The organism is Mesorhizobium humile (assembly GCF_033977215.1).
In the GTDB taxonomy this organism is placed as follows: domain Bacteria; phylum Pseudomonadota; class Alphaproteobacteria; order Rhizobiales; family Rhizobiaceae; genus Mesorhizobium; species Mesorhizobium humile.
Genome location: NZ_JAVIIV010000004.1, coordinates 1 through 55,958 on the forward strand (window position 1 = coordinate 1; position 55,958 = coordinate 55,958).

Here is a 55,958-nt window from a genome sequence, read left to right on the forward strand (position 1 = left end):
AGTTAATCACAGCCCAGTTTGGCACATTCGATGCCGCAAGGGGCCGTCCACCCATCATTCTAGGGCGGAGCAAGGAGCGAAGCGACGCGCGCAGACCCTAGAATCCATGCCGTGACATAAAGGCGATGCCACGGTGCAGACCTATCTTTTTCAGGCATCCTACGGAGTCCCATTCTCGATCGCCGCATCTCGCGCGAACGTCCCGGCATGGATTCTAGGGTCTACGCGACGCTTCGCGTCGCTCCGCCCTAGAATGATGAACGAGAGGGCTGCGACCTCCTTCAGACAAATCTACCCATCCGCCTAGCTTGCCCTCTCACTATCCATCGTCTATCGCCGATGGACGATGATCGAATCCCCCGTAACCCGCTGCAGCGACAGCCACGCTATGGCGCTCCGCATGGCGGCGCTGTCGCATCCGGCGCGCATCGAAATCCTGAAGCGCCTCTCGGCCAGCCGCTGCTGCTCGTGCCGTGAGGTGGTCGACCATCTCGACCTCGCCCAGTCGACTGTCTCGCAGCATCTGAAGATACTGGTAGAGGCGGGGCTGGTCCGCTTCGAGGCCGACCGGCAGCGTTCGCGCTACGCGGTCGACCGTGCCGCGCTTGCGGGTGTCTCGGCCTCGCTCATCCAACTCGTCAACTTCTGCTGCCCGGCTCCGAATCCAGGAGAAAGAGCATGATGCCGTTCGAAAAGTCGCTCTGCGCTTTCGGCATCATGCTCCGGCGCTGACACTCTCACCCAAAAGGCAAGACTAGTGGCCGAAAAGACCGTATCCGCCGAAGCCGGCACCCTCACGACCCTGCGCAACCTGTGGCCCTATATGTGGCCGGCCGACCGCGCCGATCTCAGAGCCCGCGTCACCTGGGCGACGCTGCTTCTGGTCGTCGCCAAGCTCACCTTGGTCGCCGGTCCGTATTTCTTCAAATGGGCGACCGACGCGCTGGCCCATGCCTCGAAGACGCCGCCGCCGCTGCCGTCCTTCCTGCTGGCGCCGGTGGCGCTGGTCATCGCCTATAACGTGCTGCGCCTGATCCAGCTCGGCTTCAACCAGTTGCGCGACGCGCTGTTCGCCCGGGTCGGCCAGTATGCGGTGCGCCAACTCGCCTTCCGCACCTTCGTCCACATGCATCAGCTGTCGCTGCGCTTCCATCTCGAGCGTCGCACCGGCGGCCTGTCGCGCATCATCGAGCGCGGCACCAAGGGCATTGAGACGATCGTGCGCTTCATCATGCTGAACACGGCGCCGACCATCCTCGAATTCGCGCTGACGGCCGGCATATTCGCCTTCACCTATGGCTGGAAATACGTCGCCGTGGTCGCCGTCACCGTCAGCCTCTATGTCTGGTTCACCGTCAAGGCGAGCGACTGGCGTATCTCGATCCGCCGCGACATGAACGACAGCGACACCGACGCCAACACCAAGGCGATCGACTCTCTGCTCAACTTCGAGACCGTCAAATATTTCACCAATGAGCGCATGGAAGCCGAGCGCTTCGACCGCTCGATGGCGCGCTACGAGACCGCCGCGACGAAAACCTGGACCTCGCTCGGCTGGCTGAATTTTGGCCAAGGCGTCATCTTCGGTCTGGGCACCGTCATCGTCATGTGCATGTCGGCGCTGGAGGTGCAGGCCGGCAGGCAGACGGTCGGCGATTTCGTCTTCATCAATGCCATGCTGATCCAGCTTTCGGTGCCGCTCAACTTCATCGGCTTCATCTACCGCGAAATCCGGCAAGGGTTGACCGACATCGAGCACATGTTCGACCTGCTCGACGTGCCGCAGGAAATCGTCGACAAGCCGGATGCGAAGCCGCTGAAGGTCGGCCCCGGCAAGGTCGAGTTCCGTGACGTGCACTTCTCCTACGATCCGAACCGCAAGATTCTGAAAGGTGTTTCCTTCGAGGTGCCGGCCGGCAAGACGGTGGCGATCGTCGGCCCGTCCGGCGCCGGCAAGTCGACCATTTCCAGGCTTTTGTTCCGTTTCTACGACGTGCAGGGCGGCCAGGTGCTGATCGACGGCCAGGACATTCGCGACGTCACGCAGGAGAGCCTGCGCGCCATGCTCGGCATGGTGCCGCAGGACACCGTGCTCTTCAACGACACCATCGCCTACAACATCCGCTACGGTCGCGTGGGCGCCAGCGAGGAGGAGGTGCGCAAGGCGGCCGAGCTCGCCCAGATCGGCCCGTTCATCGACAAGCTGCCCGAAGGCTACCGCTCGATGGTCGGCGAACGCGGGCTGAAACTGTCGGGCGGCGAGAAGCAGCGCGTGGCCATCGCCCGCACCATCCTCAAGGCGCCGCCGATCCTGATGCTGGACGAGGCGACCTCGGCGCTGGACAGCCACACCGAGCAGGAGATCCAGGCCGCGCTCGACCTCGTCAGCAAGGGCCGCACCACCATAGTGATCGCCCACCGCCTGTCGACGGTGATCTCGGCCGACGAGATCATCGTGCTGAAGGACGGCCAGATCGCCGAGCGCGGCACCCACGCGGCGCTGCTCGCCAAGCACGGCCTCTACGCCTCGATGTGGGACCGCCAGCGCGAAGCGACCGAAGCCGAAGAGCGCCTGCGTATCGCGCGCGAGAGCGATGAGTTGGGGGTGGTTGTGAGGAGAAGGACGGCAGAGGTGAGCTAGCGCCGACTTCCCCTTCTCCCCTTGTGGGAGAAGGTGGCCTCGCGAAGCGAGGTCGGATGAGGGGTGTTCCAGCTTTGCGATACGTTCGAAATCGCCACCGCCTCGTTCCTTCCAACACCCCTCATCCGTCTCGGCGCTCCGCGCCGATCCACCTTCTCCCACAAGGGGAGAAGGAGAAGTCGGCGCAAAATCCCCCTTGACCTCAACTTACCTTGAGCTTGCAAACCGTCTCCGAGCCACCTGCCAGGCAACTTTCCCAAACGGAGACAGATCGAAATGACCACCAAAAACCACCGAACCGGCAGCGTGTTCCGGGTCGACAAATTCGTCGTGCCGGCGGAAGCGCGCGACGAAATCCTCAGCAAGGCCAGGATGACGCATGAACTGCTGCGCCAGCAGGAAGGGTTCGTGCAGGATTTCCTGCTCGAACAATTCTCCGGCCCGGGCGAGTTCAACATCGTCACCGTGGTCGAATGGGAAAGCCAGGCGGCGGTCGACAAGGTGGTGCCGATCGTCAAGGCGGCGCATGAGCGCATCGCGTTCAGCGCGCAGGAAGCCATCGCGCGCCTTGGCGTCAAGGCCGACATCGCCAACTACCAGCGCGTGCCGGAGGTTTAAGAAGGCCATCCGGCCCCCGGCGCGGACACAGCGATGCTCAGCACCTGGCCGGTGCGGGCGTCGCTCACCATGTTTTCGAAACCCCGCCATTCGGCGGCAAGGAGGAACAGCGTCCTGCCGTCGGTTCCACCCAGCATGCAGGCAAAGCAGCCGCGATCGACCTCGACACCGTCGATTTTGTCGCCGCCTTCGCGCACCCTGACACAATGCCGGTTCGGCACGTCGGCATACCAGACACAGCCTTCGGCATCGATACAGATGCCGTCGGGATAGTCGTTGCCGAGATCGGCCCAGACACGCCGCTTGGAAAGGCCCCCGTCTTCGCCGATGTCGAAGGCAGTCAGCCGCCTGGCGTGGGATTCGGCGACGATCAGTGTCCGGTTGTCCGGCGTCACCGCCATGCCGTTGGCGAAGGCGATGTCCTCGGCGACCTGCCGAACCGTGCCGTCCGGCATGATCAGCACGATCGTGCCCGGTCCGAAATGCTCGCCCGGCGCCGGCGCCGGCCCACCGCCATTGACGTAGATGTTGCCGCGCCCATCCACGACGATTTCGTTCCAGGGGCTTTTCGACAGTCCCCGCAGATCGGCATGGGTGACGAGCGCTCCGTCCGCTTCCTGCCGGAGCAGAAGGCCTTCCCGGCCGGAAACGACAAGCAATCGTCCATCCGGCAGCCAGTCGATCGAATAGGGCAGGACTGCCGGTACGGTCAGCATGACCTCGCTCTTGCCGCCTTCGTCCACGGCAAGAATCTCGCCGGTGCCCCAGTTGCAGAGCCAGAGCCGCCCGTCATGCCAGCGCGGTGACTCGCCGAAGGCAAGGCCCTCAGTGACGATATTGGCTTTCCTGGCCGATTTCGATGACGACATTTGGCTGGCTCCGTTGGCGGGTTCTCCAGCCTAGGACGGATCAGCTTATGCCGCGCCGACATAGTCCTTCAGTGATTTAAGCCCGCCTATCGATCGGGCCGCAGCGCCAGCAAACCTGGCTATTCTGGTGCCTTTCAAATCCAACGTCTGATGATATCGTCGCGCCATAGAGAATCTCGCCATCGTTTTCGTCTCAGGAAAGCATTTTCGATGTTTAGCTTTTTCTCACGCAAATCCAACAGGGGCTCCGAGAGGAAATCGCTGGCTTCCGCAGATAGGGCAAGTAGCGTTCTGGTATCCTCGATCATGGTGCCTCGTTCGAAGATCGAACAGGCCGACGAAAGGTCATTTCATCTCGTCTTCGCTGTTATGCAATTCGTAGTGACGATGGTTTCCAAAGGGCTCTATCGCTATCCGGAGATCAACCCTAAGGCGATGCAGGTCTTTCATGCGGACCAGTACTCCTTGGAGGTGAAGAACGGCGGCCATAGTCAATTCATCCATAATGCAGGCAGCGAAATCGACACCATGATTGCCAACGCCAGAGCCGGACTCAGCGCGTGCGGGGCAAAAGGGCAGCTGGCGACGTTGGAAAAGATGTCAGCTTGGGTTGCCAAGCATCCCGACGAAGCGGCGAAACAAACGGGCTTCGAGGGCGGCCGCGACGATTTCTTGGATACACTTGACGATGCTTTCTACGAGGCCGATGACACCATGCCGATGGAGGATTTGCTCGCGCGTTGGATCGCTTCTTGGCCCGATCTGCAAATTGTCGATGATGACAACTACGATGACGCGATCGATCGACTAGTGCTGTCCAACCCCCAGCGCGAGGGCAGGCTTCTTCACGAGTCGGTTGGCAAACTGGCGCGTCAGATGTTGAGCCAGCGCGAAGTCGGCGCCGGCCTCGCCTGTGCAACGATATCGCCATTGGAGATCAAACTGGGGTTCGGCATGGCGAGGATGCTGGACGTCGAAGGCGAAAAGCAGATGATCTTCCAACTGCGCACCAGCGCTAACGAGCTTCGGCTATGCGCCGCGACAAAGACACGCGTCGCAGTTTACGAGTATATCGCCCCTGAAGACCCTCCTGTCATGCGCCCGGGTGAGAACCCGTTGGGAGCTAACGCACCGAGTGTCGGGACACTGCTTGGACGCGCGGAACAGTCGGAGATTGAGACAGTGATCCAACTGTCTGAACAAAATCACGCTCCCGTGGCTGTCGACCTTCTGCTACGCAAGGCCGGCTTTGATCCACTAGGTGCCATCGTTTCAGCTAACTCGGTGGCGCAAACGGCGGAGGGGCCAGTTGTGAATTGGGTGGTGCTGGCGTGTGACCGGACCTTCCTCTCGCTGTCTTCGCCGAATGGCAGTGTACTCTTGTGTGGCGAGGATTACGAAAAGCTCGCCGAGGCCACGATGCCTGAACTCGGCGCGCACTTTGATCGCTCAGCTGCCGCCCGGTAATTACCTGCCCGCGTTCGCGGTATCCGTGCCCCGCCTATCCCCCATTGTTGCGTTGCGGGGAGGGGGGCTTTCCGCTATTGAGGCGCAACCTGAAACAGGGACCGCCCCAAGCCTCATGACGCTTCTCGACTCGGTCAAGAATAGTTTCGTTCCGATCCATCGCGAAGGTTATCCCTTCATCGCCGCCTTCGCCGCGGCAACGCTGTTTCTCGGCTATTTCTCGTCGATCCTGTTCTGGATCGGGCTGATCCTCACTGCTTGGTGCGTCTATTTCTACCGCGATCCCGAGCGCGTCACGCCGGTCGACGACCGGCTGGTGGTGAGCCCGGCCGACGGCGTGATCTCGGCGGTCGGACCGGCCGTGCCGCCGAGCGAGCTTGGCCTGGGCTCGGGCGAGATGACCCGCATCTCGGTGTTCATGAACGTGTTTTCCTGCCACATCAACCGTGCTCCGGTGCGCGGCAGGATCACCCGCATCGAGCATAAGCCCGGCAAATTCCTCAATGCCGAGCTCGACAAGGCAAGCGCGGAGAACGAGCGCAACGGGCTGGTCATCGACAGTCCCAACGGCACGATTGCTGCCGTCCAGATCGCCGGGTTCGTTGCGCGCCGCATCGTCTGCTGGGCCGAGGCCGAGGGCTCGATCGCGATCGGCGAGCGTTTCGGCCTGATCCGCTTCGGCTCGCGCGTCGACGTCTTCCTGCCGTCAGGCGCCGTGCCGCGCGTCGCGGTCGGCCAGACGGCGGTGGGCGGTGAGACCGTGCTTGCCGAGTTTGGCGGCACGGCGGTCACGCCACTGGTCAGGATTTCCTGAGCGTTGGGCGCGCCGTTCAAAAAATTCGAGGCCCATGCCAGCGGCGGTCCGCGCATCCGCGAGATCCCGATGCGCATGGTGCTGCCCAATCTGGTCACGGTGCTTGCCATCTGCGCCGGCCTTTCGGGCATCCGCTTCGCCTTCGAGAACCGCTTCGAGATCGCCGTGGTCATGGTGCTGCTCGCCGCCTTCCTCGACGGCATCGACGGGCGGCTGGCGCGCATGCTGAAGGCCACCTCGAAATTCGGCGCGCAGATGGATTCGCTGGCCGATATCGTCAATTTCGGTGTGGCTCCGGCTTTGGTGCTCTACGCCTTCCTGCTCGATCGCGCCGGCTCGCCGGGCTGGATCGCAGCACTTCTCTTCACCATCGCCTGCGGCATGCGGCTTGCCCGCTTCAACGTGCTGGCCGACGACACCGACCAACCCGCATGGCAGACCGAATATTTCGTCGGCGTGCCGGCCCCGGCGGGTGCCGTCCTGGTCATGCTGCCGCTCTATCTCTATTTCCTGCGGCTGGGGCTGGAGCCTACCCGGCCGGCCGCCTTCGTCGCCACCGGCTTCACGGTGCTCATCGCATTTCTTCTGGTCAGCCGCCTGCCGGTCTATTCGGGCAAGAGCGTCAAGGTGCCGGGCGACAGGGTGCTGCCGGTGATCCTCGGCGTGGTGCTCTACATCCTCTTGCTGATGACCTATCCTTGGTACACGCTGACCGCTTCGGTCGGCGGCTATCTGCTGTTCCTGCCGTTCAGCGTGCGCGCTTATTCGAAGCGGGCGCGGCTGGAGGGGGAAAAGGTGCCGCCCTCGGATATCGGGTAGCGCCGGCGCTCTATCTAAGCTGCCACGCCCAGCCCCAGCCGGTCGATCGCCAGCTTGCGGGCCGAGATGTAATCGGTCTTGCCCGAGCCCAGCACCGGGATTTCTTCCACCTTGATGATGTCGTTGGGCACCATCAGCTCGGCCGCGCCGGCTTTCTTGCCGAACTGGCGCAGTTCCTCGGCACTGGCGTCGTCGGCGGTGGTGACCAGCACGATGCGCTCGCCACGCCTCTTGTCGGGCACGGCAACCGCCGCGTGGCGCTCTTCCGGCCATAGCGACTGCACCAGCATCTCGACGGCGCCCAGCGACACCATCTCGCCGGCGATCTTGGCGAAGCGTTTGGCCCGCCCGCGTATGGTGATGAAGCCTTCGCGGTCGATCGAAACGATGTCGCCGGTGTCGTGCCAGCCTTCCAGCGGCTGCAATTCGCCGGGACGGTCGGCGGTCATGTAGCCCATCATCATGTTCGGCCCGTCGAGCCACAGCCGGCCGCCCTCGGCGATGCCTTCGACCGGCTCCAGCTTCATGCGGATGGCCGGCAGCGGCCGCCCGACCGTGCCGTCGCGGCCATGGATGGCGGTGTTCACGGCCACTACCGGAGCCGCCTCGGTCAGCCCGAAACCTTCGACGATCGAGGCCTGGAAACGGTCACGGTAGGTGCGCCGTGTTTCCGGCTTCACCGCTTCCGCTCCGGCCACGACGAAGCGCAGGCTGGAAAAGTCGCCGTCCTTGGCGGTGCGCGCGTAATTGGCGAGGAAGGTGTCGGTGCCGAACATCACGGTCGGCTTCACCTTGCGGGCGATCTCCGGGATGATCTTGTAGTGCAGCGGCGAGGGATAGAGGAACAGCTTTATCCCCAGCACCAGCGGCAGGATGGTGCCGCCGGTCAACCCGAAGGAGTGGAACACCGGCAGCACGTTGAGCAGGATATCGGCCGGCGAGACTGAGACGCGCGCCTCGGCCTGCATGACATTGGCAAGCAGGTTGCGGTTCGACAGCACCACTGCCTTCGGCGTGCCTTCCGAGCCGGAGGTGAACAGGATCACCGCCGGTTTGCCCGCCTGCTGCCGCTGCAACGGCAAGCGCCATAGAAGTGCGGCCGCGATCTTGTCCAGCGTGGTCACGCTGGCGCGCACATCCTCCAGCCACAGCATCTTGGCGCCGCCTGCCTCGACCGCGGCGACGATGTCGTCGATGGCGGCCTTTTCGATGAAGGCGCGGGACGAGATCACGGTGCGGATGACGGCGGTGCGGATCGCCGCGGTTACGCTCGCCGGGCCGGCGGTGTAGTTGATCATCGCCGCGACGCGGCCCGCGGAGATCAGGCCGACGAAGGATAGCACCACGCCATTGGCGTTGGGCAACAGCACGCCGACCGCTTCGCCCGGCGCCGTCACCGCCTCGAAATGGCGGCCGAGCACGCGCGCGCCGATGAACAGCTTGCGGTAGCTGAGCGAGCCGGAAATCACATCCTCGATGATCGGATGCGAAGGGCCGACGCGATCGGCGGCGTCGCGCATGGCAAGGAAGAGGCCACGGTCGAGATTGGTGCCGTAGAGCCGCGCCTCGGCGAAACGGTCGAACAGCGCGTTGGTGTTGGAGGCCATGTCGGGATTGCGCGCCACCAATTCGGCGATGGTCATTGGCTCCAGCACGCTCATCGAAAGCCGCGGGAACCAGTGGCGCGGCGCTTTCTCGTTCGGCGTCAGCGACACCGGCAGGTCGCGTGTGCCGGCAACGAAGATCGGCACGATGCTCGCGTCGGCCTGCATGGCGATGCGGGTTATGGCGCGAAACAGCCGGAAGGATTTGACGTCCGGCTCGACATTGTCGGGCAGGTATACGGCAAGCCGCCCCTTGCCCTTCAGCACGCGCACCAGCCGCCGGCTGACGTAGACATGCTCGGCGTTGAAGGCGATCGTGCGCCCAAGCTCGCGCCACGGTTCCAGCCAGGGCGAGCGCGCCGAGGCCTCGTCCAGGATATGCAGCGTGTCGTCGGGAAGCAGCGACAGCATCAGCGCCGGTTCGATGCGCGACTGGTGCGAGACCACGTAGATCACCGGCGTCTTGGCGCTGCGGGCAATGCGGATACGGTTGTCGGCGATGCGGTAGGCGAGCTTGAACGGCACATAGAGCAGCGCCTGGGTGAAGCGCAGGTCGAGCCGGAACCTCTCGATCACCGCGATCAGCAGCCAGGCAAGAACAAGGCCCGCCAGCAGCGCCAGGGTCAGGATCATGCCGCTCTCTCCCAGTCTCCTCCAGGGCGCGGCTCTTGAACGGCCGCTTCGGGGCAGAGGGTAGCGGAAGCGTGGGCAAGGTCAATGTGGGGTGATGCAGCGCCTCGATCTCCACTTGAAAAGCTATGACATATGTCGTAAATAAAGTGACACGTGACGTGAGACGTAAAAATGGCCAGTTTTCCGACGGGGTTTGCCGAAGCACTGCATATGGAACCGGAGTTCGAACGGCTGGTCGACCTGTTCGGTGGGCCGAAGGTTCTTGGATCCTCGGTATCCAACCCGCTCGAGGCCCATGAAATGATCCTGCATGGAATTCCAAGCCAGGCTCTGGAAAGCCTTGTCAGGCAACTGACCGTCATCGAAGCAGACGCCTTCGAGGCGGCGTTCGGCATGAGCGAGCGGACATTTCAGCGGCACAAATCGGATCACTCCAGGACGCTCAATCGGGAGCAGGGCTCAAGGACCTGGAATTTCGCCAGGGTTCTCACCAAGGCCACGTCCATTCTCGGCACTCAGGAAGCGGCCGAAAAGTGGATGATTGAGCCCGCCATGGGCTTGGACAACCGGCGACCGATCGATCTCTTGGCCACGGCGGCGGGCACTGTCCTTGTCCAGGAATTCCTCGAGCGGCTCGACTATGGTGTCTACGCGTGACGCCTTTGCCGGGTTCTCTTGGGACGGGAGAAGTCCTCGGCTGGAGGCTTGATCACAAACGCTTCCAGGCAAGCTGGGATAGCGGCGAGGGAGCCTTCAAGCTTGGGGGAAGGTGGAACAGCAAAGGTGTCAGGGCCGTCTATGCATCCATTGACCCCTCGACCGCCATTCTGGAGGTGGCTGTACACAAAGGATTTCGCACGCTCGATACAGTCCGCCACGTGCTGACGGCATTCGAGATCGCCGATCCTTCGAAAATTCATGTTGTGGAAATCGGCGATATTCCAAACGCGAACTGGCTTCGGCCAGGCATTCCAAGCCCGGGGCAGCAACAGTTTGGCGACGGTCTGCTGGCAGAGCACCCCTTGTTTCTGATTCCAAGCGCCGTGTCCCAGCATAGCTGGAACCTGGTGTTCGATCCCGGCCGGGCGAGCGGCCTCTACAAGCCGCACCTGCAGGAGGATTTCGCGCTGGATACCAGGCTCCATCCTCCAGCTAGATAGCGTACCGTCCGGGCGGAGGAGCAAAACACTCTCACGCCGCCTTCAGCCTTCCGCTGATGAACCGAAACTCCTGGCTCTTGCCGCCATAGCCGTAGGCCGCCGCCGGCACCTCATGCACGAAGGCATAACTCTCCTCATGCACGCCGCCGAGCAGCCGGCCGAAAGTCTCGAATATCGCCTTCAGATAGGCTTCGAGCTCGAGCTTGGTGTTGGTGCCGTCGACGACCTTGATGTCGAGCCAGAACGTGCTGGTGCCGTGCTCGGCGAGCGACTTGCCGCCGGCGAACCAGTGCTGCGGATCGATGTAGTTGACGGCGACAGCTGTGATGGTCGGATCCTTGCGCAGCAGCGTCGCCGTGATTTCGGTCGCTTCCCTGGCGATCGCGGCGGACAGCTTGGCGTCGGGCTTGCCGGTGACGCTGATATTGATGATAGGCATTTTCTCTCCTTCGGGTTGGCGAACCATGTCACCGTCGTAGCATCAATAAAATCGAATTGTTTTTGATAATTGCTTCGATATTATCGAAGTATGGAGACGCTCGATCCGGATCTTTTGAAAACCTTCCTTGCCTTCGTCGATAGCGGCTCGCTCGCCAAGGCCGCGTCCACTGTCGGCCGCACGCCGTCGGCGGTAACCGCACAGATGCAGCGGCTGGAAGAGATCGTCGGCGAGCCGCTGCTCACCCCGCAGGGCAGGGGACGCGGGCTGAGCCCGGCCGGCGAGGACCTTGTCGGCCACGCCCGGCGCATCCTCGCCGTCCACACCGAGGCGTGGCTGGCGCTGAAAGGTGCGCGCGCCGGCGGCCGCATCGCCATCGGCACGACGCAGGATTTCGCCGATCAAGGCCTGCCGGACCTGTTGCGCGCCTTCGCTACCAGCCATCCACGTGTGCGGATCGAGCTGCGCGTCGGCCGCTCCCTGGAGCTCGGATCGGCGCTGCAGGCAGGCCAGTTGGACCTCGCGATCACCATGCGCCATGCCGCATCGCCAGATGAGGTGGCGCTGATCAGCGAACCGATGCTGTGGCTCTGCTCGGAAAAAGGACTGGCGGCGCAGCCCGAAGCGGTGCCGCTGGCGCTGCTCGATCCCTATTGCGGCTTCCGCGAGGCCGCGCTCAATGCGCTCGACTCGGCTGGCCGCCGCTACCGCATCGCCGCCGGCAGCGCCAGCCTTGCCGGCCTGCGCAGCGCGGTCAATGCCGGCATCGCGCTGACGCCGCGCACCCGGCGTTTCGCCCATTCGGGTATTGTGGTGGCATCTGCCGATTTCGACCTGCCGCCGCTGCCGATGGCCGATTTCGCCATTCGGCTAGGCCGCGAGGTCCCCCGCCCGGCGCGGGATCTGGCGGAGCTTCTGGGCAGCGGCCTGGCCTTGTCGTCCTGAACGGAATCGCGGCGCCATTTCCCGGGAACTGCCCAAAACGATGAAGCCCCAAAGAAAAAGCCGACCTTTTTGCGGGTCGGCTTCTAGTCGGACGGGTCGAGGGGTTTGGGGGGACTTGGGGGGTGACCCGTCAAGCTAACAATGCCTGAGTCGGATGATGGTTCCGTGACCGCGAAAATATTTTACGAACGCGCCGATTTCGCCTTCATCCAGTCGCGTCCGGCATGCGCGAAAACCGCGCAAAGCACGATGGCGCCGCCGATGATGCTGGCCATCGGCGGGACTTCGCCGAGGAACAGCAGGGCAAACACGATGGCGAACGGCACCTCGGCGGAACCCAGCAGCCCGGCTTCCGCCGACGGGATCAGCCGGGAGCCTTCCGTCCACAGGATCGAGGCAAGCGCGAAGGAGCAGCCGAAGGTGGCAAGCAGCGCCACGTCGCGGGCGGACACGGCCAGCGGATCGGTGACGAACCAGCCGAGCACGAAAAGCAGGAAGGCCGAGACAGCGCCGGCCCAGACGACCGGCGAATCGCGAAAAGCGCGCACCATGATCATGTAGAGCGCGCTGCCGGCGGTCATCAAAAGCGCCAGCCCATCGCCGAACAGGTGCCCGTTGCCGAGGCCGGCGCCCACCATGATGGCGACGCCGCAAAGCGATACGGCGGCCGCAACCATCGTCTGCAGCCGGAATTTTTCCCGCACCAGAAGGAAGGCGAGCAACGCTGCGATGAAAGGCGAGGTCGCATAGATGACGGCGACATTGGCGACATAAGTGAATTTGAAGGCCGAGATGAAGGCGATGCTGGCGGCAGCGCCCTCGACCGCAAGCAGCCAGCCGCGCCAGCCGAGTTTCAGGCTTTCGCGTCCGCCCGAGCGACGCCGGCGCCACAGAACGTAGAGGCTGATCAGGATCGAGCCGAAGAAACCGCGCCAGCAGGTGATGGTCAGCGGATCGGCATGGATCGACTTGGTCAGCACGCCGGTGAGCGCGAAGGCGATCGCCGAGGCCGACACCAGGATGATGCCGAGCGTGCGTTCGGCAGCGGTATCGGCGGCCGCGGTTGCGAGCTTTTCCGGCATGTCGAGCGCATCGGTCATGACGCCAACCTATTGGGTTGCTGCTGACAGCCTTCTGTCATCAGGCCTGCTCCCGTTTGCGGAAACGCTCGTTGCCGACGATGAGCAGGCCGGCACCGATGATCAGCGCCGCGCCCATGAACACTTCCGTTCGCGGCAGGTCGCCCCAGATGGCGTAGCCCAGCGCGAAGGCCCAGACCAGCGAGGTGTATTCGAACGGCGCGATGATCGACACTGGCGCGCGCTTCATGCCTTCGAACAGCACATACTGCGCAACCCCGCCAAGGGCTCCGACGCTGACAAGCAGAACAAGCTGCCGCCAGTCGGGCATGCGCCACCAGAGCAGCGCCGGCACGGCCGAAAAGAGCAGGAAATAGAAATTGTTGAGCACCAGCTGGATCGTCGTGCGCTCCTGCAGCGCCGTCTTGCGCAGGAGCACGACGGCGATCCCCCAAAGCACGGCCGCCGCCAACACCAGGAGCACCGGCACGGAGAGGCCGAGCCGCGTCGGATCGCAGGCGATGAAGACGCCGGCGAAGCCGATGAACACCGCGATCCAGCGCAACAGCGGCACCGCCTCGCCCAGGATCAGCACCGACAGCACGGTGACGATGATCGGCGCGGCGTAATAGATGGTGGTGAGCTCGGCGAGCTGCAGCGAACGCGCCGCATTGTAGTAGCAAAGCCAGGCGGCCAGCGTGAAGGCGCTGCGCACCAGCATCGGCTTGACGATCGGCGAATCGATCGTGTCGGCGAACAGCCGCTTGCCGCCGACTGCGCCGCAGGCAACGAGCACGGTGATCGAGCGGACGAACATGATCTGCCAGACCGTCATGCCGGCGACCAGAAGCTTGATCGAGGCATCCTGCGCCGAAAACAGGAAATAAGCGGCGGCCGTGAACAGGATGCCGGCCAGCACCCTTTCGCGGCTTTCGAGGACGACGACATCGGCCATGCGGGTTTCAGCGTGTTTGCGTGAGGCGGTTCCGCCCCAGTCGGAGCCGCGCCCGCAGCTATACGGGCGAAAACAGGCGCTGCGCTGCTCCAGCGCGGCGCTTGCGTTGGCGCAGGTCCTTTGCCGCGGGCCGGTCGGGAGCTACTGCGTCGCCTGATAAAGCTCCGATGCCGCGTCCTTCAGCGCGCGCCTTCCGTCCGGCCGCAGATACATCATATGGCCGCCCTCGACGACGTCGAGCCGGATCGGCTTGGCGTCGGCCAGCGAGGGGACCTGGTTCACCAGATAGCGCGAGGCGAGATAGGGCGTGACGAGGTCGGTGTAGCCGTTGACGATGACGACGCTCAGCGCAGGGTTGAGTGAGCGGGCGCGCTGCAGGTCGTTCATCACGCCGGCATAACCTTGGCCCGACATGCCGTAATCCCAGTTGCGGCTGATCTCGCCATTGAGCAGCCTGTAGCTGACCTCAGTGCGGTAGTTGAGCTCGTCGCGGGCATAGGCGACGAAGGCGGAGGTCAGCACCGGAACGCTGCGGTCGAGAACCGGGTCGGGGGTCTCATCGCGCGCGCTTTGCGGCACGATGTCGGCGGTGCCGATGGTGGCGTCATAGGGGCTGAGCACTCTGCCCGTGGCGCGGTGGAATTCCTTGGCGAAAAGCCCGGTGGGGATGCGGGCGAAATTGCGCTGGACGAGCTCGAGCGGCAGGCCGGTGATTTCTGAAACGCGTCCGCTGGCGAGCTTGCCGCCTTGCTCCAGCCCGCTGTTCAGCGCGGCCAGATAATCGCCGAGCGCGTAACGCTCGACCTCGGCCAGCCTGTCGCGCAACGCATCACCACTGACGCCGTCGCCCTTGAGCCGCGTCGCCGCCAGCGACGGCAGCTCCAGCGCCCAGTGCAACTGGTCGAACTGGTCGGGGCGCACGAGCATGAATTCCAGCGCCGGCGAGATCAGCACGACGCCGCTGGGGCTCAGGCCCACATCCTCCTGCAGCGTGCGGGCAAGCAGCGCGGCGCGAAAGCCGCCATAACTCTCGCCGGCGAGGAACAGCGGCGATCCGGTGCGGCCGTTTTGCGCCAGATAGAGGCGGATGAAGGCGCCGACCGAGCTGGCGTCGGCGTCGACGCTCCAGAATTCCTTGGGCTCATGCCCCGGCGCTTCGCGGCTGTAGCCGGTGCCGACGGGATCGACGAAGACGAGATCGCTCATGTCGAGCCAGCTGTCGGGATTGTCGATCAGCTTTTGCGGCGGGCGCAGGAACTCGCCGTCGGCGGCGGTCGCGACGATGCGCGGCCCGATCGCGCCGAGATGCAGATAGGCCGACGCCGCGCCCGGCCCGCCGTTGAAGACGAAGGTGATCGGCCGGTCCTTCGCCGGCGCCGGCGATTGCTGCGTATAGGCGACATAGAAGATCTCGGCCGTGACCTCGCCCTTGCCGGACAAGAGCGACAGCGTGCCGGCCTTGGCCTGGTAATCCAGCTTGAGCCCGCCAAGCGTGATCGAATGCTCGGTCACCTGCGGCGCCGGCAGGAGCGACAGCACGCCGCCTTGGGGGGCGGGGCGCTCGGGTGTCTCGGCGAACGCCGGCTGGGCGAAGGCGACGAGCGCCAGGAGGGCGAGGGGAGCGAGTTTCAAAGTGGGCCGCATGACATCTCCGCGGGAACGACTCCCGCCAAAGTATGGCCGGAGCGACCGAAGTCAAAGAGAATGACGGGTGGTCGGCGGTCCGGCGTCGCCAAATCGTATTCCGCGCCCCTTTCCGCCAGTGTCGGTTGGCGTTGACGGAGTTGTTCTCCGACCACTGTACCGCTTGGCTTTGCTGGCATTCGCCATGTTGAACTTGCGGCGGCATGCGCTAGGCTAGGCGCGAATGCTCTCGAATTTCTCCCTCGACCGGTTTGCACGCTGGAGCGGCGGTGTCGCCGCCGCGGCCGGCGCCGCGACGCCCGAGGAACTGTCGGCTTGCTTCACCGCGGCGGCTGGCGTGCTGCTCGATTCCGATCGCGTCTATGTCGGCTTCTATCGCCGCGACATCACGTCCGTGACGATCGACGATGCCGGGCCCGACCGCTGGAACCGCGACTATGATGCCCGGGTCTATCGGCTGGATCCCTTCTTCCAGCGCTTCGCCAGCACGCGGCAGGATTTCCTGCTGCCGCTATCTGCCCTCCGCGACGGCGATTTCCAGCTTTCGCCCTACTACCGCGAGTTCTACGGCCCCTCCGACAGCTTCGACGAGATAACCGGCGTGTTCAATCTCGACAGGCTGACGGCCGGCTATGTCACCTTTCTGCGGCGCAATGGGGAACCGCCCTTCGGCGAGCGGGATCTGGCGCTCGCCTGCGCCGCGGGCGGCGCGACCAGGCTCATCCTGGAAAAGTTGTTTCACCTGTGTCGCCTTCGCGACAAGGGCGGGGCAATCGAGGTCGCGCGATCGGGGCTGAGCCCACGCGAGCGCGAGATCGCGCGGCACCTGATCGAGGGCGGCAACGCCAAGACCATTGCGCGAAGCCTCTCCATCTCACCCGGCACGGCCCGCAACCACATCAAGCAGGTCTACCGCAAGCTCGGCGTGCACTCCCAGGTGGAGTTGCTGGCGGCAATTCGCGAAGCCGCGCGCGACTGATATTTCGCGCCGGCCCTACTGACCCGTCACCACGCGCGTCCACATGCGGTTTTGCGACCGCAGCAGCTTTGCGTCGCTGTTGTTGACCACGAACAGCTTGGCCTTCACGTCGTCGGGAGGAAAGACGCCCGGATCGCCGGCGATCGCCTTGTCCATCAGCGGCAGGGACTCCGGTATCGCGTTGGCGTAGGAGACATAGCTGGAGTTGGCCGCGGCGATGTCGGGCCGCAGGTTGAAGTTGATCCAGGCCATGGCGTTGTCGGGATGCGGCGCATCCTTCGGCACCGCCATCGTATCGTAGTTGATGAGCGTGCCTTCTTTCGGAATGGAATAGGCAATCTCCAGCTTCTTGGCGGATTCGGCGGCACGGGTCCTTGCCTGAAGGATATCGCCCGACCAGCCCAGCACGACGCAGATATCGCCGTTGGCCAGGTCGTTGATGTATTTCGACGAATGGAAATAGCGGATGTAGGGACGCACCTTGCCCATCAACTCCTCGACCTTGGCGAGGTCGTCGGGACTGGTCGATCTCGGGTCGATATGCAGATAGTTGAGCGCCATCGGGATGACTTCGGCCGGCGCGTCGATCATCGCCACCCCGCAATCCGAGAGCTTCTTGACCACGTCGACATCGAAGACCATGGCGAAGGAATTCGTCGGCGCGTCCGGCAGCCGCTGCTTGACCGCGGCGACGTTGTAGCCGATGCCGTCGGTGACGGCCATGTAGGGCACGGCATGCTTGTTTTGCGGGTCGGCGCCCCCGATCAGCGAAAGGGCTTGCGGATCGATCTTTGCGTGGTTTGCGAGTTTCGACCCGTCGAGCTCCAGGAAAGCCCCGGCCTTCACCTGGTTCTTCAGGAACGGATAGGCCGAAGGATAGACCACGTCATATCCCGAGCCGCCGGTGAGCAGCTTTGTCTCCAGCACCTCGTTGCCGTCATAGACATCGTAGCGGACCTTGATGCCCGTCTCCTTCTCGAATTTCTCGGCCGTGTCCGGCGCGATATAGTCCGACCAGTTGTAGACGTTGACGACTTTTTCCTCATCCGCCGCGGCCGTGCCGGCGATGCCGCAGGCAAGCCCGGCGACCAGGATTGACGGGATCAGGGCGCGCATGGTTGTCCTCCTTCTTGCTTCAGGCTGGCGCTGACGGATTGCGCAGCCTTCGTTCTGCTTTCGCCCCCCGGTTCGGCCGGCGGGCTTGGTCCCTCAACGTCGTTGCGGCGCATAGACCGGCAAGGTGATGCAGGCGACATTGCCGCCGCCCAGCAGGATCTCGCGCGAGTTCTCGATGCCGACGATTTTGTGGTCGGGGAACAGCTCGGCCAGCTTCGCCTTCGCCTTCACGTCGAGATCGGAGCCGAACTCCGGCACGACCACGACACTGTTGCCCGGATAGTAGTTGATGTAGCTCGCAGCGATCCGGTTGCCGGCCGGGCGCGCCCAGGTCGAATCGAGCCGATCGACGCTTTCGCTTTCTTCCGGCGTCATCTCGATCGGCAAGGGATGCGGCAGGCGATGCACCTCGAGCGCGCGGCCACGCGCGTCGCGGGCCGAGCGCAGCACCTCCTCGGCCTCGCGCACGATCTCATATTGCGGGTCATCGCGATCGTCGGTCCAGCTCAGCACGACCACGCCCGGCCGCACGAAGCAGCAGACATCGTCGACATGGCCGTCCGTCTCGTCGAAGGCGAAGCCGCGCGGCAGCCAGATGATGGTGTCGACGCCGAGATAGTCGCCCAGTTGCCGTTCCACCTCGGCCTTGCCGAGATGGGCGTTGCGATTTCGATTGAGCAGGCACTGCTCCGTCGTGATGAGCGTGCCCTGGCCGTCGCACTGCAGGCCTCCGCCCTCGGCGATCAGCGGCGCGCGATAGCGATCCATCCGCTCGATTTCGAGCACTTTTCGCGCCGCCAGGTCGTCCAGGTCCCAGGGCGCGTAGAGCCCGCCGTCGAACCCGCCATAGGCGTTGAAGGTCCAGTCGACGCCGCGCACGGAGCCTTGATCGTTGACGACGAAATTCGGGCCGCTGTCGCGCAGCCAGGAATCGTTGGTGGACATCTCGACCACCCGCACATGGTCGGGCAACCGGGCCCTGGCGTTCTGCCACTGTCGGCCGGATGCCGCCACCGTCACCGGTTCGCTTTGCGCGATCGCCGCGGCGACATTGGCAAACAGCGTCTGCGCCGGCTTGGCGCCAAGGCGCCATGTGTCAGGCCGCTCGGGCCAGATCAGCCAGCAGCCCGATTTGGGCTCGAACTCGCCGGGCGCGCGAAATCCGTCCTGTTTCGGTTTCGTCGACAGGGTACGTGGCATTGCGGGATCACCGGAAATGAAAGACGACATTTGCCCGGATCAGACGTTTTCGCGGCATCGTCCGTCAATGTCCCATTTGGGATAGAGGCGCGCCGCCGGCGAAAGTCGTCCCGGCAGTTTTGCTTCCGGAAATTGCGCCGAAACAAAGAGATGGGCCGGTTGACCGTCCTCGAAGCCACGAAGCGCTCCGAGCCTGAACGGCGGCAGGGATAAATGCGATTGCCTTCCTGGCCGATCGAGGCAAATCTCGGCCAGGCGGCGGATGCCGAAGCAGGAAGCAGTGGACGAAAAGGACAGGCAATGGACGCGACCGCACTCAAGGCCATGCAGGCGCCGCTGAAGGAAGCCTATCGCGAGGACGCCGCGCGCGCACTGATCACGCTAAGGGCGAGAGGCTCGCTCGACGACCAGTCGATCGCCTGCAAGGTGGAAACGGGCAGGGCGCTTGCCGTGGCTGGCCTTCATCCGGCCACCGGCGGCTCGGGCCTCGAACTGTGCTCGGGCGACATGCTGCTGGAGGCGCTGGTCGCTTGCGCCGGCGTGACGTTGAAAGCGGTGGCGACGGCGTTGGAGTTCAAGCTCGGCAACGCCACGGTCGAGGCCGAGGGCGACCTCGATTTTCGCGGCACGCTCGGCGTCGCCCGCGACGCGCCGGTCGGCTTCCGCGAGATCAGGCTGAAATTCGACCTCGACACCGACGAGCCGCAGGAGCGCGTCGATTCGCTCATGAAGCTCACCGAGCGCTATTGCGTGGTGTTCCAGACAATCAACAACAAGCCGGCGTTGAGCGTGAGCGCGGGGCGTTGAAACTGCTGATCTCCCCCCTTGTGGGGGAGATGCCCGGCAGGGCAGGGGGTGTGAGGGCGCGCCGACGCCCCTCCGGTCGTCATCCTCGGGCTTGACCCGAGGATCCATGCCGTGACCTTCGACGTGAAGTGCCGCGGTGCAGAATTCTGTAACCGCTGCAACGCTTTAGCCTCACGGCATGGATCCTAGGGTCTGCGCCGCGTCGCTTCGCTCCTTGCTTCGCCCTAGGATGACGAAGCAGAAGTCGCGCCCTTCAACGAAAGAGGAGAGATCAGCCCCCCGCTACTGCGCCGACGGCGTCTCCGCGTCCCCTTCATCCGTGAACGGCGAGGCGCTCGGCACGCATTGCACGGCCCAGCCCTGCGGCGTCGGCTGCTTCTGATATTCGGTGACGGCGTTGGTGCATTGTTCGCGGGTGTCGAAGGTGCTGGGCAGCACCACCATGCCGCCTTGCGGCCCGGCGATCACCAGATACCAGACCAACGCTACGCTAGGAGTAGCAGCCATGGGAATTCCTCGCTTTGCTCGAATGTCGGAGTCGGACCGATCCTAGCAACTCCCTTGGGACGGCGAAAGCAGGGCGGCGGCACACGCTTTCGCCGCCCCGTTCACAGACCCGTGAATGGGTCGGTCTGGCTTCGGGCTCACTCGGCCGCGAAACAGTAGAACAGGCCGTCGCCGCCGGTGCCTTTGAGCGCCTCCTGACTGCAGCCGCCGCGCGAGGCATGCGAGGAATTCCACGACTTCGCCGCCGCCGAATCGTCGAGCCCGGTGCGGTCGTGATGGCCCATCATGGCGGCGCCCTCGACGCCGCTCATCGTCCAGTCGCCGCAGGTCTGGTCGGCGATCCTGGTGCCGTCGGGCTTGGAGCCGGTCAACATGTCGTGACGGTTCGGCGTGTCGCCGCGGCCGTTGATCACCTCGCCCTTTTCGGTCAGCGCCGTCTGCTTTGTGATGCTGTTGGCGTCGCTGTGCAGCGAGGCGATATCGTCGGCGATCTTGTCGCCCTTGGCGTTGAACCACGGACCCTTGCCGATGCGGTCGCGCGCGTCTTCCGTGCTGGAGGAAAGATAGGCGTGCCAGGTCTTGCCGGTCACGCCGGCCGCTTCCGCGAGCGAGGCGCAATGGGCATCGGCGCCTTTCAGTCCGCCGAGATCGGCGCCCTTGCCGGAACCGACACTGGTGACGAAGAAGCTCATGGTCTTGTCTTGCGAGAGGGCTACGCCGGCTGTGGCCGCAAGCGCCGCGGCAATGACCGTGGCGGCAAGCAGAGTGGGTCTACGCATGTCGGTCCTCCGGTTTTCGAATGTCCACATTCGAAGAACGTTGCCTGAGGCCTGTTTCATCCGCGTGGCGGTCAGGTTTGTCCGAACCTATTCGGGCGGGCGGTAGGCGACGAAGCGGTTGTGCTTGGCCTGGAAGATCAGACCCGTCTCTTTCAGCTCCGGGCTTGCCAGAGGCACGATGCGCCTGGCGATCTCGGACGGATGCGGCAGCGTCTCCGGATCCTCGCCGGGCATGGCCTGCGCGCGCATTGCCGTTCGGGTGGCGCCCGGATCGGCGGCGTTCACCCGCAGCGGCAGGGTCTCGGTCTCATGCGCCCAGGAGCGCATCATCGTTTCGACCGCGGCCTTGGAAGCGGCATAGGGCGCCCAGAAGGCGCGCGCCGAATGGGCCGCGTTGGACGACAGGATGATGGCGCGGCCGGCGTCTGAGAGCCTCAGCAGCGGATCGACCGAGCGGATCAGCCGCCAGGTCGAGGTGACGTTGATGGTCATCACCTTCTCGAATGTCTTGGCCTCGACATGGCCGATCGGCGAGATCACGCCGAGCACGCCGGCATTGGCAACCAGGATATCGAGTTTGCCCCAGCGCTCGTGGATGGCGCCGCCGAGACGGTCGATGCCGGCCATGTCGGTCAGGTCGAGCGGCACCAGCGTCGCCTGGCCCCGGCCGTCCGCCTTGATCTGGTCGTCGAGCTCTTCCAGTCCGCCCACGGTGCGGGCAACCGCGATCACATGCGCGCCGGCCGCGGCCAGTTCCTTGGCGATGAAATAGCCGATGCCGCGCGAGGCGCCGGTTACGACCGCCACGCGGCCGGAAAGGTCGAGGGTCATTCAGGAGTTTCCGTGCGCTGGAGCAATTCCAGGAAAAGTGTGTAACGGTTTTCCGTCCGGAATTGCGTCAAAAACAAACACTGCAATTCCAGGAAAAGTGTCCAGCGGTTTTCCGTCCGGAATTGCGTCAAAACAAATACTGCGATTACGCCCCGCCGCTCGCCAGCAGCGACAGCGTGCGCACATTGTCATGGCCTTCGAAGTCGAGCAGGCGGGTGGGGTACTGTCCCGTGAAGCATGCGTCGCAGAATTGCGGCTGGTCGTTGTCGCGGCGTGCCTCGCCGACGGCGCGGTAGAGCCCGTCGATAGACAGGAAGCCGAGTGAATCGACGCGGATGAACTCCGCCATCTCCTCGACCGACATGCGCGAGGCAAGCAGTTTCGACTTTTCCGGCGTGTCGACGCCGTAGAAGCAGGACGCGCTGGTTGGCGGCGAGGCGATGCGCATATGCACTTCCCTGGCGCCGGCCTCGCGCACCATCTGCACGATCTTCTGGCTGGTGGTGCCGCGCACGATCGAATCATCGACCAGCACCACGCGCTTGCCCTCGATCATGCGACGGTTGGCGTTGTGCTTCAGCTTCACGCCCATGTGGCGGATCGAATCGCCCGGCTGGATGAAGGTGCGCCCGACATAGTGGTTGCGGATAATGCCGAGCTCGAAGGGAATGCCGGCGGCCTGGCTGAATCCGATCGCGGCCGGCGTGCCGGAATCCGGCACCGGCACGACGATGTCGGCCTCGACCGGGCTTTCCTGCGCGAGTTCGGCACCGATGCGCTTCCTCACATCATAGACGTTGCGGCCTTCGACCGAAGAATCCGGCCGCGCGAAATAGACATATTCGAAGATGCAGAAGCGCGTCTTCTGCGGCTCGAACGGGAACAGGCTCTCGATACCCTTCGAGGTGACCACCACCATCTCGCCGGGCTTGACGTCGCGCACGAAGCGGGCGCCGATGATGTCGAGCGCGCAGGTTTCGGAAGCGAGGATCCAGGCGCCGTCGAGATCGCCAAGCACCAGCGGGCGGATGCCGAGCGGATCGCGGCAGCCGATCATCTTCTTGGCGGTCATCGCCACCAGCGAGAAGGCGCCCTCGACCTGCCGGATCGCATCGATGAAACGCGAATTCAGGTCGCGCTCCTTGCTGGTCGCGACCAGGTGCAGCAGCGTCTCGGTGTCGGAGGTCGAGGAGAAGATAGAGCCCTGCTTCTGCAGCGTGCGCTGCACGGTGAGCGCGTTGGTGAGGTTGCCGTTATGGGCGACCGCCAAGCCGCCATCGGCGAGTTCGGCGAAGAAGGGCTGGATGTTGCGCAGGCCGGCGCCGCCGGTGGTGGCATAGCGCGTGTGGCCGATGGCGCGGTTGCCTTGCAGGCTGTCGATGACGCGCTGTTTGGTGAAGGTGTCGCCGATCAGGCCGACATGGCGTTCGACATGGAACTGGGTGCCGTCATACGAAACGATGCCGGCCGCTTCCTGGCCGCGATGCTGCAGGGCGTGCAGCCCGAGTGTGACGATGGCTGCCGCGTCCTGCCGGCCAAAAATGCCGAACACGCCGCATTCGTCGTGGAAATGGTCATCGGCCTCGGCGGAAAGGACATTGCCTGCATCTGCCGTTGAGTCTGCCATCTGGTGCTCAAGCTCCGCTAAAGCTGCCATATAGGGCGATCTCTCGCGGAACGCAACGCGCACCATCAGGCATTCACAAACAGGGACAAGCCGCGTCGGCTTGCCCGTAATCAGTTTGCCGGCGCTGGAGCGGGAGCCGGGGCAGGCGCCGGAGCCGGCTCGTTGTCGGCCGGGGCGTCGCTCTCGCTGTCGTCGGGCGCCGGCGCGTTGTCGTCGCCTGCCGGCGGCTCGGCCGCGGGCTGGTCGGTGGTCGCGGGCGCGCCGGCCTGCGGCGTGCCCTTATGCGTGTATTTGTTGACCAGTTCCTCGGTGTTTTCCGGCAGCACGCTTTCGAGCTTGGCGCCGATCGTCTCCAGCAATGGCCGCGACTTGGCGTTGGCGACCCAGGCGGGCGCCTTGGCACCGGCCAGCCAGTTGAAGAACATGAGCGCCACCGCGACCACCAGGATGCCGCGCGCCGCGCCGTAGAGGAAGCCGAGCGTGCGGTCGAGCGCGCCGATGCGCGAATCGATGATCCAGTCGGCAAGCTTCATGGTGATGACGGAGACGACGATCAGCGCGATGAGGAAGACGACGCCCGCCGAAGCCGCCATCGCGATCTTGTCATTCTCGACATAGGGCTGAACATAGGGCAGGACCGGCTTGTAGAAGAAGAATGCCGCCGCCGCCGCTGCCGCCCAGGAAACCACCGAGAGCACTTCGCGGGAGAAGCCGCGCACCATGGCGAGCATCGCAGAGACCAGGGTGAAGCCAACGAGGATTCCGTCAAGCAGCGTAATCGGCATGGTTCTCGCCCCACTTCCTGTCTTACGGCCCGAGGAGCCGCGTCACTCCGCGTCATCGGCACGGCCGCGCCGTGAGCCGGCTATGCGCGCCACAAGGTCGGCAAGCTCGGTGGGCTGGAAAGCGCCGGCCCCGATCCCCCCGGCCCCATTACCACCGACAAGTTCCTCGCTGCCGAGTGGCAGCACCGCGCTTCCAAAGCCCAGCTTTTCGGCTTCCTTGAGGCGCTGCTGCGCGTGCGCGACCGGCCTCACGGCGCCCGATAGGCTGATTTCGCCGAAATAGACGCAATCGGCGGGAAGGGCAAGACCGGTGAGCGACGAAACCAGCGCGGCGGCGACCGCGAGATCGGCCGCCGGCTCCGAGATCCGGTAGCCGCCGGCGACATTGAGATAGACGTCGTGCTGGCCGAAACGGACGCCGCAATGCGCCTCGAGCACGGCGAGCACCATCGACAGCCGCGCGCCGTCCCAGCCGACGACGGCGCGGCGCGGCGTGCCGAGCGAGGAGGGCGCGACCAGCGCCTGGATCTCGACCAGCACCGGCCTTGTGCCTTCCATGCCCGCGAAAACCGCCGCTCCCGGCGACTTCGCGTGGCGTTCGCCGAGAAACAGCTCGGATGGATTGGACACCTCGCGCAGGCCCTTGTCCGACATTTCGAACACGCCGATCTCGTCGGTCGGGCCAAAGCGGTTCTTCACCGTGCGCAGGATGCGGAAGTGGTGGTTGCCTTCGCCTTCGAAGTAGAGCACGCCGTCGACCATGTGCTCGACGACGCGAGGGCCCGCGATCTGGCCTTCCTTGGTGACATGCCCGACGAGCACGATCGCGGCGCCTGTGGATTTCGCGTAGCGGATCATGGCTTGAGCGGCCGCGCGCACCTGGGTGACGGTGCCCGGCGCCGAATCGGCAAGGTCGGTCCACAGCGTCTGGATGGAATCGAGGATGACGAGGTCTGGCCGCTTGCCGTCGGCGATGGTGGCCAGGATGTCCTCGACATTGGTTTCGGCGGCGAGCTCGACCGGCGTCGAGGCGACGCCGAGGCGCTGTGCCCTGAGCCTGATCTGCGCCACCGCTTCCTCACCCGAGACATAGACGATGCGATGGCCCTTCGAGGCGAGCGCGGCGGCTGCCTGCGTCAGCAGCGTCGACTTGCCGATGCCGGGATCGCCGCCGACCAGCAGGGCCGAGCCGCGCACGAAGCCACCTCCGGTGGCGCGGTCGAGCTCGCCGATACCGGAAACGATGCGCGGCGCGTCCTCGATGTCGCCCGACAGGCTGGTCAGCACCACGGCGCGGCCCTTGCGCGCGTTGCGCGTGTTCGCCGGCCCCGAGCCGATGCCGCCGGACGTGCCTTCCTCGACCAGCGTGTTCCACTCGCCGCAGGCATCGCATTTGCCGGCCCAGCGCTGATGCACCGATCCGCAATTCTGGCAGATGAACTGAACGCGCGATTTGGCCACGCTGTTACCTTTTTGGCTCTGGGCGGACGCCGCGATCCTTCGCGCCCCCCTCTGTCCTGCCGGACATCTCCCCCTCTAGGGGGGAGATCGGCAGTTTCGCCGACGGCGCCCATCCTGCAACGTTGGTGATTGGCGAAAGCAGACGCGACATCTGATCTCCCCCCTCGAGGGGGAGATGTCCGGCAGGACAGAGAGGGGGGCGACGGAGTGAGACGTTGGCCAAAACGCTACTCAAACCTCTCCGGCAGATGATGCTCTTCAGCCAGATCGGAGAAGCGCGTGAACTCGCCGTGGAAGGCGAGGCTGACGGTGCCGGTCGGTCCGTGGCGCTGCTTGGCCACGATGCACTCGGCCTTGCCGCGCGCCTCGTTCATCTCGTTTTCCCACTTGACGTATTCTTCGGTGCCGAGCTTCGGCTCGCGGTTCTTGAGGTAATATTCCTCGCGATAGACGAACAGCACCACGTCGGCGTCCTGCTCGATGGAGCCTGATTCACGCAGGTCCGAGAGTTGCGGGCGCTTGTCGTCGCGGCTTTCGACCTGACGCGACAGCTGTGACAGCGCGATGATCGGCACGCCGAGTTCCTTCGCCAAAGCCTTCAAGCCCGTGGTGATCTCGGTGATTTCCTGCACGCGGTTCTGCGAGGCCTTGGCGCTCGATCCCTGCATCAGCTGGATATAGTCGATGACAATGAGGTCAAGGCCACGCTGGCGCTTCAGACGCCGCGCCCGAGCCGACAACTGCGCGATCGAGATGCCGCCGGTCTGGTCAATGAACAGCGGGATCTTCTGCATGGTCTGCGAGCAGGCGACGAGCTTTTCGAAATCCATTTCTGTGATTTCGCCGCGGCGGATCTTTGATGACGAGATCTCGGTCTGCTCGGAAATGATACGGGTGGCGAGCTGCTCCGACGACATTTCCAGCGAGAAGAAACCGACGACGCCCCCATTGGCGGCCTTGAAGCTGCCATCGGCCTGCTGCGCCGGGACATAGGCCTCGGCGATGTTGAAGGCGATGTTGGTGGCCAGGGACGTCTTGCCCATGCCGGGGCGCCCGGCGAGCACGATCAGATCGGAGGGCTGGAGGCCGCCCATGCGGCGGTCGAGATCGCGCAGGCCGGTCGAGATGCCGGACAGATGGCCGTCGCGCATATAAGCGGCATTGGCCATGTCGACGGCGGTCTTGACCGCATCGTTGAAGCTTTCGAAGCCGCCGTCATAGCGGCCGGTTTCGGCGAGCTCGAACAGCCGCCGCTCGGCGTCCTCGATCTGGTCGGAGGGCGACATGTCGACCGGCGCGTCATAGGCGATGTTGACCATGTCCTCGCCGACGGTGATCAGCGCACGGCGCGTGGCGAGATCGTAGATGGCGCGGCCATAGTCGGTTGCATTGACGACGGTGACGGCTTCGACGGCAAGGCGCACGACATATTGCGCCACAGTCATGTCGCCGACCTTCTCGTCGGCCGGCAGGAAGGTCTTGAGTGTGATCGGCGTTGCGATCTTGCCCATGCGGATGAGCTCGGCCGCAATCTCGAAGATGCGGCGGTGCAGCGGCTCGTAGAAATGCGCCGGCTTGAGGAAATCCGAGACACGGTAGAAGGCGTCGTTGTTGACGAGGATTGCGCCGAGCAACGCCTGCTCGGCTTCGATGTTGTTCGGTGCCTCGCGATAAAGCGGCGTTTCCGCCGCGCCGAATTTCAGTGCCGCCTCTGCCATGATATCCCCGATTTCGATCCCGCCTTATCGATATCAGAACGGGAAGATTCGGTGCTGACCTTTCTGCATCACTATGCGGCCAACCGACCGTGATTCACGTTGTTCACAGGAACGGCGAACCGTCCACAGGACAGTATTCCGGTGGCCCGATTCCGGTTGACTCGGCAAGGGACTATTCTTAGTTGCAGGATCGGAACGAAGCAAGAACAATTTGTTCGGTAAGATGGTATGGAAGGTGCTCCTACCGGGCGGCCGGCGGTTCCGTTCGCCTAGCCGTCGCTAACCTTTGCGATTGGCCTAAACGTTTGTTTCGTCGTCATTCTATGGCGGAGCAAGGAGCGAAGCGACGCGGCGCAGACCATAGAATCCATGCCGTTACCTATAAGCGATGCAGCGGCGCAGAAGAGACCTCCCTTCTGCACCGCCTTCATTCTTCGCGCCACGTCGCGGCATGGATCCTCGGGTCTGCGCGCCGCTGCGCGTCGCTCCGCCCGTGGATGACGAAGTTCGGGCGCTTCGGCCAATCTCCAAAGTTGCGGTTCCGCCAACGCATCGACGCCGCTACCTTCTGGGCGTGTACGGCTCAGCCCACCGTGTCGCCCCAGTCCGCCCGCCGCGCTGCCTTGAACACCTCGCCGTCGCGCTTGCTGAACAGGCGCTCGCCGGCGCTGCCGTCCGGTTGGCAGAGTTTCAGCACCACCTTGCCCGAGCCGCCTTTCGGCGGCGCGATCACCCGTGCCGGGCGGGCCGGCGCCGGCTGCCGGGAGACGGCCAGGTAGATGAACTTCTCGTCCTCCCACGGCACCTCGGCTTCCTTGACCAGGCGATGCAGGCGCGAACGGGCGACGCGGCGCGCGAAATGGCACCAGTCGGGCGGCGCGAGCGGGCAGGGCGCCGCATGCGGGCAGGGCGCCAGGACATGCGCGCCCGCCGCGATCAGTTGCTGGCGCGCGGCAAGGATGCGCTGCCAGCCGGCGGGCGTGCCAGGCTCGACGATGAGAAGCGTGTCGGCCGTAAGCCCCCAGAGGCGGGCGATGAGCTTCGGCAGCGAAGCCGGCGCGATCTCGTCCAGCACATAGGCGGCGCTGACGAGGTCGGCGGGCATGACGCCGTCGAGATCTATCGTCGCGTCGCCGGCGATCCATTCGGCGCGGGCCGCGATCGCGCCTTCCACGAGCGACTGGCCGACATTGCGCACGGCAGCGCTTGCCTCGACCAGCACCGCCCGTTCCAGTTCAGGCCAGACGTCACTCGTGGCCCAAAGCATGGTGCCAGGTCCGGCGCCGATATCGAGCAGGCTCACAGGCGCGAAATCGGGGCTGGCTGCGCTCAACGCCTCGAGGCTGGCGCGGACGGCGGCATAGGTGGCGGGCAGCCTTGTCGCCAGATAAGCCTTGACCGCCATCTCCTCGCCCATATGCAGGCGGCCGTCGCGCAGCTCGGCGCGGTAGCGTTCGGACAGCGTCCTTGCCGCCTGCCTCAGCGCCGGCAGCGGCACTTTTTCGAGCAGGCTGTCGACGCCTTGGCGGAGCGGGGCGGGGAGTTCCATTTCAGTTGGCCAGAAGATTGATTGATATCATCCGCCGAAAGTAAGCAAGCCAGCTATCCCTGCCCCCTTGAGAAGAAGAGTAGTTGCCCCGTAAGCTCGAAGTAGGAAGTCGGCGGTGTCGGAGACGTCCTTGATCAAAGCCGTCTTCTCGTAGAATTTCTTAATAAAAGCTCCAGTCTTTTTTAGAACTGCCTCAGCGTCTGGCGCTGTGGTCAAGTCAGGAAAACCTCGCTCGAGAGCGAGGTAGGCACCGATCACATCTCGAAGTGATTCAACTGTGTATCCCCATCCAAGCCACCCAACGCGCTCAAGCCTAAATCTCACCTGTCTAGTCCCGTCAATCAGAGCTTGTCGAATGAAATCTTGCTCCTTCAGCTGATGCTCCTGAAGCCATCCTTCAAGCTCATCCAGCATCGCTACGAGTTCGCTCAATTCCTCGCCATTCAATTTTGGAAACGAGATCTTCTGGCGAACTTGCGGGGATAGCATCTTAATCGGCTGGATATTCTCTCGCTTCAAGCGACTCAGGCCGGGTCCATCCTTGGTCCAGCGATTACTCAAAGAAGCCTTGCTGAACGCAAGCTTGGCCTGATTTACATGGGTTTTAGCCTCGTTACGGATATCTTCATCAAGTTCTATCTCGTCAATTAAAGCGATAAGGTAGTCTGCTCGCTCTATGATGCAAAATATAATTTGATAGAATTCCTTAGACCATGGCTCAACACCAAATTGTTCGGCCATATGGACGTCGCCAGATGATTTGTCCGAAGGGGTAGAAAGTCGTTCGCATATTTCGGCGAATTCTCGGGCAGGATCTGTAAGAGTTGGCATATGACCCATCTGCTAAGAAGCTTTTCAGGTGAAATGTATACGAATTTTTCTATCCTGGAAGGTGGTCAAGAAAGGGACCAGGCTAATGACTGCGCGGCGCAAGCAGGATGACCGAGGCGCCGACGATGCAGAGCGCCGCACCCGTCAGGTCCCAGCGGTCGGGGCGCACGCCTTCGACCAGCCACAGCCAGCCGAGCGAGGCGGCAATGTAGATGCCGCCATAGGCGGCATAGGCGCGGCCCGCAGCATCCGTGTCGACCAGCGACAGCAGGAAGGCAAACAGCGCCAGCGAGGCGAGACCTGGGAGAAGCCAGAGCGGCGATTTCTCCAGCCGCCACCACGCCCAGAACGAAAAGCAGCCGGCGATCTCGGCCAGCGCTGCTGCGATGTAGATGAGGTAGGTCATGAAAAAGGTCTCGCGAACGAGACCTTTTTCGTGGCGTCACGCCGTAATGGCAAGCGGCAATCGATGCCGCGTCTATTCAACCTTCTTGCGGCGGGTCGGCTTGGCGGGAGCTGGCGCGGCCGGCTCCTTGTGCCCGATGTCGCGCAGCTCCAGCGCCTTCTCGCATTTGGCCATGTAGTCGCGCGTCATCGGCAGCGTGTCGTTCTTCTTGGCGATCTGGAACTGGAAGATCACTAGGTCCTGCCAGCGGAAGGCGGCTTCCGAGGCGGCGAGATAGAACTCCCACATCCGGCAGAAGCGCTCGTCATAGATGGCTTTCGCCTTGTCGCGGTTGGCGGCGAAACGCTCTCCCCAATGCTTGAGCGTATCGGCATAATGCAGCCGCAGGATCTCGATGTCGGTGACGACAAGGCCCGACTTCTCGATCGCCGGCATCACTTCGGAAAGGGCCGGGATGTAGCCGCCCGGGAAAATGTATTTGCGTACGAAGGCGCTGGTCGCCCATGGCACGCCGGAACGGCCGATCGTGTGGAGCAGCATAACGCCGTCCGGCTTAAGCAGCGTCGCCGCCTTGTCGAAGAAGGTGCGGTAATGGTTGACGCCGACATGCTCGAACATGCCGACCGAAACGATGCGGTCGAAGCGCTCGTTGATGTGGCGATAGTCCTTGAGCTCGAAATGCACGCGGTCCTGCAGGCCTTGCGCATGCGCGCGGTCGGTGGCGACGCCATGCTGCTCGGTCGAAAGCGTCACGCCCTGCACGTCGACGTCGAAGGCCTTGGCGAGATAAAGGCCGAGCCCGCCCCAGCCGGAGCCGATGTCGAGCACCGTCTGGCCGGCCTTCAGCCTGAGCTTCGCGGCGATGTGGCGCTTCTTGGCCAGCTGCGCTTCGTCCAGCGTCATGTCGGGTTGCTCGAAATAGGCGCAGGAATACTGCATGTCCTCGTCGAGGAAGAGCTTGTAGAGCTCGCCCGACAGGTCGTAGTGGCGCTGCACATTGCGGCGCGAACGGGCGGCGGTGTTGATCTGCTGCAGCCGGCGGAAGGCATGTCGCAGATTCTCGATCGCCTTCGACCAGGACACGTCGATGCCGCTCGAGCCCATGTTCTGGAACGCGATGCGCATCAGCCCGAGAACGCCACCCTCGAGCACATCCAGCTCGCCGTCCATATAGGCTTCCGGCACCGCCAGCATCGGGTCGAAGCTGATGGCGCGCTCGGCATGCATGGTCTTGATGTGGATGTGCACCGGTTCGCCGCTGCCGTCGCCGAACTTGTGCGTCGTGCCCTTCGGCCCGGTCACCTTCAGGTCGCCGGCCCGCACCAGGCGCTCGAGAACGTGTTTCAACAGGATATTCATGACCAAATGTCCCCTCAGTCGGATCACCCGGTAATCGGACTGGAATGCCAGAACGAAAGTGCCACAGCGCGTCGCCCGCGTCCAATCGACGCGCCACGCTGTAATGTGCACAAGATATAGGGTGTCGAAAAGTTCCTTTTGGCACAAAAAAGCCCGGGTCGGAGACCCGGGCGTTGGTCCAGAAATCCTGGACGTCTGCTAAGCGAAGCGATGCTTCGGAGGATGTGCCGGTCAGGCCCAGCGGTCAGGCGTTCTCTTCGCCGCCTTCGAACTCAGCGTTCGGGTCGAAGAAATTCTCCGGCCGGGCATTGTCGTTGATGTCGTCGCCATAGATGGCCTCGGCGGTGGTCAGCGTCTCGCCCTTGGCCTGGCGCTCCGCCTCGTCGGCCGAACGGGCGACGTTGAGCGTTACGGTGACCTCGACTTCCGGATGCAGCGCGATCGCCACGTTGGAGAGGCCGATGGTCTTGATCGGCTGGTTGAGCTCGATCTGGTTGCGGTTGACGGTGAAGCCTTCGGCGATGAGCAGATCGGCGATGTCGCGGGTCGACACCGAGCCGTAGAGCTGGCCGGTCTCGCCGGCCGAGCGCACCACGATGAAGCTCTTGCCGTCGAGCTTCTCGGCGACCTGCGTGGCTTCCGACTTGCGCTCCAGGTTGCGGGCTTCGAGCTGGGCGCGCTGGCCCTCGAACTTCTTCTTGTTGGCTTCGTTGGCGCGCAGCGCCTTGCCCTGCGGCAGCAGGAAATTGCGGGCGAACCCGTCCTTGACCTTCACGGTCTCGCCCATCTGGCCGAGGCGGGAAATGCGCTCGAGGAGAATGACTTCCATGGTTTCGTTCCTTCGTCTGTGCGCTGACCTTTCGATCGGCGCTGAATGAATTGGAACAGGTCAGGAAGCTCGGTGCGGCGTCGCCGCTCTTGTCGCTGTCCTGCCTGTCTGGGCAGTTAGGGGCCACCGGCCCCAACTCGGGATTTAGCTTCAAACCTTCGCGGCGCCCGTCGCCGTGAGGTGGATGCGGGCGGCAAGCGCCCGCATCCAATGTCAGGTCTTAGCGAACCACGTAAGGCAGCAGGCCGAGGAAGCGGGCGCGCTTTATCGCCTTGGCGAGCTCGCGCTGCTTCTTCTGGCTGACGGCGGTGATGCGCGACGGCACGATCTTGCCGCGCTCGGAGATGTAGCGCTGCAAAAGACGCACGTCCTTGTAGTCGATCTTCGGAGCGTTGGCGCCGGAGAACGGGCAGGTCTTGCGGCGGCGATGGAACGGGCGCCGGGTCGGGATCTGATTGATGTCGACCATTATTCTGCACCCCCTTCAAAGCCTTCGCGCGGACGGCGCGGACCACGATCGCCACCGCCATCGCGGTCACCACCGAAGCTGCGCGGCGGACGGTCACCGCGGTCGCGGTCGCCGAAGGAGCGCGGGCCACGATCGCCACGGTCGCGGTCGCCGAAGCCGCCGCGCTCGGAGCGCTCTTCGCGCTTCTGCATCATCGCCGAAGCACCTTCCTCATGCGCCTCGACCTTGATGGTCAGGAAGCGAAGGACGTCTTCCGACAGGCCCATCTGACGCTCCATTTCATTGAGCGCGGCCGGCGGGCAGGTGATGTCCATCAGCGTGTAGTAAGCCTTCCGGTTCTTCTTGACCCGGTAGGTGAGGGACTTCAGTCCCCAGTTCTCGATCCGGCCGACCGATCCGCCATTCGCCGCGATGACGCCCTTGTACTGTTCGACAAGCGCGTCAACCTGCTGCTGCGACAGGTCCTGCCGGGCAAGAAACACATGTTCGTAAAGAGCCATTATGTCTTTCTGCCTTTCTTCGTTTCTCCGACCGGCCCTCGCGGCTAAGCCTCTGCAACTTGTCTGACCCGGTCGCAAGGAGCGGGGAAGAAAGGAGCATCACGAGACGGTCGAGAGCGGAGACACGGGAGGCAGGAAGCGCATCTCGCTTCGTGTCGCGACCTTCGAAAAGGCCACGGCCCTCCGTTCAGCCCCCAGCAAGGACCGGCAGATTGCGCGGGTCTATATAGCAATTTCGCGGGAAGGCAAGGCCGGGAGGACGCCCGCACGGCTCCAGAGTGTCGCAGCCGTGTCAAAAGCGCCAATGCCGGCCGGAGCCCGATTTTATCGATTTTCCAGTAATCGGGCTTTAACCACCCCATAAGGTTGTATCCGGTTGTAACCACCCGTTTATCATGAAAAGCGCATGAGAGGCACGCGAGCCGCAAGGCGGCAGGAAATCGAGCAATTCCAGGGGGTAGGGGATGCTTCTCAGGCAGTTTTGGCGCTCGAGGCGCGGCAATTTCTCGTTGATGCTGGCGGTGGGCGTGCCTGCCATGCTGGGCGCGGTGGCCTTTGCCACCGATGTCTCCACTCTGATGCGAGCAAAAAGCAACCTGCAGAACGCGCTGGACGCCGCGAACCTCGCCTCCTCGCATCTCGGCGATGCCGAGACGACGCGCGCCGGTGCTTTTGACAGCTATTTCCAGGCCAATGTGGCCAGCCACAGCGAACTCTCGAACGCCAAGGCCACGCTGACCGTCGACAGAGGCGTCAACTTCGTCAAGACCAAGGCCACCGCCTCGGCCGACGTCAATCTCAACTTCGCGTTCCTGTTCGGCGCCGAAAAGCACATCAGCGTCGACGCTTCGGCGGTCGAATCCAACAACCAGCTCGAAGTGGTGCTGGTGCTCGACAACACCGGTTCGATGGCCGGCGCGCGTATCACCGCGCTGCGAACCGCGTCCAAGTCGCTGCTCGATTATCTCGAGGCGGTCAAGTCGCCGACCCGGTCCGTGCGGGCCTCGCTGGTGCCCTTCGTCACCGCCGTCAACGTCAACGGCCCCGAATTCGATCCGTCCTGGATCGACATGGACGGCAAGTCGTCCAGCAACGGCGTCAACTTCCCGGTCATCGACGGCAAGCGCCCGAACCATATGGCGCTGTTCAAACAGCTCGGCCAGAAGGGCGGCTGGAACAACACGGGCTGGAAGGGTTGCGTCGAGGCGCGGCCCGGCGCCTTGAACATCGCCGACACGCCGCCGGACCCGTCGAAGCCCGATACGCTGTTCGTGCCGTATTTCGCGCCGGACGACCCAGACGTCGCCAGGAAGCCGTCGGCCTCTTACGGCAATTCTTCGACCGGCTACAACAATTCCTATCTCGACGACACGATAGACAACAGCAAGCTGAACCAGAACATACTGGGCATCGACCTTAGCGGTCTCGTGACCGGCCTCGTCAACGCGCTTCTCAGCGCGGATTTGAAGGTCATCGGAAAATATGTCGCCTCGACCACGAAGATAATCACCGAGGCCGGGAATACGATCACTATCGGCCCGAACCGCGCCTGCCCGACGCCGATCATTCCGCTGACCGACGACTTCGACAAGCTGCGCCTGGCGGCGAGCCAGATGAGCGAATGGAACGGCTCCGGCACCAACGTCTCGGAAGGTCTCGCCTGGGGCCAGCGGGTGCTGTCGCCGCAGCCGCCCTATACCGACGCCGCCCCCTATAAGACGGCGGGCGTCACCAAGGTGGTGATGCTTTTGACCGACGGCGAGAACGTCGTCTACGGCGCCTCCAACACGCCGCAGAAATCGGACTACACCTCCTATGGCTACCTCGCCAGCGGCCGTTTCGGTTCGAGCAACCAGACGACGGCGGCGCGCAACGTCGACGGCTGGACGAAGAATGTCTGCGCACAGCTGAAGAGCCAGGGCGTCCAGATCTATACCATGGTGCTGCAGGCCGATACGGCGGCCAACCGCTCGCTCTACAGCGCCTGCGCTTCCGACCCGAGCGACTATTACGCCGTCGAGGACCCGGCCAAGCTGCCCAACGTCTTCCAGAGCATCGCCAACAAGTTCTCCAGGCTGCAGCTCACCAACTGACGAGGGTTGGGGCCGCGGCATGGGAACGGTCGCGCCACGACCGTTTTCGTTCTCGTCATCTGTGCGACGATCGGCGCTCGACGGGCGTTCGCTTGCCAGCTCCGATTAATCAGCTCGTATGCGCGACGAGCTTGTCCACCGTCTCGGGGAAGAAGTCGGGCGCCGAGCGCCGCTTGCCGAACATCATGTCGTATTGGATGAGCCGGAAATCGTTGATCTTCGGATCGATCTGTTTCTGCCGCGCCCAGTCCGGCGTTGCTTCGCCCGCGGGCGTCAGGAGCAGGTTGCGGTCGACCACGCGGTAGTGTTCGCGCAGCGCGCCGAGGAAGCCGGTGTAATAGGGGTGGGTGATGCCCGCCGTGGTCAGGATATGATAGGGCAGGAAGGCTGGGCTTACCGCGCCCAGGTTCTGCACCGGACCGGAGCGGTTCGACCAGATGATCAGCGGCGTGTCGTGGTGCTCGAGCGCGGCGTCGGCGCTAGGCTCCTTGCGCGGCGCGACATTGTCCTTGAGGAAGCCGGTCTCGACATAGACGGGTCCGAGCGGCGGCAGATGGTCGCCGAAGAAGGCGATGACGGTCGGCCGCTGGCGGGCCTTCGCCCAGTCGATCAGCCGCTGTAGGCCGCGGTCGGCGTCGGCCGAGCCCTCGGCATAGGAAAGCAGCGATTCCCGCGCCCAGGAACTGATCGGCGCGTCGACCGAATGCGTCGGGTTATAGTAGCGATAGGGTTCGTAAGGACCGTGGTTCTGCAGGCTGACGGCGAACAGGAACACCGGATCGTCGCTGGCGTCGGCCTCGCGGATGATCTCGTCGGTCATCGCCGCGTCAGAGGCCAGCGGCCCGCGCTTTTCCATCGGCGGCAGCGTCTCTTCCGAGCGGAAGTCGTTGAAGCCGAAATCGGCATAGACGGCGCCGCGGTTCCAGAACCAGTTGGTGCCGGGGTGGATGGCGCGCGCCCGGTAGCCCTCGCTCTTCAGGAAGGTCGCCAGCGACGGCGTCGGGGTGCGCACATATTGCTGGTAGGGGATAGAGCCGGCCGGCAGGAAGGCGTTGGAAAAGCCGGTCAGCGCCTCGAATTCGATATTGGCGGTCATGCCGCCGAACTCGGGGGAGAACATCGAGCCGGAGCGCAGCGCCCTGACCGTCGGGATCGGATCGGGCTTGATGGTGACGCCGGGCAGCTGCGTCGGATCCCAGAAGGATTCGCTCATCACCACGATGATGTCGGGCTTCTGGTCCGGCACCGAGGCGGCGACCCCGGGACGCGTGATCGCGTCCAACACCTTGTCGGTATAGCCGGGCGGGGCCGAGACATGCGCCATCGGCACATTCATCGCGAAGGCGAGCGCGAAGCCGTTGGAGGCGTAATTTTCCTTCTGGTCCCACATGATCGGGATGATCTGCAGCCTGTCGCGCGTCCACGAGAAGGTGGCGTAGTCCATGATCGAGACGAAGAAGGCGAGCAGCGGTACGGCAAGCGCCAGCCGCGCTAGGCGGCCCTTGCGGCTGAGGATCGGCACCCGCCGGCGCCAGCTCCGCCAGCCATAGACGAGCAGCGTCAGGCCGCCGACGATGCCGACCGCCAGCATGACGGCCGTCCACGGCCGCTCGCGCACCAGAAGCGGCAGCAGCGCCACGATCTGGCGGGCAAACAGGAAATCCGTCGGATAGAGCGGATCGCCGAGATAATGCGATTTCTGGTGGCCGACAAAGGCCAGCGCCAGCGTCAGCGGCGCCACGATCATCAGGCTCTGGTGGCTGCGCCCGAGTATGGCGTCGAGCCCCACCAGCACCAGGGCGAAGACGATGATGGTGGTCCAGCCCGGCTTGAACGGCTGCAGGAAGAAATCGACCGTACCGAAGAAATCGCCGCGTACGATCAATTCGATCGCGAACACCAGCAGGGCGGAGGCGAGAAGCGTCGCCAGACCGTAGCGCACGGTCGGCCAGGCTCGTCCCGGCAGATAGCCGGTGGACGGATCGTCTTCCAAAAACTGTGGCGCGGGTTTGGCCGCGCCTCTCCTGATCCTTGCCACTCTACTTCCCCCGGCCCACGTAACCCGCCTTCCACACGCGTCACGGTTGTGTCATCGAAATGTCACGCAAAGCTAGCGCCTGTGGCGGAAATAAGAAGAGCCAGCAAACTAAACGTGAGCGGTTTTCATCAGGTGTGATCGTCAAAAAGCCTTTCGGAACAGGGAGTCAGCACGGTTTTCCGGCTGAAATGCTCGCCGAAGAGGTGCTCGCGGGCTTGACTTGGCCCGTCCGCCTTGCTCCAGAGGCAGGGAAAACCAGCCTCTGGAGTGACTTCAAATGGCCGTCGCATTCACCTTTCCGGGACAGGGCAGCCAGGCCGTCGGCATGGGTAAGGACCTGGCCGATCAATTCCCCGAAGCGCGCCGCGTCTTCGAGGAAGTGGACGCCGCGCTCGGCGAAAAACTGTCGAAACTCGTCTGGGAAGGACCGGAAGAGACCTTGACGCTGACCGCCAATGCCCAGCCGGCACTGATGGCGGTGTCGCTGGCGGCGATGCGGGCGCTCGAAGCGCGCGGCTTCTCGCTGAAAGACAAGGTGGCCTATGTGGCCGGTCATTCGCTGGGCGAATATTCGGCGCTTGCCGCGGCCGGTTTCGTTTCGGTCGGCGACGCGGCACGGCTGCTTCGGACCCGCGGCAACGCCATGCAGGCGGCGGTGCCGGCCGGCGAGGGCGCCATGGCCGCAATCATCGGGCTGGAGCAGGCCGATGTCGAAGCGGCATGCGCGCAAGCGGCCAAAGGCTCGGTTTGCCAGGTCGCCAACGACAATGGCGGCGGCCAGCTGGTGATTTCCGGCGCCAAGGCGGCGGTCGAACTGGCGGCGAAGCTGTGCACCGAAAAGGGCGCCAAGCGGGCGCTGATGCTGCAGGTTTCCGCTCCTTTCCACTCGGCGCTGATGGCGCCGGCCGCCGATATCATGCGGGACGCGCTGGCGGATGTCGCGAAATCCGCGCCGGTAGTGCCGGTCGTCTCGAACGTGACGGTGACGCCGACCAGCGACCCGGGCGAGATCGCCCGCCGCCTGGTCCAGCAGGTGACCGGCCGCGTGCGCTGGCGCGAGACGGTGGAATGGTTCGGCGCCAATGGCGTCGCGACGCTTTACGAGGTCGGTGCAGGCAAGGTGCTGTCCGGCCTGGCGCGCCGCATCAATCGCGACATCGCCACCGGCGCCATCGGCACGGCGGCGGAAGTCGAGGCGGCGCTGGCGGCGTTGGGATGACCATCAAAGCTTGAATTTTCAACCCCAATGCGATATATGAATACATGTATTCATCGGGGGTCCCTCATGCCGACATCCATCCGTCTGGCGCCTGAGATTGAAGAACGATTGGACTTTCTGGCCGCCAAGACCGGCCGCAGTAAAGCCTATTATCTACGTGAACTCATTGAACGTGGGCTCGAAGACCTGGAAGACTATTATCTCGCTGCCGAGGTGCTTGAGCGCATCAGGCGGGGTGAGGAGGATGTCGTAAAGAGCGAGGATTTCTGGCGTGGCCTGGACGCTTGAGTATGCTCGTTCGGCTCGCAAGTTTGTCGAAACACTAGATCCGCATACACGAAACCGTATCCGCGAATTCATCGAAAATCGACTTGCCTATCTCGACAATCCGCGTGAGCTAGGCAAACCACTTAAAGGCCCGTTGGCGACATTCTGGAGGTACCGAGTTGGGGACTACCGGATTGTCTGCGATGTGCAAGACACGCGGCTGGTGATTCTTGTCGTGACGATCGGCCATCGCGGCGACGTCTACAGATAGCCCGGCAGCTGACCTGTCCGATTTGAAAGGAAGTAAAATGTTCGAACTGACCGGCCGCAAGGCGCTCGTCACCGGCGCATCGGGAGGCATCGGCGAGGCGATCGCCAGGGTGCTGCACAGCCAGGGCGCGATCGTCGGCCTGCACGGTACTCGTGTGGAGAAGCTGGAGGCCTTGGCGGGCGAGTTGGGCGACCGCGTAAAACTGTTTCCAGCGGATCTGACGAACCGCGACGCAGTCAAGGCGCTCGGCCAGAAGGCTGAAGCCGACCTCGAGGGCGTCGACATCCTGGTCAACAATGCCGGCATCACCAAAGACGGACTGTTCGTGCGCATGTCGGACGCCGACTGGGATTCCGTGATCGAGGTGAACCTCACCGCCGTGTTCCGGCTCACCCGCGAGCTGACCCATCCGATGATGCGCCGGCGTCATGGCCGCATCATCAACATCACCTCGGTGGTCGGCGTCACTGGCAATCCCGGCCAGACCAATTACTGCGCCTCAAAGGCCGGCATGATCGGCTTCTCCAAGTCGCTGGCGCAGGAGATCGCCACCCGCAACATTACCGTCAACTGCGTCGCCCCGGGCTTCATCGAATCGGCCATGACCGACAAGCTCAACGACAAGCAGAAAGAGACGATCATGGCGGCGATCCCGACAAGGCGCATGGGCACCAGCGCCGAGGTGGCGTCCGCTGTTGCTTATCTCGCCTCGAACGAGGCGGCCTATGTCACCGGCCAGACCATTCACGTCAACGGCGGCATGGCGATGATCTGACGGGGCGATGGGCTGACCGACCGAGGTCGGCCGCGCCTGTGAAAACAGCCATTTCGGCTTGGACGGCCGCTATTTTTCGTGTAATGCGGCCCGCAACCCGGCGGTTCGGGCAAAAACCGGTCCTGTGGCGTTGCGTTGCCCGCAAGACCATCTTTCAGCTTGATTAGCGGCATTCCGCCCGCTAACGAAGATAGACAACATAAGACGAGGATTGCCCAAATGAGTGACACCGCAGAGCGCGTCAAGAAGATCGTCATCGAGCATCTCGGCGTCGATGCCGACAAGGTGACGGAGCAGGCGAGCTTCATCGACGATCTGGGCGCGGACAGCCTCGACACGGTCGAACTCGTCATGGCGTTCGAAGAAGAGTTCGGCGTCGAGATTCCGGACGATGCCGCGGAGACCATCCTGACCGTCGGCGATGCCGTGAAGTATATCGACAAGGCCTCGGCCTGAATTCTTTCGCAGGCATTATCGGGGAGGACCTGCGATGAGGCGTGTCGTCGTCACGGGCCTTGGTCTGCTTTCGCCGTTTGGCATGGGCGTCGAGCACAGCTGGCGGGAATTGCTCTCCGGCCGCAGCGCTTGCCGCCGCGTCACCGAATTCGAGGTGGACGATCTTGCCTGCAAGATCGCCCACATCATCCCGCGCGGCGACGGCTCCAACGGCACCTTCAATCCAGAGGCCGTGCTCGAGCCGAAGGAACTGCGCAAGATCGGCGAGTTCATCCTCTATGGCATCGCGGCCGCCGACGAGGCGCTGGCCGATTCCGGCTGGAAGCCGCAGACGCATGAGGAGCAGTGCGCCACGGGCGTGCTGATCGGCTCCGGCATCGGCGGCATCGACGGCATCGCCGAAAACGCGATGATCCTGAAGGAACGCGGGCCGCGCCGCATCAGCCCCTTCTTCATCCCAGGACAGATCATCAACCTGGTCTCGGGCCAGGTTTCGATCCGCCACGGCCTGAAAGGCCCGAACCATGCGGTGGTCACCGCCTGCTCGACCGGCGCGCACGCCATTGGCGACGCGGCCCGGCTGATCATGTGGGGCGATGCCGATGTGATGCTGGCCGGCGGCGCCGAGGCGCCGATCACCCGGCTGTCGATTGCCGGCTTCGCCGCCTGCCGCGCGCTCTCCACCGACCGCAACGATACGCCGGAAACGGCTTCGCGTCCCTATGACCGTGACCGCGACGGTTTCGTCATGGGCGAGGGCGCCGGCGTCGTCGTCCTGGAAGAGCTCGAGCACGCCAAGGCGCGCGGCGCCAAGATCTATGCCGAGGTTACCGGCTATGGCCTGACGGGCGACGCCCATCACATCACCGCGCCGGCAGAAGACGGGGATGGCGCCTTCCGCTGCATGACGGCGGCGCTGAACCGGGCGAAGCTCTCGCCGGCCGACATCGACTACATCAACGCGCACGGCACCTCGACCATGGCCGACACGATCGAGCTCGGCGCGGTTGAGCGCCTTGTCGGCAATGCCGCCTCGAAGATTTCGATGTCGTCGACCAAGTCGTCGATCGGCCATCTGCTCGGCGCCGCGGGCGCCGCGGAAGCGATCTTCTCGATCCTCGCCATCCGCGACAACATCGCGCCGGCGACGATCAATCTCGACAATCCGGAACGCGAGTCGGCGATCGATCTCGTGCCGAACAAGCCGCGCCAGCGCCAGATCGATGTCGCGCTGTCGAATTCCTTCGGCTTCGGCGGCACCAACGCCTCGCTCGTGTTCCAGCGTTACAACGGCTAAAAGATCCCAGGGAAGCGTGCATAGCCGTTTCCGACCGGGATTGCCCAGAGATAGACAACCAACCGGCAGTCCCGCCACCTGCCGTCATTTTTGCCAAATTCTCCCCTAGCTTTTGGCCGGGGGATTCGTTGCAGATCAGACGGTAGGGCGCGCCATGAGCACAAATCCTGGGAGCACAAATCCGGGCGGCGACGGGGAATTCGGACGCCAAGGCACAAAGGGGCCGATCGTGCCGAAGACCGCGGCCGAGGCGCTGCGCCCGGAAGCCGGCACGCCGCCGCCGTCGAAGCGCTCGCGCGCCTCGCGCAGCCAAGTCGTCGTGTTCCTGAATTTCTTCCTTTCCGTGGTCATCCTTGCCGTGCTCGCCTCGGGTGCCGCGCTCTATTTCGGCATGCAGGCTTTCGTCGAGCCCGGCCCGTCCGCCAATGGCGACACCTTCCTGATCAAGCCGAACACCGGCGTGCAGGAGATCGCCGACCAGCTGGAACGCCGCAATCTGATCGGCGATGCCCGCATCTTCCGGCTCGGCGTGCGCGCCACGGGCAATGAATCGGCGCTGAAGGCTGGCGAATACGCCATCAAGCCGCGCGCCTCGATGCGTGACATCATGGAGCTCTTCAAGAGCGGCAAGTCGGTGATGTACTCGCTCACCATTCCCGAAGGGCTGACGGTCGAGCAGGCGCTGCAGCGCGTCGCCGATCAGGAAGCGCTGACCGGCGATATGCCGCCGGCCCTGCCGCCGGAGGGCAGCATTGCCACCGACACGCTGCGCTTCACCCGCGGCGCCACAAGGCAGCAGATGGTCGACAAGCTTATCGCTGACCAGAAGAAACTGGTCGAAGACGTTTGGTCGCACCGCGCGCCCGACCTGCCGATCGCCAACATCGACGACTTCGTCACGCTCGCCTCGATCGTCGAGAAGGAAACGGGCAGGAGCGACGAGCGCTCGCGCGTCGCCGCCGTCTTCCTCAACCGCCTGGCCAAAGGCATGCGGCTGCAGTCCGACCCGACCATCATCTATGGCCTGTTCGGCGGCAAGGGAAAGCCGGCGGACCGGCCGATCTACCAGTCGGATCTCGACAAGCAGACGCCCTACAACACCTACATGATCAAGGGCCTGCCGCCGACGCCGATCGCCAATCCGGGTCGCGCGGCGCTCGAAGCGGTCGCCAATCCGTCGAAGACCGACGACCTCTATTTCGTCGCCGACGGTAATGGCGGCCATGTCTTCGCGACCACGCTGGAAGAGCACAACCAGAACGTCGCCCGCTACCGGGCGCTGCAGAAGAAGCAGGCGGATGCCGCCGCCAAGGCTCCTGGCCAGACGACGGCGCCGGCCGCTCCCGATGGCGGCGCCGACAGCGGCGATGCCGGAGCCAATGGCGGCAGCGGCGAGAACGGCGACGCCGGCGGCGACGCCGCGCAATAAGCGCATCGCTTGAATCCAATCCGCCTTGAGCCTTCCGCTCGCGTCCTTTGACGCGAGCCGCTATTCATGTTTTGAGGGGATATCCGCCGCCGCGCCATCGGGCCGGCGATTTTTGGGGTGCGCGGCGCCGGGCAAGATAGGCCAGGGCCCGCGACAGGGGATGCACAATGAGCCTGCAAAGCATGACCGGTTTCGCACGGTCCGTCGCCGAAAGCGATGGCACCTCGATCGCCTGGGAGGTGAAGTCGGTCAACGGCAAGAGCGTCGAGGTCAGGCTGCGGCTGCCGCAGGGTTTCGACCGGCTTGAGACCGCCGTCCGCCAGACCGTTCAAAAACGCTTCGCGCGCGGCAATTTCCAGGCGACGTTGACGGTCGGCCGCGCCGCCGCAAGGCAAATCCAGCCAGTGGTCAACGAAGCGTTCCTCAAGGACCTGGCAGGGCTGGCCAAGCGTTTGCAGGAGCAGTTCGGCACCGAGCCCGCCACCGCCGACGGCCTGCTCTCCCTGCGCGGTGTGCTCGACATTCCCGAAGCGGTCGAGACGGAGGAGGAGCGCGCCGCCCTCGATGCCGCGATCCTGTCGGCGCTCGAGGCAGCGCTCGCCGGCCTCGAACAGGCGCGCCTCGGTGAGGGCGCAGCACTTGGCGCGCTGCTTGCCGGCCACATTGATGCCATCGAGGCGCTGACGCTGAAGGCAGAAGCCGACCCCTCGCGCGAGCCCGCGGCCATCCGCGAGCGCATCGCCGAGCAGGTGCGCCTCTTGATGGATGCTGCGGCCAATCTCGACGCCGTCCGGCTGCATCAGGAAGCGGCCTTCCTTGCCACCAAGGCCGACATCCGCGAGGAGATCGACCGGCTGAAGACACATGTCGCTTCGGCGCGGGCGCTGCTCAAAAGCGGCGGCGCCGTTGGTCGCAAGCTCGATTTTCTGGCACAGGAATTTAACCGCGAATCGAATACGTTGTGCTCGAAGTCGAACGCTGCCGCGGTTACCGCGATCGGGCTGGAGCTCAAGGCGGTGGTCGACCAGTTTCGCGAACAGGTCCAGAATCTGGAGTGACGGGATGGTTGTCAAGGAGCCGACGGCCGCCAGGGATCTGGGGTCCCGCATCCGCCGCCGCGGATTGATGCTGGTGCTGTCGTCGCCGTCGGGCGCCGGCAAGTCGACGATCGCGCGCAATCTGCTGGAAAGCGATGGAAGCCTCGAGCTTTCGGTCTCCGTCACCACAAGGCCGCGCCGCGGCTCCGAGATCGAAGGCGTCCACTATCATTTCCGCACCATGCGCGAGTTCGAGCGGCTGCGCGATTCCGACGCGCTGCTCGAATGGGCCGAAGTGCACGGCAATTGCTATGCGACGCCGCGCGAGCCGGCGGAAATCGCGCTGGCCGAGGGCCGCGACATGCTGTTCGACATCGACTGGCAAGGCGCCCAGCAGCTCAAGGAGAAGATGCGCGCCGACATCGTCTCGATCTTCATCCTGCCGCCGTCGATGAAGGAGTTGAAAGCGCGCCTGAAGCGCCGCGCCGAGGACCAGGAATCCGTCATCGAGACCAGGCTGAAAAATGCTCGCCTCGAGATCGAGCATTGGAAGGAATACGACTTCGTCATCGTCAACGACGATCTCGACCGCGCCTTCGCCGAGGTCCGCGCCATCGTCACGGCGGAGCGTCTTCGCCGCGACCGACGGCCCGGCCTGTTCGACTTCATTTCGGGATTGTTGGACGAGAAGACGGGGTGAGGCAGGCCTGATAAGCCGGATAAATAGCGTCAGCCGTCTGCAAGATCGTCCGGCCAACGCTGTGCTCCGTGAAGCACACGCAGAATCCGAATCCTGTTCTCGACTAGCTGATAGACCGCGACATACGGCGTGCCGACGATGACAAGCTCTCGTGTTCCTGCAAGCCTGCCGGTACGGCCGCTCTCGGGAAAGTCACGGAGACGCCCTGTCGCGGCGACGATCCGTTCGTCGACCACGATCGCGGCGGCAGGGTTGTCTGCCTCGATATGCGTGAATATCCCGTCGCGATCCGAGAGCGCGAATGCCGACCAGACGATCTTCAAGACCTAGGCTCATTGACCTTGCGACGGGCTACGGCGCGTCTTTCGGAAAAATGCGCCTCGACTTGATCGTCAGGAATGTCAGCTCGGGTGTCATTCAGCGCCTCGCGCACCTTGGCGCGAAACCACGCATCGTACGCCTCACTGTTTGCGACCAGATCGATGGGCAGCACACCCTCGTTGGCGGTTCGGGTAAGAAGTATCCGCACCGCATCTGAAACCGTAAGTCCCATACTTTCGAGCACCGCCGAAGCCCGATCCCGGATATCGGCATCAATACGCGTCTGGACGAGTGCGTTTGCTGGCATTGGCAATCTCCTTGATTGTCAATGTAATGCGCTTGAATGACAAATGCCAGCCATTCCGTACCTGATTTGCAGGCTGATGGAGAGCCTGAGACGCTGAGTACGGAGCTGGGACTTCCTTGCCTTTCCTCTTGCCGTCGCACTGGCCGGCTACAGCTACACCGCGTTCGTCAACCTGACGAACTCTTCCACGCTCAGCGTTTCCGCCCGCCGCGTCGGATCGATGCCGGCCCGCGCCAGCAGCGCTTCGCCGCCAAGGCTCTTCACGCTTTGCCTGAGCATCTTGCGGCGCTGGCCGAAGGCGGCCTCGGTGACGCGGCCGAGTTTTTTCGCATCGACGGGCAGGGGGGATGCGCGTGGCACCAGATGCACCACGGAGGAGGTCACCTTCGGCGGCGGCGTGAACGCCTGCGGCGGCACGTCGAAAGCGATCCTCGCCTCGGTGCGCCAGCCGGCCAGGACGCCGAGCCGGCCATAGGCGTCGCTGTCCGGAGCCGCTGTGATGCGCTCCGCCACCTCGCGCTGGAACATCAGCGTCATCGACTGGTAGAAGGGCGGCCAGTCCGCCACCGTCAGCCAGCGGATCAGAAGCTCGGTGCCGATATTGTAGGGCAGGTTGGCGACGATCTTGACCGGCCCGCCGTTCGCCGCCCCGGCGAGTACGGCAAAATCCGTCTTCAGAGCATCGCCGGGAATGACCTCGAGCCGGCCGGGATAATGACTGGAAACCTCGGCCAGCGCTTCGAGGCAGCGCTCGTCGCGCTCGATGGCGATCACGCGCCGCGCGCCGTTGAAAAGCAGCGCCCGCGTCAGTCCGCCTGGACCGGGGCCGACCTCGATCACCGTCGCTTCGCCGAGATCGCCGGCGGCGCGCGCGATCTTGCCTGTCAGGTTGAGGTCGAGCAGAAAATTCTGCCCGAGCGCCTTCTTGGCTTGCAGGCCGTGCCGCTCGATCACATCGCGCAGCGGCGGCAGTCCGTCGATTGTGGTGCGCCCGCTCAATGGATCCTCACGCGGCGGCGGCCTGCCGTCCGCTGTCGGCCAGCCGGCGCGCCAGCCTCAGAGCGGCGATCAGGCTGTCGGCGCGTGCGATGCCCTTGCCGGCGATGTCGAAGGCGGTGCCGTGGTCGGGCGAAGTGCGGATGAAGGGCAGGCCGAGCGTAACGTTGACCGCCTCGTCGAAGGCTAAAGTCTTGGCCGGGATCAGCGCCTGGTCGTGATACATGCAGAGCGCCGCGTCATAGGAAGCGCGTGCGCGCGGATGAAACATCGTATCGGCCGGCAGCGGTCCGATCGCGTCGATGCCTTCCGCCAGCAACATCCCGACGGCGGGAGCGACGATTGCGGCATCCTCCAGGCCCATCGCGCCGCCTTCACCGGCATGCGGGTTGAGGCCGGCTATCGCGAGCCTCGGCCGCGCTATGCCGAAGCGGCTTTCGAGATCGGCGGCGGTGATGCGCGCGGTGGCGACGATCAGCTCCGTCGTGAGCACCTTCGGCACTTGAGCCAAGGCGATGTGGATGGTCACCGGAACGGTGCGCAGGTCCGGTCCGGCCAGCAGCATCACCGGCGTCACATCCCTGCCGGTGTGGCGCGAGGCCAGATGCGCCAGATATTCGGTATGGCCGGGAAAGCCAAATCCGGCGTCATAGAGCGGCTTCTTGGCGATCGGGCAGGTGACTATCGCCGCGGCGCGGCCGGCGAAACAGTCGGCGACGGCGCGGTCGATGGCTTCGATCGTGCCGGCGGCATTGGCCGGGTCCGGCTCTCCCGGGCTGTCGACATGGCGCGCATCGAGCGGCACGACGGGCAGCGCGCGGGAAAAATGATGCGCTGCCTGTCCCGGTAGCGTCTCGGCAATCGTGATATTTGCGCCGACGAGGCGGGCGCGGGCTTCGATCAAAGCGGGGTCTGCAAGCAGGTAGAAAGGCGGCACGCCGGCGCTGTCGCCAGCCTGCCAGGCGGCGATGGCGATCTCGGGCCCGATGCCCGAGGGATCGCCGACGCTGAGCGCCAGCGGCGCATCGGTCCTCTGCCCGCTCATGCCAGCTCGCTCATCGCTTGGGCGAACTCGTTGCTGTGTCGAGGCACGCTTGTCGCTCTAGCGTTCGACGATCTTGGCCTTCTGACGCAGCTCGGCGACATATTTCTTGCTGAGCTCGTCGGCATCCTTGTCGTTGCTGCCCTCGGCCTGGAACACCATCTGCGCGGCCTTGTCGTCGGAAACCTCGCGCGAGGAGCAGACGCCGATGAATTCGACGCCGCGCTCGGTCTCGCGGGTCGGCGTCGCGCCGCCGGCCTTGGTCGCTTTGATCTGCTCGGCCCAGTCGGACGGCAATTGCGGCGCCAGAACACGGCCGAGATCGCGCACGGTGACGTCGAGCAGGCCCTTGGCGAAGTCGCGCGTGGTGTTGCAGCCGCTGAAGCGGGCGCGCATGGCGTCGGCCTCGCGCTTGCGTTTGGCGAGCGTGGCGGCGCGCTCCGAGGCCGGCACCACGAAGATCACCTGCTGCAGCATGTATTCCGTCGCGGTCGGCTTGGCGCCGCCCTTGTCGAGCATGCGCCGCACGGCGTCCTGCTCGGTTACCGAGCCGCCTTCGCCGGAGCGGTAGCGCGCGCTGAGCGCCTGGTTCCAGGCCATCTGGGCGCGGATGAATTCCTTGAAATGCTCCTTGGTGACGCCCGACTGCGTCATGATCGCGTCGAGCTTCGCCAGCGGCATTTTGTTGCCTGAAGCGAAGCGCTGGTAGGCGGCGTCGACTTGCTGGTCGCTGATGCGGATGCCGAGCCGCTTGGCTTCGGCCAGCCGCAGCGTCTGGTCGATCATCTCCTCCTTGGCATCTCCCTTCTTGTGCTGCAGCTTGAAGAAGGCGGCACGATGGGCGATGTCGCCGGAGGTGATCGGGATGCCGTTGACGACATACTTGATCTCCGCGGCGAAAGCAGGCTGCACGAGGGCCGTGACCGAAACCGAGGTCGCCGCCACCAGAAGCGCCAATCCCGCTGAAAACAGGTATTTCCTCATCTTACCTTCCCAATTTTCCCCACTACGACGGCGCCGCGCGTCCTCCAAACGCCTGCGCGATGCAGTCGACCCCATGCTCGTCCTATGCGGCGAAACGATGTCGCCGGCGCATGGCCTTGATAATCAGGTCCATTTTCGAAGAAACACGCTTCAAATCAAGACCAAACCCCATCGCACCCCCAGCCGACGCACGGCTCGGACGCCGCGCGCCTGCCGCCTGGTCACTGGATGGTGTCGACCGCGCTTGTTGACGAACCGAAATCGCCGAGCGTGCGGAACGACAGGTTGAAACCGATGTTCTGCGACACTTCCTTGGTGACGGTGTCACGCGTCTGCGAATACGTCATGATGTACGTGAAGCAGGAATCGTTATAGGCGAAGCCGACACCGTCCTTGACCAGCACATTCGTCTCGATGTCGTAGGTGCCAGTGCCGAACAGCCGCCAGTTCTGCGCCAGATGCGTCGAGGCGCCGAGCGTGAGTTCGTGGCGGTCGGTGGTGAAACCATAGAGCGGCTGCGCTTCGATGAAGGCATATTTGGCGCTGAGCGATATCGGCAGGCCGGAATAGGCGGCCTTCACTTCGGCACGCCTGACCTCGAAGGTCTGTTCGTCGAAACGCCCGCTCAGCGAGCCGGAGAAACCGCTAGGGCTGTTGAAGCCGACCAGGCCGACATAGTCCGAGGTCCGTTTGTCCAGGCCGGATTCGGCCCCGACATTGACGAGATCGGGCGCGGCAAAAGAGTTTACGCCCGCGAGCTGATACGACTGGCCGAAGATAGCGTTCGTGGCCCAGCCATTGTCATAGGCGCCTGAATAGCGGAAGCCGACATTGGCGCGCGTGCCGCCTTCTATGCGGTCATAGCCGGAGAATTTATCGCGCTCGAACAGCGTGGTGGCGTCGAAGACGAAGCTCTGCGCGTCCTCGTTGGGAATGGCCAGTCCGCCGACATATTGTTCGTTCGGGCGCACGAAGACCTGCGCGGTCGGCTCCAGGATGTGGCTGGAGCTGGTCATCGAGAACAGGAGCGGCCAGCGCGCCTCGAGGCCGAGGGTGGCCATGTAGCGGGCAAGCGACGAGCGCATGTCGACGTCCTGGCCGAGATTCGATCCCATCTGGTTGACGGCATCGAGCGAGGCCGAATTGGCGTTGACATAGCCGGCATCGCCGCGGAAGGCGAGCAACGGCGTCAGTTGCAGGCCGCCTTCGGTGGTGAAGGTGCGCTTCCACTCGGCTTCCGCCGTCAGCCGGCTCGACTCGCCTTCGATGCCGCGCACATTGTTGATCGAAGTCGCATCGCTGGCATCGGCGAGCACGGCGTCCAACTGGTTGCGGCTGATCACGCGTGCGTTGACGTTGAACGACAACTGGCCGCCGGCCACCGACGTGTCGGGAATATAGGCGTAGTCGAACGACGGCAGCACCCAGGGCTGCTTGGCAGCGCGCGCCGTCGGATCGCTGGAGAGCGTATCTTCCTGCACCTCGAAGCGCATGGCGCGGACATCGAAATAGTTGCGGTCGCTCAGGCCGGTCAGATAGATCGACGACTGGTGGACGAGGTCGTTGTAGCCCTCGATGTTGTAAGTGCGCGAGAATTCCTTGTCGGTCTGGAGCAGCACGTCCCAGCCGAAATTCCAGCGCTCGTTGATGGCGAACTGACCCTTGGTGCCCATCATGCCGCGGAACTTGTTCGGATCGTCGGCAGACCCCGAATTCACATTATGGCCGGCGGAATCGATAAACGCGTCGGGATCCTGCTGGTTGATGCCGGCGATCTTCAGCGTGTACTGGCCGTTGTTGAAGCGCTGGCGCCACTCGGCCTCACCGAGGAAGCCCTGCTTGGTATAGCCGCTGCCGGTGACGGTCAGGTCGTAGGTTGGAGACAGCGCGAAGTAATAGGGGACTTTGACGCCGACGCCGAGATGGCTGTTGTAGGTGACGCCGGGGATCAGGAAGCCGCTCTTGCGCTTCACCGTCGGGTCGGCAATCTCGAAGGCGGGCAGGTAGGCGAGCGGGAAGCCGAAGAACTCGAAATTCGAGTTCTCGAAGCGGACCGTCTTCTTCTCGCCGTTCCAGATGATCTTGCGCGCCTTGACGCGCCAGGTCGGCGCTTTGTCCGGCTGGTCCTCGCAAGGTTCGCAGGCCGTGTAGACGCCGTTGTGGAAGGTGGTGAGCACGCCGCCCATGCGCTCGGCGCTCTCGGCGGCGAAATAAGCCTTGTCGATCGTCTCGACGCGCAGCGCGTTGAGAAAGCCGTCGGCGAAGTCGTCGGTGATGTCGATATGGTCGGAATTGACCTTGGTGCCGTCGCTGTTGACCAGTTCGACGGCGCCGCTGGCGACGAGGCGCTTGGTGTCGCGGTTGTAAACCACACGCTGGGCGACCAGCTTGTTGCCGCCATAGTCGATCTGCACACCACCGACGGCCGTCACCGTATGCTTGTCGTTGTCATAGACAAGCGTGTCGGCAGCCAGCAGCATCTGCGTGCCGGACGGGACGGGCTTGGCGACAACCTGCTGCGCCAGCGCGGGTGCCATCGGCACCGCGCAAGCGAACAGACATGCCAAGGCGGTCGCCCCATAGAGGCGTGCCAAACCGGCCTGCCTATGGCTGCGCAAAACCGCCTCCCTCACTAGCCGTCTTCCTTGTATAGCAGAAACGTCACCCCAAAGAACATAGCCACGACAACCGGAACCCATGCAGCCACCACAGTAGGCACGAATCCGGCGACACCGAATGCCTTGACCAGTACCGAGACGACATAAAGCAGAAAGCCGGCCACGACGCCACCCAGAATCATCGTTGCCGATTGCCCCATTCGCGCAAATCGCATTGAAACCGTTGCAGCAATCAGCGTCATGGCCACGAGCAGGAACGGCAACGCCACCAGCGAATCAAATTGCATGGCGAAGGCGTTTGCCTTCAGTCCGAAGGAACGGGCGACCTCGATCTTGCGTGGCAATTCGTAGAACGGGATGGTTTCCGGGCGCGCCAGGCGTTCCTGCACGAATTCCGGCTTGAGATTGGTCGGCACCTTGTCGGTCGCAAGCGCCTGGATATTGCCTCCCTTGAAGACCTTGACGTCCTGCAATTCCCAGTAGCCGTCGCGCAGGAAAGCCTTGGCGGCATCCTTGCGCTCGGCGATATTGCCATGCTGATCGAGGACGAAAAACACCGCGTCCGCCATCTCCAGCCCCTGATTGAGGATGGCGCGGGCGCCGATGATGGTGTCGCCTGATTCGGTCTTTTGCCTGAGCCACGGCGTGACATTGGTGGTGACGGCATTCGACTTGCCGGCCCGCAGGTCGTTCTCCATCTGCTCGGACCAGGAAAAGCCATGCGCGGCGATCGGGTTGATGATGGCGACCGACAGCACGCCGAACATCAGCGCGCCGACGCAGCAGGGGAACAGGAATTGCCAGGCCGAGACGCCGGCCGAGCGGGCGATGACGAGCTCATAGCGGCGGTTGAGCGACACCAGCGTCGCCATCGCCGAGAACAGCCCGACGAACGGCACCGTCTGCAGCATGATCATCGGCATCCTGAGCGCCGAAATGGCGAAGGCTGTGCCGTAGGTGAAGCCGGGCAGGCCGGTCGTGCGGCCGGAAAGCTCGGTGAAATCGATCAGGAACACCAGCGCCAGCAGGCCCAGGAAGAACCAGAAGGTGATCGAGACGTAGCGGAAGAAGAAATAGCGGCCCAGCGTCCAGCCCATGGTCAAGCTCCCTGGCCGGAGGTGCGCCGGGCGAGCCAGAGCTTGAATGCCGTCCAATTGTCGCTGCTGCGCTTGGCAAGGCCCGTCAGCCAGTCGGCCCAACTGACAGGCAATTCCATGCTGCGCGACGAAACGATGAACCAGATCGAAACCGCGGAGGCGACGATTGGTATGCCGTAAAGCAGGTAGACATAGTACCCGACCTTGTCGGCCTTGCCCGCGGCGAAGAAGCCCAGCCATCGCACGAAAAGCGCGATCGCGATCGCCGTGATCAGCGGATTGACGCGCGCCTCCCGGTGCGAGCGCGCATCGCCCGCGACCGCAAGCGCGATCAGCGCGAACACAAGCGAATAGGACCATTCGGCGAAACGCTGGTTCAGTTCCGCCCGATAGCTCCCCGGTTCGCGTTGGAACATCTTGTCGTTGGGATCCGGGTTGAGCAGATACGCCGTCGTCCGGTCCTTGGGCAAAAGCGTGATGTCGTTCGCAGCCGACATGAAGGCCGACATGTCGAAGGCATAGGAGGTGAAGCGGATGACGGACAGGTCGCCGGTCACCGACTTACGGTTGATGACGCCGTCATTCATCATCAGCACCTTCTCGTCGCCCTTTTCGACGATGCTGCCGCTCTTGGCGTAATAGGTCAGGCTTGCGCCTTCCTCGCGCGAATCGGCAACGAAGATGCCGCCGAGCCGGTTGCCGGGAAGCCGTTCGCCGACCTGCAGGTAAAGGCCCTCGTCGATCTTGCGGAACGTGCCTTCCTGGATGATCAGCGACACGAGGTCGGCGCGCGAAGCCGCCACCAGCTGGCGGTTCTTCTGCCTGGCGTAGGGGTCTATGGCGTTGTCGACGATGAAGGAAAAGGCGCAGGCAAAAGCCGCGAGCAGCAGGATCGGCCGCGCGATCGTCCAGCGCGAGGCGCCCGCGGCGCTGAGCACCGCCAGCTCCGAATCGGTGTTCATCGCGCTCAGTGTCTGCGCCACCGCCACCACCAGCGCGAACGGCACCACGATCGGGATGATCGAGGGGATGATGAGCGCGGCGACCTCGAAGAAGGTCAGCGCCGACTGGCCGTTGTCGGTGACGAGGTCGATCTTGGCCAGAACCTGCGTCGTCCACACGATTGCCAGCGTCCACACCAGCGATGCGAGGAACATCGTCAGCGCGCGGCGCATGATGTAGCGTTCAACGACCTTCATGAAGGCCTTTCTCGATTTTGCCGAACGGCATCATGCCCGCCGACAAGGTAGTCATCCGGCGGCGCCCGTACAACTGGCTCATAGGTGGCTCGCTCCGGTTCTTCGCCCCACGTCGCGTACCCTGGCGCGGCGGAGTCTCCGCGCCAATGGATAAGAAATGCAAAACATCGATGGTTAACAGCACATTACGGCAGCAAGCTAGGGTCGTGCCGAGGCGAATCCTTTGTCTATGGTGGCGCTGATATAGACAGCGATTCCGGCCAAAGTCTTGCCAAATGGCTGAAAACGACCAAATGTCGCGCACGCTTGCCAAACCCCTCGCTCGCTCAATAACACCTTTTGCCGGCACCTTCCGGCCATCCCCGAAAGCAGGACCTGATGACGTCGAGACCTTCCGTTTCTTTCGCCAAGTTTGCCGCGCCGAAAAAAGGCAGTGTCTTCGTCTTCGTGGCCGATGGCGGGGGGCTCGGCGAAGCGGCGAAGGTCTGCGATCCGGCCGGCGCACTGGCACGCGCCTTTCCGGTCGCCGATTTTTCCGGCAAGTTCGCAAGCTCGGCCGAGGTGCTGGCGCCGGAAGGAACGTCCGTCGACCGGCTGGTGGCGATCGGTGCCGGCAAGGTCGGGAGCCTCGACGACAATGCCTGGCTGAAGCTGGGCGGCGCCGTTGCCGCGTCGCTGCGCAAGGCGACCGAGGTGGCCGTCATCCTCGATCTGCCGGACCTGCAGCCCGACGGCCGTCAGGCGGCAAGCCTCGCCGCCGGCATCCTGCTGCGCAGTTATTCCTTCGACAAGTACAAGACCAGGAAAGACAAGGAAGACGGGCAATCCGACACAAAGGCGGGCAAGCCAGCCAGGATAACCATCCATTGCGTCGACCCCGCGGCCGCGAAGAAGGCGTTTGCGGGTGAGGAGGCCGTGGTCGACGGCGTGCTGCTTGCGCGCGATCTCGTCAACGAGCCGGCCAATGCGCTTGGGCCTGTCGAATTCGCCGAACGCGTCAAGGCGCTGGGGCAGCTCGGCGTCGAGGTCGAGATACTCACTGAAAAAGAGATGAAGAAGCTCGGCATGGGCTCGCTGCTCGGCGTCGCGCAAGGTTCGCCGCGCGGCGCCCGCGTGGCGGTGATGCGCTGGAACGGCGGCAAGGCCAAGGACGCACCGCTCGCCTTCATCGGCAAGGGCGTTACCTTCGACACCGGCGGCAATTCGATGAAGCCGGCTTCCGGCATGGAGGACATGAAGGGCGATATGGGCGGCGCGGCCGCCGTCACCGGCCTGATGCATGCGCTGGCCGCGCGCAAGGCCAAGGCCAATGTGGTCGGCATCATCGGCCTGGTCGAGAACGCCGTCGACGGCCATGCCCAGCGCCCCGGCGACATCGTCACGTCGATGTCGGGCCAGACGATAGAAGTCTTGAACACCGACGCGGAAGGCCGCCTCGTGCTCGCCGACGCGCTCTGGTACGCCAACGATCGTTTCAAGCCGAAATTCATGATCAACCTGGCGACCTTGACCGGCGCCATCATGGTGGCGCTCGGCCAGCATTATGCAGGCTTGTTCTCGAACAATGACGAGCTCGCCGGCAGGCTGTTCGGCGCCGGCCAGGCCAGCCAGGAGCGGCTGTGGCGCATGCCGCTCGGGCCCGAATACGACAAGCTGATCGATTCCAAGAACGCCGACATGAAGAACATCGGCGGCCGTTATGGTGGCGCCATCATCGCCGCGCAGTTCCTGCAACGCTTCGTCAAGGACACGCCCTGGGCGCATCTCGACATTGCCGGCACCGCGATGGGCGCGCCGTCGAGCGAGATCAACCAGTCCTGGGGCTCAGGTTTTGGCGTGCGCCTGCTCGATCGGCTGGTGCGTGACCATTACGAAGGGTAGGGCGTGGCCGACATCCTGTTCTACCACTTGACTGAATCGACGCTCGAGGAGGCGCTGCCGGGCCTGCTCGAGCGCAGCGTCGAGCGCGGCTGGCGCGCGGTGGTGCAGACGGGCACGGAAGAGCGCCGCGACGCGCTCGACCAGCATCTGTGGATCTTCCGCGACGATTCCTTCCTGGCGCATGCCACCGACCGCGAGGCCTATCCTGCCGAACAGCCGGTCCTGCTGACCACGGGCGAGGCCAACCAGAACGCCGCCCAGATCCGTTTCCTTGTCGACGGCGCCAGTCCGCCCGAGCTTTCCGGCTACGAACGCGCCGTCTTCCTATTCGACGGCCATGACGCCGCGCAGCTAGAAGCCGCGCGTGGCCATTGGAAGACGATGAAGGAAGCCGGCCACGCCGTGACATACTGGCAGCAGACGCCCGACCGTCGCTGGGAGCGCAAGGCTTAGCTCGGAGGCGGTTCGCTATGCCTGCAGATGCTGCCACA

General features: G+C 64.0%; 55 protein-coding genes (1 of these 55 running past the window's edge). 23 read left to right on the forward strand and 32 right to left on the reverse strand.

Going from position 1 to position 55,958, the window contains the following annotated elements; genetic code table 11:
- Positions 1–346 precede the first annotated feature (346 nt).
- The 3 genes from RFM52_RS07585 (at position 347) to RFM52_RS07595 (ending at position 3,259) form a co-directional block, all read left to right on the forward strand.
- Entirely contained in the window at positions 347–682 is a 336-nt protein-coding gene (locus RFM52_RS07585) for an ArsR/SmtB family transcription factor (RefSeq protein ID WP_320296386.1), read from the forward strand.
- A 75-nt stretch (positions 683–757) separates the two neighbouring features.
- Positions 758–2,641 (forward strand): ABCB family ABC transporter ATP-binding protein/permease, encoded by a 1,884-nt coding sequence (locus RFM52_RS07590; protein ID WP_320296385.1) that lies wholly within the window; start codon positions 758–760, stop codon positions 2,639–2,641.
- Positions 2,642–2,917: 276 nt separating this feature from the next.
- Complete coding sequence (locus RFM52_RS07595; RefSeq protein ID WP_320296384.1) at positions 2,918–3,259, forward strand: antibiotic biosynthesis monooxygenase; 342 nt, start codon at positions 2,918–2,920, stop codon at positions 3,257–3,259.
- Here RFM52_RS07595 and RFM52_RS07600 read toward each other — a convergent pair.
- Positions 3,256–4,128: an SMP-30/gluconolactonase/LRE family protein gene (locus RFM52_RS07600; RefSeq protein WP_320296383.1), complete on the reverse strand. Its 873-nt coding sequence runs from the start codon at positions 4,126–4,128 to the stop codon at positions 3,256–3,258. The two genes, RFM52_RS07595 and RFM52_RS07600, sit on opposite strands and share 4 nt — an antisense overlap.
- Before the next feature lie 210 nt (positions 4,129–4,338).
- On the opposite strand from RFM52_RS07600, the gene RFM52_RS07605 reads away from it, so the two are divergent.
- From RFM52_RS07605 to RFM52_RS07615, 3 genes are read left to right on the forward strand one after another with little or no spacing between them, the layout of a single operon-like run.
- Positions 4,339–5,595 (forward strand): DMP19 family protein, encoded by a 1,257-nt coding sequence (locus RFM52_RS07605; RefSeq protein ID WP_320296382.1) that lies wholly within the window; start codon positions 4,339–4,341, stop codon positions 5,593–5,595.
- Positions 5,495–6,409, forward strand: a complete 915-nt coding sequence (locus tag RFM52_RS07610; RefSeq protein ID WP_320296381.1) for a phosphatidylserine decarboxylase — start codon at positions 5,495–5,497, stop codon at positions 6,407–6,409. Before RFM52_RS07605 ends, RFM52_RS07610 begins: the two co-directional genes overlap by 101 nt.
- A 3-nt stretch (positions 6,410–6,412) precedes the next feature.
- Positions 6,413–7,228, forward strand: coding sequence for a CDP-alcohol phosphatidyltransferase family protein (locus tag RFM52_RS07615; protein ID WP_430699261.1), 816 nt, complete (start codon positions 6,413–6,415; stop codon positions 7,226–7,228).
- Between the two features lie 14 nt (positions 7,229–7,242).
- Here the strand turns inward: RFM52_RS07615 and RFM52_RS07620 are convergent, their stop codons facing one another.
- Positions 7,243–9,465, reverse strand: a complete 2,223-nt coding sequence (locus RFM52_RS07620; protein WP_320296380.1) for an AMP-binding protein — start codon at positions 9,463–9,465, stop codon at positions 7,243–7,245.
- A gap of 171 nt (positions 9,466–9,636) precedes the next feature.
- Between RFM52_RS07620 and parS the strand changes: the two genes are divergently transcribed.
- Positions 9,637–10,122, forward strand: coding sequence for a type II RES/Xre toxin-antitoxin system antitoxin (gene parS / locus RFM52_RS07625; protein WP_320296379.1), 486 nt, complete (start codon positions 9,637–9,639; stop codon positions 10,120–10,122).
- Positions 10,119–10,625, forward strand: a complete 507-nt coding sequence (locus RFM52_RS07630) for an RES family NAD+ phosphorylase (RefSeq protein ID WP_320296378.1) — start codon at positions 10,119–10,121, stop codon at positions 10,623–10,625. Before parS ends, RFM52_RS07630 begins: the two co-directional genes overlap by 4 nt.
- Before the next feature lie 31 nt (positions 10,626–10,656).
- Here the strand turns inward: RFM52_RS07630 and RFM52_RS07635 are convergent, their stop codons facing one another.
- On the reverse strand, positions 10,657–11,064 hold the full coding sequence (locus RFM52_RS07635; protein WP_320296377.1) for a tautomerase family protein: 408 nt from the start codon (positions 11,062–11,064) through the stop codon (positions 10,657–10,659).
- Positions 11,065–11,154: 90 nt separating this feature from the next.
- Here RFM52_RS07635 and RFM52_RS07640 point away from each other — a divergent pair, with 90 nt between their 5' ends.
- Entirely contained in the window at positions 11,155–12,009 is an 855-nt protein-coding gene (locus RFM52_RS07640) for a LysR substrate-binding domain-containing protein (protein ID WP_320296376.1), read from the forward strand.
- Positions 12,010–12,191: 182 nt separating this feature from the next.
- On the opposite strand, the gene RFM52_RS07645 is transcribed toward RFM52_RS07640, so the two are convergent.
- The 3 genes from RFM52_RS07645 to RFM52_RS07655 all read right to left on the reverse strand — a co-directional run bounded on the left by RFM52_RS07645 (position 12,192) and on the right by RFM52_RS07655 (position 15,687).
- Positions 12,192–13,109 (reverse strand): DMT family transporter, encoded by a 918-nt coding sequence (locus RFM52_RS07645; RefSeq protein ID WP_320296375.1) that lies wholly within the window; start codon positions 13,107–13,109, stop codon positions 12,192–12,194.
- A 40-nt stretch (positions 13,110–13,149) separates the two neighbouring features.
- Entirely contained in the window at positions 13,150–14,043 is an 894-nt protein-coding gene (locus tag RFM52_RS07650) for a DMT family transporter (RefSeq protein WP_320296374.1), read from the reverse strand.
- A 141-nt stretch (positions 14,044–14,184) separates the two neighbouring features.
- On the reverse strand, positions 14,185–15,687 hold the full coding sequence (locus RFM52_RS07655) for a S10 family peptidase (protein ID WP_320296373.1): 1,503 nt from the start codon (positions 15,685–15,687) through the stop codon (positions 14,185–14,187).
- 223 nt (positions 15,688–15,910) lie between these two features.
- On the opposite strand from RFM52_RS07655, the gene RFM52_RS07660 reads away from it, so the two are divergent.
- Positions 15,911–16,666, forward strand: coding sequence for a helix-turn-helix transcriptional regulator (locus RFM52_RS07660; protein ID WP_320296372.1), 756 nt, complete (start codon positions 15,911–15,913; stop codon positions 16,664–16,666).
- A 15-nt stretch (positions 16,667–16,681) separates the two neighbouring features.
- On the opposite strand, the gene RFM52_RS07665 is transcribed toward RFM52_RS07660, so the two are convergent.
- Both RFM52_RS07665 and aguA read right to left on the reverse strand, forming a co-directional pair.
- Positions 16,682–17,782: a polyamine ABC transporter substrate-binding protein gene (locus tag RFM52_RS07665; protein WP_320296371.1), complete on the reverse strand. Its 1,101-nt coding sequence runs from the start codon at positions 17,780–17,782 to the stop codon at positions 16,682–16,684.
- A gap of 93 nt (positions 17,783–17,875) precedes the next feature.
- Positions 17,876–18,982, reverse strand: coding sequence for an agmatine deiminase (gene aguA, locus RFM52_RS07670; RefSeq protein WP_320296370.1), 1,107 nt, complete (start codon positions 18,980–18,982; stop codon positions 17,876–17,878).
- A 300-nt stretch (positions 18,983–19,282) separates the two neighbouring features.
- Between aguA and RFM52_RS07675 the strand changes: the two genes are divergently transcribed.
- Complete coding sequence (locus RFM52_RS07675; RefSeq protein WP_320296369.1) at positions 19,283–19,789, forward strand: OsmC family protein; 507 nt, start codon at positions 19,283–19,285, stop codon at positions 19,787–19,789.
- A 282-nt stretch (positions 19,790–20,071) separates the two neighbouring features.
- Here the strand turns inward: RFM52_RS07675 and RFM52_RS07680 are convergent, their stop codons facing one another.
- From RFM52_RS07680 to rpsF, 14 genes are all read right to left on the reverse strand, one after another.
- Entirely contained in the window at positions 20,072–20,296 is a 225-nt protein-coding gene (locus RFM52_RS07680) for a hypothetical protein (RefSeq protein ID WP_027165524.1), read from the reverse strand.
- A gap of 137 nt (positions 20,297–20,433) precedes the next feature.
- Positions 20,434–21,075, reverse strand: coding sequence for a hypothetical protein (locus RFM52_RS07685; RefSeq protein ID WP_320296368.1), 642 nt, complete (start codon positions 21,073–21,075; stop codon positions 20,434–20,436).
- A gap of 87 nt (positions 21,076–21,162) precedes the next feature.
- Complete coding sequence (locus RFM52_RS07690; protein ID WP_320296367.1) at positions 21,163–21,906, reverse strand: SDR family NAD(P)-dependent oxidoreductase; 744 nt, start codon at positions 21,904–21,906, stop codon at positions 21,163–21,165.
- Positions 21,907–22,051: 145 nt separating this feature from the next.
- On the reverse strand, positions 22,052–23,533 hold the full coding sequence (gene purF / locus RFM52_RS07695) for an amidophosphoribosyltransferase (RefSeq protein WP_320296366.1): 1,482 nt from the start codon (positions 23,531–23,533) through the stop codon (positions 22,052–22,054).
- A 110-nt stretch (positions 23,534–23,643) separates the two neighbouring features.
- On the reverse strand, positions 23,644–24,318 hold the full coding sequence (locus tag RFM52_RS07700; RefSeq protein WP_320296365.1) for a CvpA family protein: 675 nt from the start codon (positions 24,316–24,318) through the stop codon (positions 23,644–23,646).
- A gap of 42 nt (positions 24,319–24,360) precedes the next feature.
- Positions 24,361–25,779 (reverse strand): DNA repair protein RadA, encoded by a 1,419-nt coding sequence (gene radA / locus RFM52_RS07705; RefSeq protein WP_320296364.1) that lies wholly within the window; start codon positions 25,777–25,779, stop codon positions 24,361–24,363.
- A gap of 227 nt (positions 25,780–26,006) precedes the next feature.
- A complete protein-coding gene (locus RFM52_RS07710) occupies positions 26,007–27,497 on the reverse strand; it encodes a replicative DNA helicase (protein WP_320296363.1) in 1,491 nt (496 codons plus the stop codon).
- A gap of 583 nt (positions 27,498–28,080) precedes the next feature.
- Positions 28,081–29,046, reverse strand: coding sequence for a small ribosomal subunit Rsm22 family protein (locus RFM52_RS07715; RefSeq protein WP_320296362.1), 966 nt, complete (start codon positions 29,044–29,046; stop codon positions 28,081–28,083).
- 27 nt (positions 29,047–29,073) lie between these two features.
- Positions 29,074–29,787, reverse strand: a complete 714-nt coding sequence (locus tag RFM52_RS07720) for a hypothetical protein (RefSeq protein WP_320296361.1) — start codon at positions 29,785–29,787, stop codon at positions 29,074–29,076.
- A gap of 172 nt (positions 29,788–29,959) precedes the next feature.
- A complete protein-coding gene (locus RFM52_RS07725; RefSeq protein ID WP_320296360.1) occupies positions 29,960–30,283 on the reverse strand; it encodes a YnfA family protein in 324 nt (107 codons plus the stop codon).
- A 72-nt stretch (positions 30,284–30,355) separates the two neighbouring features.
- Positions 30,356–31,642 carry a cyclopropane fatty acid synthase gene (locus tag RFM52_RS07730; protein ID WP_320296359.1) on the reverse strand — a complete coding sequence of 429 codons (1,287 nt, stop codon included), beginning with the start codon at positions 31,640–31,642 and terminating at the stop codon, positions 30,356–30,358.
- A 244-nt stretch (positions 31,643–31,886) separates the two neighbouring features.
- A complete protein-coding gene (gene rplI, locus RFM52_RS07735) occupies positions 31,887–32,471 on the reverse strand; it encodes a 50S ribosomal protein L9 (RefSeq protein ID WP_217576822.1) in 585 nt (194 codons plus the stop codon).
- A 220-nt stretch (positions 32,472–32,691) separates the two neighbouring features.
- Positions 32,692–32,940, reverse strand: a complete 249-nt coding sequence (rpsR, locus tag RFM52_RS07740) for a 30S ribosomal protein S18 (RefSeq protein WP_006203718.1) — start codon at positions 32,938–32,940, stop codon at positions 32,692–32,694.
- Complete coding sequence (gene rpsF / locus RFM52_RS07745; RefSeq protein ID WP_320296358.1) at positions 32,940–33,440, reverse strand: 30S ribosomal protein S6; 501 nt, start codon at positions 33,438–33,440, stop codon at positions 32,940–32,942. Before rpsF ends, rpsR begins: the two co-directional genes overlap by 1 nt.
- Before the next feature lie 464 nt (positions 33,441–33,904).
- Here rpsF and RFM52_RS07750 point away from each other — a divergent pair, with 464 nt between their 5' ends.
- Positions 33,905–35,533, forward strand: a complete 1,629-nt coding sequence (locus RFM52_RS07750; protein WP_320296357.1) for a pilus assembly protein — start codon at positions 33,905–33,907, stop codon at positions 35,531–35,533.
- 109 nt (positions 35,534–35,642) lie between these two features.
- Here the strand turns inward: RFM52_RS07750 and RFM52_RS07755 are convergent, their stop codons facing one another.
- The gene (locus RFM52_RS07755; RefSeq protein ID WP_320296356.1) at positions 35,643–37,571 is read right to left on the reverse strand and encodes an LTA synthase family protein; all 1,929 of its coding nucleotides are present in this window, start codon (positions 37,569–37,571) and stop codon (positions 35,643–35,645) included.
- 277 nt (positions 37,572–37,848) lie between these two features.
- On the opposite strand from RFM52_RS07755, the gene fabD reads away from it, so the two are divergent.
- The 9 genes from fabD (at position 37,849) to gmk (ending at position 45,022) form a co-directional block, all read left to right on the forward strand.
- Entirely contained in the window at positions 37,849–38,790 is a 942-nt protein-coding gene (gene fabD, locus RFM52_RS07760) for an ACP S-malonyltransferase (protein WP_320296355.1), read from the forward strand.
- Positions 38,791–38,856: 66 nt separating this feature from the next.
- Positions 38,857–39,078 carry a type II toxin-antitoxin system RelB family antitoxin gene (gene relB, locus RFM52_RS07765; RefSeq protein WP_320296354.1) on the forward strand — a complete coding sequence of 74 codons (222 nt, stop codon included), beginning with the start codon at positions 38,857–38,859 and terminating at the stop codon, positions 39,076–39,078.
- Positions 39,062–39,328 (forward strand): type II toxin-antitoxin system RelE family toxin, encoded by a 267-nt coding sequence (locus RFM52_RS07770; protein ID WP_320296353.1) that lies wholly within the window; start codon positions 39,062–39,064, stop codon positions 39,326–39,328. The genes relB and RFM52_RS07770 overlap by 17 nt, the downstream gene beginning before the upstream one ends.
- Before the next feature lie 37 nt (positions 39,329–39,365).
- The gene (fabG, locus tag RFM52_RS07775) at positions 39,366–40,103 is read left to right on the forward strand and encodes a 3-oxoacyl-[acyl-carrier-protein] reductase (protein ID WP_112101164.1); all 738 of its coding nucleotides are present in this window, start codon (positions 39,366–39,368) and stop codon (positions 40,101–40,103) included.
- Positions 40,104–40,322: 219 nt separating this feature from the next.
- Positions 40,323–40,559: an acyl carrier protein gene (locus tag RFM52_RS07780; protein WP_006203723.1), complete on the forward strand. Its 237-nt coding sequence runs from the start codon at positions 40,323–40,325 to the stop codon at positions 40,557–40,559.
- Positions 40,560–40,593: 34 nt separating this feature from the next.
- Entirely contained in the window at positions 40,594–41,856 is a 1,263-nt protein-coding gene (fabF, locus tag RFM52_RS07785) for a beta-ketoacyl-ACP synthase II (protein WP_320296352.1), read from the forward strand.
- A gap of 154 nt (positions 41,857–42,010) precedes the next feature.
- Positions 42,011–43,285: an endolytic transglycosylase MltG gene (gene mltG / locus RFM52_RS07790; RefSeq protein ID WP_320296351.1), complete on the forward strand. Its 1,275-nt coding sequence runs from the start codon at positions 42,011–42,013 to the stop codon at positions 43,283–43,285.
- Between the two features lie 167 nt (positions 43,286–43,452).
- Entirely contained in the window at positions 43,453–44,343 is an 891-nt protein-coding gene (locus tag RFM52_RS07795; RefSeq protein ID WP_320296350.1) for a YicC/YloC family endoribonuclease, read from the forward strand.
- A 4-nt stretch (positions 44,344–44,347) separates the two neighbouring features.
- Positions 44,348–45,022, forward strand: a complete 675-nt coding sequence (gene gmk / locus RFM52_RS07800; protein ID WP_320296349.1) for a guanylate kinase — start codon at positions 44,348–44,350, stop codon at positions 45,020–45,022.
- 29 nt (positions 45,023–45,051) lie between these two features.
- Here gmk and RFM52_RS07805 read toward each other — a convergent pair whose 3' ends face one another.
- The 8 genes from RFM52_RS07805 to lptF all read right to left on the reverse strand — a co-directional run bounded on the left by RFM52_RS07805 (position 45,052) and on the right by lptF (position 53,586).
- Positions 45,052–45,345 carry a type II toxin-antitoxin system RelE/ParE family toxin gene (locus RFM52_RS07805; RefSeq protein WP_320296348.1) on the reverse strand — a complete coding sequence of 98 codons (294 nt, stop codon included), beginning with the start codon at positions 45,343–45,345 and terminating at the stop codon, positions 45,052–45,054.
- Positions 45,342–45,650 carry a type II toxin-antitoxin system RelB/DinJ family antitoxin gene (locus RFM52_RS07810; protein WP_320296347.1) on the reverse strand — a complete coding sequence of 103 codons (309 nt, stop codon included), beginning with the start codon at positions 45,648–45,650 and terminating at the stop codon, positions 45,342–45,344. The genes RFM52_RS07805 and RFM52_RS07810 overlap by 4 nt, the downstream gene beginning before the upstream one ends.
- Positions 45,651–45,803: 153 nt before the next feature.
- The gene (gene rsmA / locus RFM52_RS07815; RefSeq protein ID WP_320296346.1) at positions 45,804–46,649 is read right to left on the reverse strand and encodes a 16S rRNA (adenine(1518)-N(6)/adenine(1519)-N(6))-dimethyltransferase RsmA; all 846 of its coding nucleotides are present in this window, start codon (positions 46,647–46,649) and stop codon (positions 45,804–45,806) included.
- 7 nt (positions 46,650–46,656) lie between these two features.
- Positions 46,657–47,691 carry a 4-hydroxythreonine-4-phosphate dehydrogenase PdxA gene (gene pdxA / locus RFM52_RS07820; RefSeq protein ID WP_320296345.1) on the reverse strand — a complete coding sequence of 345 codons (1,035 nt, stop codon included), beginning with the start codon at positions 47,689–47,691 and terminating at the stop codon, positions 46,657–46,659.
- Positions 47,692–47,748: 57 nt separating this feature from the next.
- Positions 47,749–48,672, reverse strand: a complete 924-nt coding sequence (locus tag RFM52_RS07825) for a peptidylprolyl isomerase (RefSeq protein WP_320296344.1) — start codon at positions 48,670–48,672, stop codon at positions 47,749–47,751.
- A gap of 221 nt (positions 48,673–48,893) precedes the next feature.
- Positions 48,894–51,305: an LPS-assembly protein LptD gene (locus RFM52_RS07830; protein ID WP_320296343.1), complete on the reverse strand. Its 2,412-nt coding sequence runs from the start codon at positions 51,303–51,305 to the stop codon at positions 48,894–48,896.
- Positions 51,305–52,387, reverse strand: coding sequence for an LPS export ABC transporter permease LptG (gene lptG / locus RFM52_RS07835; RefSeq protein WP_320296342.1), 1,083 nt, complete (start codon positions 52,385–52,387; stop codon positions 51,305–51,307). Before lptG ends, RFM52_RS07830 begins: the two co-directional genes overlap by 1 nt.
- Positions 52,388–52,389: 2 nt before the next feature.
- A complete protein-coding gene (lptF, locus tag RFM52_RS07840) occupies positions 52,390–53,586 on the reverse strand; it encodes an LPS export ABC transporter permease LptF (RefSeq protein WP_320296341.1) in 1,197 nt (398 codons plus the stop codon).
- Between the two features lie 378 nt (positions 53,587–53,964).
- Here lptF and RFM52_RS07845 point away from each other — a divergent pair, with 378 nt between their 5' ends.
- The gene (locus RFM52_RS07845; protein WP_320296340.1) at positions 53,965–55,467 is read left to right on the forward strand and encodes a leucyl aminopeptidase; all 1,503 of its coding nucleotides are present in this window, start codon (positions 53,965–53,967) and stop codon (positions 55,465–55,467) included.
- 3 nt (positions 55,468–55,470) lie between these two features.
- A complete protein-coding gene (locus RFM52_RS07850; protein ID WP_320296339.1) occupies positions 55,471–55,920 on the forward strand; it encodes a DNA polymerase III subunit chi in 450 nt (149 codons plus the stop codon).
- Between the two features lie 15 nt (positions 55,921–55,935).
- Here RFM52_RS07850 and RFM52_RS07855 read toward each other — a convergent pair whose 3' ends face one another.
- Positions 55,936–55,958, reverse strand: the 3' portion of a protein-coding gene (locus tag RFM52_RS07855; RefSeq protein ID WP_320296338.1) for a LysR family transcriptional regulator. The gene runs 856 nt beyond the window's last position; the window shows 23 of its 879 coding nt (coding positions 857–879); the start codon falls outside the window, past its right edge; the stop codon is at positions 55,936–55,938.

What these genes read in the sequence shown, in the direction of transcription:
- RFM52_RS07585 (WP_320296386.1), top strand. Translation starts at nt 347, where the DNA reads ATGATCGAATCCCCCGTAACCCGCTGCAGCGACAGCCACGCTATGGCG.
- RFM52_RS07645 (WP_320296375.1), bottom strand. Translation starts at nt 13,109, where the DNA reads ATGACCGATGCGCTCGACATGCCGGAAAAGCTCGCAACCGCGGCCGCC.
- RFM52_RS07780 (WP_006203723.1), top strand. Translation starts at nt 40,323, where the DNA reads ATGAGTGACACCGCAGAGCGCGTCAAGAAGATCGTCATCGAGCATCTC.
- RFM52_RS07720 (WP_320296361.1), bottom strand. Translation starts at nt 29,787, where the DNA reads ATGGCCGAACAATTTGGTGTTGAGCCATGGTCTAAGGAATTCTATCAA.
- RFM52_RS07640 (WP_320296376.1), top strand. Translation starts at nt 11,155, where the DNA reads ATGGAGACGCTCGATCCGGATCTTTTGAAAACCTTCCTTGCCTTCGTC.
- RFM52_RS07810 (WP_320296347.1), bottom strand. Translation starts at nt 45,650, where the DNA reads ATGCCAGCAAACGCACTCGTCCAGACGCGTATTGATGCCGATATCCGG.
- RFM52_RS07665 (WP_320296371.1), bottom strand. Translation starts at nt 17,782, where the DNA reads ATGCGCGCCCTGATCCCGTCAATCCTGGTCGCCGGGCTTGCCTGCGGC.
- lptF (WP_320296341.1), bottom strand. Translation starts at nt 53,586, where the DNA reads ATGAAGGTCGTTGAACGCTACATCATGCGCCGCGCGCTGACGATGTTC.
- RFM52_RS07650 (WP_320296374.1), bottom strand. Translation starts at nt 14,043, where the DNA reads ATGGCCGATGTCGTCGTCCTCGAAAGCCGCGAAAGGGTGCTGGCCGGC.
- rplI (WP_217576822.1), bottom strand. Translation starts at nt 32,471, where the DNA reads ATGGAAGTCATTCTCCTCGAGCGCATTTCCCGCCTCGGCCAGATGGGC.
- RFM52_RS07675 (WP_320296369.1), top strand. Translation starts at nt 19,283, where the DNA reads ATGGACGCGACCGCACTCAAGGCCATGCAGGCGCCGCTGAAGGAAGCC.
- fabG (WP_112101164.1), top strand. Translation starts at nt 39,366, where the DNA reads ATGTTCGAACTGACCGGCCGCAAGGCGCTCGTCACCGGCGCATCGGGA.
- lptG (WP_320296342.1), bottom strand. Translation starts at nt 52,387, where the DNA reads ATGGGCTGGACGCTGGGCCGCTATTTCTTCTTCCGCTACGTCTCGATC.
- RFM52_RS07715 (WP_320296362.1), bottom strand. Translation starts at nt 29,046, where the DNA reads ATGGAACTCCCCGCCCCGCTCCGCCAAGGCGTCGACAGCCTGCTCGAA.
- RFM52_RS07600 (WP_320296383.1), bottom strand. Translation starts at nt 4,128, where the DNA reads ATGTCGTCATCGAAATCGGCCAGGAAAGCCAATATCGTCACTGAGGGC.
- gmk (WP_320296349.1), top strand. Translation starts at nt 44,348, where the DNA reads ATGGTTGTCAAGGAGCCGACGGCCGCCAGGGATCTGGGGTCCCGCATC.
- RFM52_RS07750 (WP_320296357.1), top strand. Translation starts at nt 33,905, where the DNA reads ATGCTTCTCAGGCAGTTTTGGCGCTCGAGGCGCGGCAATTTCTCGTTG.
- fabF (WP_320296352.1), top strand. Translation starts at nt 40,594, where the DNA reads ATGAGGCGTGTCGTCGTCACGGGCCTTGGTCTGCTTTCGCCGTTTGGC.
- RFM52_RS07635 (WP_320296377.1), bottom strand. Translation starts at nt 11,064, where the DNA reads ATGCCTATCATCAATATCAGCGTCACCGGCAAGCCCGACGCCAAGCTG.
- RFM52_RS07700 (WP_320296365.1), bottom strand. Translation starts at nt 24,318, where the DNA reads ATGCCGATTACGCTGCTTGACGGAATCCTCGTTGGCTTCACCCTGGTC.
- RFM52_RS07660 (WP_320296372.1), top strand. Translation starts at nt 15,911, where the DNA reads ATGCTCTCGAATTTCTCCCTCGACCGGTTTGCACGCTGGAGCGGCGGT.
- RFM52_RS07655 (WP_320296373.1), bottom strand. Translation starts at nt 15,687, where the DNA reads ATGCGGCCCACTTTGAAACTCGCTCCCCTCGCCCTCCTGGCGCTCGTC.
- RFM52_RS07595 (WP_320296384.1), top strand. Translation starts at nt 2,918, where the DNA reads ATGACCACCAAAAACCACCGAACCGGCAGCGTGTTCCGGGTCGACAAA.
- RFM52_RS07795 (WP_320296350.1), top strand. Translation starts at nt 43,453, where the DNA reads ATGAGCCTGCAAAGCATGACCGGTTTCGCACGGTCCGTCGCCGAAAGC.
- purF (WP_320296366.1), bottom strand. Translation starts at nt 23,533, where the DNA reads ATGGCAGACTCAACGGCAGATGCAGGCAATGTCCTTTCCGCCGAGGCC.
- RFM52_RS07710 (WP_320296363.1), bottom strand. Translation starts at nt 27,497, where the DNA reads ATGGCAGAGGCGGCACTGAAATTCGGCGCGGCGGAAACGCCGCTTTAT.
- RFM52_RS07620 (WP_320296380.1), bottom strand. Translation starts at nt 9,465, where the DNA reads ATGATCCTGACCCTGGCGCTGCTGGCGGGCCTTGTTCTTGCCTGGCTG.
- rpsR (WP_006203718.1), bottom strand. Translation starts at nt 32,940, where the DNA reads ATGGTCGACATCAATCAGATCCCGACCCGGCGCCCGTTCCATCGCCGC.
- parS (WP_320296379.1), top strand. Translation starts at nt 9,637, where the DNA reads ATGGCCAGTTTTCCGACGGGGTTTGCCGAAGCACTGCATATGGAACCG.
- pdxA (WP_320296345.1), bottom strand. Translation starts at nt 47,691, where the DNA reads ATGAGCGGGCAGAGGACCGATGCGCCGCTGGCGCTCAGCGTCGGCGAT.
- RFM52_RS07690 (WP_320296367.1), bottom strand. Translation starts at nt 21,906, where the DNA reads ATGACCCTCGACCTTTCCGGCCGCGTGGCGGTCGTAACCGGCGCCTCG.
- mltG (WP_320296351.1), top strand. Translation starts at nt 42,011, where the DNA reads ATGAGCACAAATCCTGGGAGCACAAATCCGGGCGGCGACGGGGAATTC.
- RFM52_RS07725 (WP_320296360.1), bottom strand. Translation starts at nt 30,283, where the DNA reads ATGACCTACCTCATCTACATCGCAGCAGCGCTGGCCGAGATCGCCGGC.
- RFM52_RS07685 (WP_320296368.1), bottom strand. Translation starts at nt 21,075, where the DNA reads ATGCGTAGACCCACTCTGCTTGCCGCCACGGTCATTGCCGCGGCGCTT.
- RFM52_RS07825 (WP_320296344.1), bottom strand. Translation starts at nt 48,672, where the DNA reads ATGAGGAAATACCTGTTTTCAGCGGGATTGGCGCTTCTGGTGGCGGCG.
- RFM52_RS07610 (WP_320296381.1), top strand. Translation starts at nt 5,495, where the DNA reads ATGGCAGTGTACTCTTGTGTGGCGAGGATTACGAAAAGCTCGCCGAGG.
- RFM52_RS07730 (WP_320296359.1), bottom strand. Translation starts at nt 31,642, where the DNA reads ATGAATATCCTGTTGAAACACGTTCTCGAGCGCCTGGTGCGGGCCGGC.
- RFM52_RS07605 (WP_320296382.1), top strand. Translation starts at nt 4,339, where the DNA reads ATGTTTAGCTTTTTCTCACGCAAATCCAACAGGGGCTCCGAGAGGAAA.
- RFM52_RS07680 (WP_027165524.1), bottom strand. Translation starts at nt 20,296, where the DNA reads ATGGCTGCTACTCCTAGCGTAGCGTTGGTCTGGTATCTGGTGATCGCC.
- aguA (WP_320296370.1), bottom strand. Translation starts at nt 18,982, where the DNA reads ATGCCACGTACCCTGTCGACGAAACCGAAACAGGACGGATTTCGCGCG.
- fabD (WP_320296355.1), top strand. Translation starts at nt 37,849, where the DNA reads ATGGCCGTCGCATTCACCTTTCCGGGACAGGGCAGCCAGGCCGTCGGC.
- relB (WP_320296354.1), top strand. Translation starts at nt 38,857, where the DNA reads ATGCCGACATCCATCCGTCTGGCGCCTGAGATTGAAGAACGATTGGAC.
- rpsF (WP_320296358.1), bottom strand. Translation starts at nt 33,440, where the DNA reads ATGGCTCTTTACGAACATGTGTTTCTTGCCCGGCAGGACCTGTCGCAG.
- RFM52_RS07845 (WP_320296340.1), top strand. Translation starts at nt 53,965, where the DNA reads ATGACGTCGAGACCTTCCGTTTCTTTCGCCAAGTTTGCCGCGCCGAAA.